48 protein-coding genes (1 of these 48 running past the window's edge) are annotated in these 57671 nt (G+C 61.0%); 23 read left to right on the top strand and 25 right to left on the bottom strand.

The window, feature by feature from the left end; genetic code table 11:
• Positions 1–1295: the 3' portion of a heavy metal sensor histidine kinase gene (locus ACKJSM_RS16100; RefSeq protein ID WP_410238250.1), read on the top strand. It extends 91 nt beyond the left edge of the window; the window shows 1295 of its 1386 coding nt (coding positions 92–1386); the start codon falls outside the window, past its left edge; the stop codon is at positions 1293–1295.
• 131 nt (positions 1296–1426) lie between these two features.
• Here ACKJSM_RS16100 and ACKJSM_RS16095 read toward each other — a convergent pair whose 3' ends face one another.
• Positions 1427–2431, bottom strand: coding sequence for an AraC family transcriptional regulator (locus tag ACKJSM_RS16095; RefSeq protein ID WP_236181388.1), 1005 nt, complete (start codon positions 2429–2431; stop codon positions 1427–1429).
• A 100-nt stretch (positions 2432–2531) separates the two neighbouring features.
• On the opposite strand from ACKJSM_RS16095, the gene ACKJSM_RS16090 reads away from it, so the two are divergent.
• Positions 2532–3605 (top strand): fatty acid desaturase, encoded by a 1074-nt coding sequence (locus ACKJSM_RS16090; RefSeq protein WP_410238249.1) that lies wholly within the window; start codon positions 2532–2534, stop codon positions 3603–3605.
• Positions 3606–3658: 53 nt separating this feature from the next.
• Here ACKJSM_RS16090 and ACKJSM_RS16085 read toward each other — a convergent pair whose 3' ends face one another.
• From ACKJSM_RS16085 to ACKJSM_RS16075, 3 genes are read right to left on the bottom strand one after another with little or no spacing between them, the layout of a single operon-like run.
• Complete coding sequence (locus ACKJSM_RS16085; protein ID WP_410238248.1) at positions 3659–5269, bottom strand: arylsulfatase; 1611 nt, start codon at positions 5267–5269, stop codon at positions 3659–3661.
• A 14-nt stretch (positions 5270–5283) separates the two neighbouring features.
• Positions 5284–6099, bottom strand: coding sequence for an ABC transporter ATP-binding protein (locus tag ACKJSM_RS16080; protein ID WP_236181385.1), 816 nt, complete (start codon positions 6097–6099; stop codon positions 5284–5286).
• Positions 6096–7694 (bottom strand): ABC transporter permease, encoded by a 1599-nt coding sequence (locus ACKJSM_RS16075; protein ID WP_410238247.1) that lies wholly within the window; start codon positions 7692–7694, stop codon positions 6096–6098. The genes ACKJSM_RS16080 and ACKJSM_RS16075 overlap by 4 nt, the downstream gene beginning before the upstream one ends.
• Before the next feature lie 310 nt (positions 7695–8004).
• On the opposite strand from ACKJSM_RS16075, the gene ACKJSM_RS16070 reads away from it, so the two are divergent.
• Positions 8005–9018: an ABC transporter substrate-binding protein gene (locus ACKJSM_RS16070; protein ID WP_410238246.1), complete on the top strand. Its 1014-nt coding sequence runs from the start codon at positions 8005–8007 to the stop codon at positions 9016–9018.
• 39 nt (positions 9019–9057) lie between these two features.
• Here ACKJSM_RS16070 and ACKJSM_RS16065 read toward each other — a convergent pair whose 3' ends face one another.
• Complete coding sequence (locus ACKJSM_RS16065) at positions 9058–9978, bottom strand: LysR family transcriptional regulator (protein ID WP_339489220.1); 921 nt, start codon at positions 9976–9978, stop codon at positions 9058–9060.
• Between the two features lie 180 nt (positions 9979–10158).
• Here ACKJSM_RS16065 and ACKJSM_RS16060 point away from each other — a divergent pair, with 180 nt between their 5' ends.
• On the top strand, positions 10159–11079 hold the full coding sequence (locus tag ACKJSM_RS16060; protein WP_236181381.1) for a TauD/TfdA dioxygenase family protein: 921 nt from the start codon (positions 10159–10161) through the stop codon (positions 11077–11079).
• A 69-nt stretch (positions 11080–11148) separates the two neighbouring features.
• Here the strand turns inward: ACKJSM_RS16060 and ACKJSM_RS16055 are convergent, their stop codons facing one another.
• Positions 11149–12759 (bottom strand): alkaline phosphatase family protein, encoded by a 1611-nt coding sequence (locus tag ACKJSM_RS16055; RefSeq protein WP_410238245.1) that lies wholly within the window; start codon positions 12757–12759, stop codon positions 11149–11151.
• A 190-nt stretch (positions 12760–12949) separates the two neighbouring features.
• Positions 12950–13894, bottom strand: a complete 945-nt coding sequence (locus tag ACKJSM_RS16050) for a LysR family transcriptional regulator (RefSeq protein ID WP_410238244.1) — start codon at positions 13892–13894, stop codon at positions 12950–12952.
• A 165-nt stretch (positions 13895–14059) separates the two neighbouring features.
• Here ACKJSM_RS16050 and ACKJSM_RS16045 point away from each other — a divergent pair, with 165 nt between their 5' ends.
• Entirely contained in the window at positions 14060–16420 is a 2361-nt protein-coding gene (locus ACKJSM_RS16045; protein WP_410238243.1) for a TonB-dependent receptor, read from the top strand.
• Between the two features lie 16 nt (positions 16421–16436).
• On the opposite strand, the gene ACKJSM_RS16040 is transcribed toward ACKJSM_RS16045, so the two are convergent.
• On the bottom strand, positions 16437–16802 hold the full coding sequence (locus ACKJSM_RS16040; protein ID WP_410238242.1) for a hypothetical protein: 366 nt from the start codon (positions 16800–16802) through the stop codon (positions 16437–16439).
• A gap of 833 nt (positions 16803–17635) precedes the next feature.
• Here ACKJSM_RS16040 and ACKJSM_RS16035 point away from each other — a divergent pair.
• From ACKJSM_RS16035 to ACKJSM_RS16010, 6 genes are all read left to right on the top strand, one after another.
• The gene (locus ACKJSM_RS16035; RefSeq protein WP_410238241.1) at positions 17636–18421 is read left to right on the top strand and encodes an energy transducer TonB; all 786 of its coding nucleotides are present in this window, start codon (positions 17636–17638) and stop codon (positions 18419–18421) included.
• A 45-nt stretch (positions 18422–18466) separates the two neighbouring features.
• Positions 18467–19192, top strand: a complete 726-nt coding sequence (locus tag ACKJSM_RS16030; protein ID WP_410238240.1) for a MotA/TolQ/ExbB proton channel family protein — start codon at positions 18467–18469, stop codon at positions 19190–19192.
• A gap of 1 nt (position 19193) precedes the next feature.
• Complete coding sequence (locus ACKJSM_RS16025) at positions 19194–19595, top strand: ExbD/TolR family protein (RefSeq protein WP_003220570.1); 402 nt, start codon at positions 19194–19196, stop codon at positions 19593–19595.
• A 167-nt stretch (positions 19596–19762) separates the two neighbouring features.
• On the top strand, positions 19763–20344 hold the full coding sequence (locus ACKJSM_RS16020) for an alpha/beta hydrolase (protein ID WP_410238239.1): 582 nt from the start codon (positions 19763–19765) through the stop codon (positions 20342–20344).
• 57 nt (positions 20345–20401) lie between these two features.
• Positions 20402–21334 (top strand): sigma 54-interacting transcriptional regulator, encoded by a 933-nt coding sequence (locus tag ACKJSM_RS16015; protein WP_410238238.1) that lies wholly within the window; start codon positions 20402–20404, stop codon positions 21332–21334.
• A gap of 166 nt (positions 21335–21500) precedes the next feature.
• Positions 21501–22298 carry a MetQ/NlpA family ABC transporter substrate-binding protein gene (locus tag ACKJSM_RS16010; RefSeq protein ID WP_236181372.1) on the top strand — a complete coding sequence of 266 codons (798 nt, stop codon included), beginning with the start codon at positions 21501–21503 and terminating at the stop codon, positions 22296–22298.
• Between the two features lie 393 nt (positions 22299–22691).
• Here ACKJSM_RS16010 and ACKJSM_RS16005 read toward each other — a convergent pair whose 3' ends face one another.
• The gene (locus ACKJSM_RS16005) at positions 22692–23852 is read right to left on the bottom strand and encodes an AAA family ATPase (protein WP_410238237.1); all 1161 of its coding nucleotides are present in this window, start codon (positions 23850–23852) and stop codon (positions 22692–22694) included.
• 214 nt (positions 23853–24066) lie between these two features.
• Between ACKJSM_RS16005 and ACKJSM_RS16000 the strand changes: the two genes are divergently transcribed.
• The 4 genes from ACKJSM_RS16000 to ACKJSM_RS15985 all read left to right on the top strand — a co-directional run bounded on the left by ACKJSM_RS16000 (position 24067) and on the right by ACKJSM_RS15985 (position 31636).
• Positions 24067–25170 carry an efflux RND transporter periplasmic adaptor subunit gene (locus tag ACKJSM_RS16000; protein WP_410238236.1) on the top strand — a complete coding sequence of 368 codons (1104 nt, stop codon included), beginning with the start codon at positions 24067–24069 and terminating at the stop codon, positions 25168–25170.
• Positions 25167–26231, top strand: a complete 1065-nt coding sequence (locus ACKJSM_RS15995; protein WP_410238235.1) for an efflux RND transporter periplasmic adaptor subunit — start codon at positions 25167–25169, stop codon at positions 26229–26231. Before ACKJSM_RS16000 ends, ACKJSM_RS15995 begins: the two co-directional genes overlap by 4 nt.
• Positions 26228–29293: an efflux RND transporter permease subunit gene (locus tag ACKJSM_RS15990; protein WP_410238234.1), complete on the top strand. Its 3066-nt coding sequence runs from the start codon at positions 26228–26230 to the stop codon at positions 29291–29293. Before ACKJSM_RS15995 ends, ACKJSM_RS15990 begins: the two co-directional genes overlap by 4 nt.
• A gap of 90 nt (positions 29294–29383) precedes the next feature.
• Positions 29384–31636, top strand: coding sequence for a glycoside hydrolase (locus ACKJSM_RS15985; protein WP_410238233.1), 2253 nt, complete (start codon positions 29384–29386; stop codon positions 31634–31636).
• A gap of 3 nt (positions 31637–31639) precedes the next feature.
• Here ACKJSM_RS15985 and ACKJSM_RS15980 read toward each other — a convergent pair whose 3' ends face one another.
• On the bottom strand, positions 31640–32266 hold the full coding sequence (locus ACKJSM_RS15980; protein WP_410238232.1) for a class I SAM-dependent methyltransferase: 627 nt from the start codon (positions 32264–32266) through the stop codon (positions 31640–31642).
• A gap of 183 nt (positions 32267–32449) precedes the next feature.
• On the opposite strand from ACKJSM_RS15980, the gene ACKJSM_RS15975 reads away from it, so the two are divergent.
• Positions 32450–33868, top strand: a complete 1419-nt coding sequence (locus tag ACKJSM_RS15975) for a hypothetical protein (protein ID WP_410238231.1) — start codon at positions 32450–32452, stop codon at positions 33866–33868.
• A gap of 5 nt (positions 33869–33873) precedes the next feature.
• Here ACKJSM_RS15975 and ACKJSM_RS15970 read toward each other — a convergent pair whose 3' ends face one another.
• The 11 genes from ACKJSM_RS15970 to ACKJSM_RS15920 all read right to left on the bottom strand — a co-directional run bounded on the left by ACKJSM_RS15970 (position 33874) and on the right by ACKJSM_RS15920 (position 45248).
• On the bottom strand, positions 33874–34518 hold the full coding sequence (locus ACKJSM_RS15970; RefSeq protein WP_065261159.1) for a methionine ABC transporter permease: 645 nt from the start codon (positions 34516–34518) through the stop codon (positions 33874–33876).
• Positions 34508–35632, bottom strand: coding sequence for a methionine ABC transporter ATP-binding protein (locus ACKJSM_RS15965; RefSeq protein ID WP_410238230.1), 1125 nt, complete (start codon positions 35630–35632; stop codon positions 34508–34510). The genes ACKJSM_RS15970 and ACKJSM_RS15965 overlap by 11 nt, the downstream gene beginning before the upstream one ends.
• A gap of 2 nt (positions 35633–35634) precedes the next feature.
• The gene (locus ACKJSM_RS15960) at positions 35635–36444 is read right to left on the bottom strand and encodes a MetQ/NlpA family ABC transporter substrate-binding protein (RefSeq protein WP_410238229.1); all 810 of its coding nucleotides are present in this window, start codon (positions 36442–36444) and stop codon (positions 35635–35637) included.
• A 13-nt stretch (positions 36445–36457) separates the two neighbouring features.
• Entirely contained in the window at positions 36458–37822 is a 1365-nt protein-coding gene (locus ACKJSM_RS15955) for an LLM class flavin-dependent oxidoreductase (protein ID WP_410238228.1), read from the bottom strand.
• Positions 37822–39015, bottom strand: a complete 1194-nt coding sequence (locus tag ACKJSM_RS15950; RefSeq protein WP_410238227.1) for an SfnB family sulfur acquisition oxidoreductase — start codon at positions 39013–39015, stop codon at positions 37822–37824. Before ACKJSM_RS15950 ends, ACKJSM_RS15955 begins: the two co-directional genes overlap by 1 nt.
• A 38-nt stretch (positions 39016–39053) precedes the next feature.
• Complete coding sequence (locus ACKJSM_RS15945) at positions 39054–40295, bottom strand: SfnB family sulfur acquisition oxidoreductase (protein WP_410238226.1); 1242 nt, start codon at positions 40293–40295, stop codon at positions 39054–39056.
• 266 nt (positions 40296–40561) lie between these two features.
• Positions 40562–41326, bottom strand: a complete 765-nt coding sequence (locus ACKJSM_RS15940; RefSeq protein WP_236181360.1) for a hypothetical protein — start codon at positions 41324–41326, stop codon at positions 40562–40564.
• A gap of 454 nt (positions 41327–41780) precedes the next feature.
• On the bottom strand, positions 41781–42530 hold the full coding sequence (gene tcyN / locus ACKJSM_RS15935; RefSeq protein WP_410238225.1) for an L-cystine ABC transporter ATP-binding protein TcyN: 750 nt from the start codon (positions 42528–42530) through the stop codon (positions 41781–41783).
• Between the two features lie 3 nt (positions 42531–42533).
• Complete coding sequence (tcyL, locus tag ACKJSM_RS15930; protein WP_236181358.1) at positions 42534–43199, bottom strand: cystine ABC transporter permease; 666 nt, start codon at positions 43197–43199, stop codon at positions 42534–42536.
• The gene (gene tcyJ / locus ACKJSM_RS15925; RefSeq protein ID WP_410238224.1) at positions 43199–43999 is read right to left on the bottom strand and encodes a cystine ABC transporter substrate-binding protein; all 801 of its coding nucleotides are present in this window, start codon (positions 43997–43999) and stop codon (positions 43199–43201) included. The genes tcyL and tcyJ overlap by 1 nt, the downstream gene beginning before the upstream one ends.
• Before the next feature lie 244 nt (positions 44000–44243).
• Positions 44244–45248: a D-cysteine desulfhydrase gene (locus ACKJSM_RS15920; protein ID WP_410238223.1), complete on the bottom strand. Its 1005-nt coding sequence runs from the start codon at positions 45246–45248 to the stop codon at positions 44244–44246.
• Between the two features lie 190 nt (positions 45249–45438).
• Here ACKJSM_RS15920 and epsC point away from each other — a divergent pair, with 190 nt between their 5' ends.
• Together epsC and betT are read left to right on the top strand one after the other, a co-directional pair.
• Entirely contained in the window at positions 45439–46365 is a 927-nt protein-coding gene (gene epsC, locus ACKJSM_RS15915; protein WP_410238222.1) for a serine O-acetyltransferase EpsC, read from the top strand.
• Positions 46366–46668: 303 nt separating this feature from the next.
• Complete coding sequence (gene betT / locus ACKJSM_RS15910) at positions 46669–48630, top strand: choline transporter BetT (protein ID WP_410238292.1); 1962 nt, start codon at positions 46669–46671, stop codon at positions 48628–48630.
• Between the two features lie 24 nt (positions 48631–48654).
• On the opposite strand, the gene ACKJSM_RS15905 is transcribed toward betT, so the two are convergent.
• Entirely contained in the window at positions 48655–48915 is a 261-nt protein-coding gene (locus ACKJSM_RS15905) for a hypothetical protein (RefSeq protein WP_007952727.1), read from the bottom strand.
• 265 nt (positions 48916–49180) lie between these two features.
• On the opposite strand from ACKJSM_RS15905, the gene ACKJSM_RS15900 reads away from it, so the two are divergent.
• Positions 49181–49363 (top strand): type II toxin-antitoxin system HicA family toxin, encoded by a 183-nt coding sequence (locus ACKJSM_RS15900; RefSeq protein WP_410238221.1) that lies wholly within the window; start codon positions 49181–49183, stop codon positions 49361–49363.
• A complete protein-coding gene (locus ACKJSM_RS15895) occupies positions 49360–49824 on the top strand; it encodes a type II toxin-antitoxin system HicB family antitoxin (RefSeq protein WP_410238220.1) in 465 nt (154 codons plus the stop codon). The genes ACKJSM_RS15900 and ACKJSM_RS15895 overlap by 4 nt, the downstream gene beginning before the upstream one ends.
• Before the next feature lie 21 nt (positions 49825–49845).
• Here the strand turns inward: ACKJSM_RS15895 and ACKJSM_RS15890 are convergent, their stop codons facing one another.
• Entirely contained in the window at positions 49846–50883 is a 1038-nt protein-coding gene (locus ACKJSM_RS15890) for a LacI family DNA-binding transcriptional regulator (RefSeq protein ID WP_410238219.1), read from the bottom strand.
• Between the two features lie 205 nt (positions 50884–51088).
• On the opposite strand from ACKJSM_RS15890, the gene ACKJSM_RS15885 reads away from it, so the two are divergent.
• From ACKJSM_RS15885 to mgrA, 3 genes are read left to right on the top strand one after another with little or no spacing between them, the layout of a single operon-like run.
• A complete protein-coding gene (locus tag ACKJSM_RS15885) occupies positions 51089–53314 on the top strand; it encodes a TonB-dependent receptor (RefSeq protein ID WP_410238218.1) in 2226 nt (741 codons plus the stop codon).
• A gap of 1 nt (position 53315) precedes the next feature.
• Complete coding sequence (locus tag ACKJSM_RS15880) at positions 53316–54635, top strand: LLM class flavin-dependent oxidoreductase (protein WP_410238217.1); 1320 nt, start codon at positions 53316–53318, stop codon at positions 54633–54635.
• A 39-nt stretch (positions 54636–54674) separates the two neighbouring features.
• On the top strand, positions 54675–55712 hold the full coding sequence (mgrA, locus tag ACKJSM_RS15875) for an L-glyceraldehyde 3-phosphate reductase (RefSeq protein WP_008087334.1): 1038 nt from the start codon (positions 54675–54677) through the stop codon (positions 55710–55712).
• Positions 55713–55786: 74 nt separating this feature from the next.
• On the opposite strand, the gene ACKJSM_RS15870 is transcribed toward mgrA, so the two are convergent.
• Entirely contained in the window at positions 55787–56989 is a 1203-nt protein-coding gene (locus ACKJSM_RS15870) for a helix-turn-helix domain-containing protein (RefSeq protein WP_236181350.1), read from the bottom strand.
• Between the two features lie 3 nt (positions 56990–56992).
• Complete coding sequence (locus tag ACKJSM_RS15865; RefSeq protein WP_410238216.1) at positions 56993–57475, bottom strand: hypothetical protein; 483 nt, start codon at positions 57473–57475, stop codon at positions 56993–56995.
• Between the last annotated feature and the right edge of the window lie 196 nt (positions 57476–57671).

Here is a 57671-nt window from a genome sequence, read left to right as displayed (position 1 = left end):
GCTCGCTGGCCTCGGAAATCGCCTGGCGCGACGACATGGCCTTGCTCGGTCGCCTGGAACAGGTGCGCGCGTTGCTCGCCGACAGCGACAGCCTCGGCGCCTTGCAGGCCCGGCCACGGCTGTACCAGAACATGCTCGGCAACCTCGACAGTTTGCTGCTGGTGCAGCGCGCGGACGGCTCGAATGTGATCACGATCAACCCTCGCCAACGTGCATTGCCACCCGTGCAGGCCATCCCCCGGGATCAACCGCCGCAACGCCGCGATGTGTTGACCTGGCAGGCGGCGGACGGTGTCGAGCTGGCCCTGTTGTCAGGTCAGGCCCAAGGGCCGAACGGCGAAGCGCTGACCGTGATCGCCGGCAAGGTGCTGAGCGAGCGTGAACAAATGCTCGGCAGCTATCGCCTGCGCTTGTATCTGGCCGTCGGCCTGGGTGCCGTGCTCGCCTTCACGTTGGGCCTGGTGCTGTTGCGCCGTGGTTTGCGACCTCTGCGCAAGCTGAGTGAAGCGCTGCGCGGCATCGACCTGCTCAGCCTCGACCAACGGGTTCCTACCGCCGGCACGCCAGCGGAATTGCTGGAGCCGGTGCTCGCGCTGAATGGCATGCTCGGGCGGCTGGACGACGGCTTCCAGCGCCTCTCACAGTTTTCCGCCGACCTCGCCCACGAAATCCGCACGCCCCTGCACACGCTGCTCGCCAGCAACGGACAGGCTCTGAATCATCCACGCAGCAGTGCGGAGTATCAGGAGGTGCTGGCGTCGAACATGGACGAGTTCGAACGGCTCAAGCGCATGGCCGAGAACCTGATGTTCCTGGCTCGCGCAGAGCAGGCTGAACGGGCACTCGATCTGCGCACGCTGAAGTTGCACGACATTGGCGATGAGTTGTGCGACTACTTCGAAGCCCTGGCCGATGACCGGGGAATCCGCCTCGAAAATACGTTCAGCGGAGAGTTGCTGGCGGATCAGCAACTGCTGCAACGCGCCTTGGGCAACCTGTTGGCCAACGCCGTGCGCCATGCCGATGCCGGTTCGGTCATCCGCCTGCGCCGGCGCGATGAGCCAGGCCTGTGCTGGCTGCAAGTCCACAACGTCGGCCCGGTCATCGCGGATGAGCACCTGGGCAAACTGTTCGACCGCTTCTACCGCGTCGACCCGTCCCGCGCGGAACCGGGAGACTCCGGCGGATTGGGACTGGCAATCGTGCAGTCGATCATGCAATTGCATGGGGGGCGGGTGCGGGTCAGCAGTGGTGCAACGGGTACGGTTTTTGAGCTTGGATTTGCAGCGATCTGAATGGCTTCTTCGCGGGCAAGCCCGCTCCCATAGTAGTCAAGGTGTGACGCGGATTTTTGTACGCCCCAATCCTTGTGGGAGCGGGCTTGCCCACGAAGAGGCTGGTCGATTCAGTACAAATTCCAGCCCCTTCAGCGCAACTGATCCCGAAACTGCCCCGGCGTCATCCCGGTCCAGCGTTTGAACGCCCGACTGAAGCTGCTGGTGTCGGCAAATCCCAGCAGGTAACTGACCTCACTCAGCGAGCATTGCGGATCGCGCAGGTGCAGCAGTGCGAGGTTTTCGCGGCTTTCATTCAATAACGTATCGAAGCGACAACCCTCGTCCGCCAGATGCCGTTGCAGGCTGCGCAGGCTCAGGTGCAGGGCCTGGGCGATGCGTTCGGCGCTGGGTTCGCCTTCGGGCAGTTGTTCTTCGATGGCGTCACGCACCTTGCGCTCCCAGGTCAGGGGCTTGAGCTGGGCGAGGGTGCGCTTGAGTACCGCTTCGTTGTGCTCGGCCAGTTCCGGGTTGGCGTCGTCGAGGTGGCTGTCGAAGTCGGTGAGGGCGAATTCGATGCGGTCCTCTTCGGCGGAAAAATGCACCGGCGAGCGGAATACCTTGTGCCATTGATGCGCATCGGTCGGTTCCGGGCGACGTAGATAAACCGCCAGCGGCGCGTAGTCGCGGCCCAGGCGATTGCGGCAGGTGCGCACGTAGATCGCGGCGAAGGCGTCGATGGCTTCGAAGGCGGGCGCCGGGTTGGCGGTGGGGATTTTCAGGCGAAAGCGGTAGCGGTCCTCAGTGCGGGTCAGCTCCAGTTCCAGTGCGTCGCTGACCACCTGGTGATAACGCACGATCCGCTCGAACACTTCCCGCAGGCTGCCGCTGGCCACTAACGCGTAACCCAACGCGTGAAACGTCGTGGGGCTGACGAACCGCGACACTCGTAAACCGATCGCCGGATCGCCGCTGACCTGCACCGCGATTTCCCACAGGCGGGTGGTCGCGGACAACGGATAGCGGGCGTTCGGGTCATCCATCAGTTGTGGATCGAGCCCGGCCTGCTGGCACAGGGCAGTGCTGTCCAGCCCCAGCGCGTCGAGTTGCTTGCGCAGGGCACGGGTCCAGCTGGCGAGAGAAGTCGGTTCCTTCATGCTGATTGGCGCTTCCGGTCAACAGGTTGGCGTTCTCGGCTACCGCGTTCGAAATCTGCGCGGGGCAGGATGCGAACATCAGTAACCAGAGGATGGAAGCATGGACCGTACTTCTGCAAGTCCCCAGCGACACAATGCTGCCCAGCGATCAGCGCATATTCGCGAAGTGGTGCTGGCCAAAGGCGTCGAGCTGCGCGAGCGCTACCCGATTCTCCAGCATCAGGACGCCCTCGGCGCCGGGATTCTCGCCCTGGCCCTGGCCGGGATGATCGGTTCGGCGGCGCTCTATATCACCGGGCACATGGCGTGGTGGGCGTGTCTGCTACTCAACGCGTTTTTCGCTTCGCTGACCCACGAACTCGAACACGACCTGATCCACAGCATGTATTTCCGCAAACAGCGGGTGCCGCACAACCTGATGATGGGGCTGGTATGGCTGGCGCGGCCGAGCACGATCAACCCGTGGATTCGCCGTCATTTGCACCTCAATCATCACAAGGTGTCCGGCACCGAAGCCGACATGGAAGAACGGGCGATCACCAACGGCGAGCCCTGGGGTTTTGCGCGGTTGCTGATGGTCGGCGACAACGTGATGTCGGCGTTCATCCGCATGCTGCGGGCCAAGACCTGGGCGCACAAGTTCAGCATCATCAAACGCACGCTGAAGGTGTACGCACCGTTGGCGCTAGTGCATTGGGGCGCGTGGTATGTGTTTCTCGGGTTCCATGCCGCCAACGGGATCGCCTACCTGATGGGCTCGCCGATTGAATGGTCAGCGACCACGCTGGCGGTGATGCAGGTCATCGACATCGCCGCCGTGGTGCTCATTGGCCCGAACGTGTTGCGCACCTTTTGCCTGCACTTCATCAGTTCGAACATGCATTACTACGGGGATGTGGAACCGGGTAATGTCCTTCAGCAGTGCCAGGTGTTGAACCCGTGGTGGCTGTGGCCGTTGCAGGCGTTCTGCTTCAACTTCGGCAGCAGTCACGGGATTCATCATTTTGTGGTGAAGGAGCCGTTTTACATTCGTCAGTTGACGGTACCGGTGGCGCATAAGGTGATGCGGGAGATGGGCGTCAGGTTCAATGATTTCGGGACGTTCGGGCGGGCGAACCGGTTTGTTCGCAAGGAAGAAGTCCAGCAGAAAGAAGTGCAGACGGCTCAGGCTTGAAGGTATCCGAGGCTATCGCCGGCCAACCGGCGATAGCGTTGCGTCAGCTACCCTCAATCCGGCTGAAACGGCGACTCGCTTAGAATCACCCCGGTCTCCTCCACATACCGCTGCCAATGCTCGATCAGCGCTTCAAGCTTGTGCGGCTGACTCGACGCCAGATCATGAATCTCCCCCGGATCACTGCCCAGATCATAAAGCTGCCAGGTCGCCGGCCCCACCGGGCCCGGGATCCACACCGCCTTCCACTGCCCCTGCCGAATCGCCCGGCGCCCGAACAATTCCCAGCCGGTGACGGTGTGCTCGTCATGCACCTGCGCCGTCTCGCCGGACAGGAAACCCAGCCACGATTTACCGCGCAACGGCGCCACCGGTTTGCCGTGCCACTGCTTGCCCGGATGGCGCACGCCGGCCAGATCGAGGATGGTCGGCGTGATGTCCATCACCGTGCCGAAACCATGGCTGATCTGCCCCTTCAGCGGCAGTTGCGGATAGTGCAGCAGCGCCGGAACGCGAATCCCGCCTTCGGTGGTGAAAGCCTTGAACAGGCGTGAAGGCGCAGTCGCCACCTGCGCCCAGTTCGGCCCGTACCAGACATAGGAATTGGCGCGGCCGATGTTGTCGAGGCTGTTGTCGTAATGCTGGCTCAGATACGTCATCAGCTCCGGACCGAATTTCGGGAAGGCTTCCAGCAGCGCGCCTTCGGCACCGTTGTCGGACATGAACAGGATGAAGGTGTTGTCGAGCTGGCCCTGCTGGCGCAGGTAATCGACGACGCGGCCGATGTTCCAGTCCATGCGCTCGACCATCGCGGCGTAGACCTCCATGGCCCGGGCGGAAATGCGTTTTTGTTCATCGCTCAGCGCTGCCCATTGCGCGGTCAGCTGGATCAGCGGATGCGGTTCGACATCCGGCTCGATCAGCCCCAGCGACTTAAGCTTTTCCAGACGCTCGAGGCGCAGCACTTCCGGCCCCGCGTCGTAGCGCCCACGGTATTTTTCGACGATGTCGGCAGGCGCCTGCAACGGCCAGTGCGGCGCGGAAAACGGCAGGTACGCGAAGAACGGCCGGCTCTGGTCGCGCTCCTTGAGGTACTGCAACAGCTTGTCGCCGAACGCGTCGGAGGAATAGAAATCCTTGGGCAGTTCGTCGATGAACCTGTCGTCCTCGATGTACAGCGCCGGGGTGGATTTCAGCAGGCCGGGTGTGCGCTCATCGTAGGTCGGTTCAAATCCGTAGTGGTTCGCCGCGCCAGGCAGCAGCGAGAACGAACGCTCGAAACCACGGGCGTGGGGCGCCAGTTCGGCGGTCAGGCCCAGGTGCCATTTGCCGCTCATCAAGGTCTGGTAACCCGCCTCGCGCAGCAACTCCGGCAACGCGACGACGCGGTCGTTGAGGTAACCCTCGTAACCCGGTTTGCCGATCAGCTCCGGGGTCAGCGCTTCGGCCATGGTGCCGATGCCGGCGATGTGGTGATCGGTGCCGGTGAGCAGCATCGAGCGGGTCGGCGAGCAGGTCGGTGCGGTGTGAAAATCGGTCAGGCGCAGGCCGTTGTTGGCCAGGGCATCGAGGTTCGGCGTGGCGATTTCGCCACCGAACGCGCCGATGTCGGAGAAGCCGAGGTCATCGGCCAGAATCACCAGAAAGTTGGGACGTTGCGGCATCGACAGGCTCCTGTTCAGCAGGCAATGAACGACAGCGGCAGATCGCGGATCTGCACCGGTGCGCTCGGTTGGTAATGGTCGTCATGGGTCAGTTCGTGCAGCAGTTCTTCGCGCAACTGATGGAAGTCGAAACTGCTGCGTTGGCGCGGATGGGGCAGGGCGATGTCCACCACCTGTTTGATCCGGCCGGGGCGCGGTTCCATCACCACCACGCGGTCGGCGAGGAAAATCGCTTCCTCGACATCGTGGGTGACCAGAATCGTGGTGATTTTCGCCCGTTCGCGAATCGCCAGCAGTTCGTCCTGCATCTGCTGGCGGGTCAGGGCATCGAGGGCGCCAAAGGGTTCGTCGAGCAGGAGGATCCGTGGGCTTGCTACCAGTCCGCGAGCAATCGCCACGCGCTGGGCCATGCCGCCGGAGAGTTGATGCGGGTAGGCGCGGGTGAAGTCGCGCAGGCCTACCAGTTCGATGAAATCGTTGGTGCGTTGCTGCTTTTCGGCGGCACTCAGCGGCTCGTTGACCAGGCCCAGACCGATGTTGTCGGCCACCGTCAGCCACGGGAACAAGCGGTGTTCCTGAAACACGATGCCACGCTCGCCGCCGATGCCGCTGACGGCTTTGCCATCGACGCTGATCTGCCCGCGAAATTGCGTGTCGAGGCCTACCAGCAAACGCAGCAAGGTGGATTTGCCGCAGCCGCTGGAGCCGACGATGGCGACAAACTCGCCCTCGGCGATGTCGAGGTTGAATTCGCGAATCGCCTCCAGTTCGAAGCCGTCGACGTCGAAGGATTTGCCTACATGGTTGAAGCTGACAATCGGTGCGTTCATGCGTGTCTCCAGCGGGTGGCGCGGATTTCCAGGCGTTGGCCAATGAGGTTGAGCAGGGCGCCGGTGAGGCCGACCAGCAGCATCCCGGCCATGATCAGGTCCATGCGCAGCAGTTGTTGGGCGCCGATCATCTGGCTGCCGATGCCGCCGTTGGACGGCATGAAATATTCGGCGCCGATGGTGCCGAGCCAGGCGTAGATCAGGCTCAGACGCAGGCCGGCGAAAATCCCCGGTGCAGCGCCCGGCAACACCAGTCGACGCAGGCGCTGGCCGAGACTCAGGCGCAGGACCTGCGCGGCTTCGTTGAGTTGCGGCGAAAGGTTGGCGACGCTGCGTTGGGTTGCGACAAACAATGGAAAGAACGCGGCGAGGGCGACGAACACCCACTTGGCCAGTTCGCCCAGGCCGAACCAGGCGGTGAGCAGCGGCACCCAGGCGAAAATAGCGATCTGGCGCAGGGCGGCGAGGGTCGGGCCTAGCACGCGTTCGCTGGTGTGTGACAGACCCAGCAGCAAACCCAGCACGAGGCCGAGGCCGCCGCCAATCAACAGGCCGCCGAGGGTGCGGCCCAGGCTCAGGGCCATGCCCAAAATCAACGTGCCGTCGAGCAATCCGTTTTTCGTCGCCTCAAGCACCACCCACGGGCTGACCAGAATGTTGGCATCGATCCATTGCTGGTCGACTGCCAGTTGCCACAGGGCAAACAGCGCCAGTGGCAGCAGCCACGGCTGTACGCGCTGCCAGCCTTCGTAGCGCGGGCCGCGACGAATTTCCGCCGTGGCCGGGTGCGGCCAGTGCAGCAGTTTCCTGTCCAGCAGACCGATGCCGCGATCCATCGCCACGCCGATCAGGCCGATTACGACGATGCACACGAAGACGATGTCGAGCATGAACAGCTGACGCGCCCAGACCATCAGGTAACCGATGCCTTCGCTGGAGGCCAGCAGCTCTACCGCGAGCAATGAAGTCCAGCCAGCGGCGAGTGCCAGACGCACGCCGGCCATGAACGCCGGCAGGGCGGCGGGCAGTACCAGTCGGCGGATCAACAGGCGTGGCGGCAGGCGCAACACGGCGGCGGCTTCACGCAGTTTCGGTTGCGCATCGCGCACGCCGACCAGCGTGTGCAGGGTCACCGGCACCACGATGGCCTTGATCAGCACCACCAGTTTCAGCGTTTCGCCGATGCCGAAAAACACCATGAACAGCGGAATCCACGCCAGCGTCGGCACCTGGGCCAGGCCGGCGAAGGTCGGGAAGATCAAGCGTTCAAGGCGACGGCTGAAGCCCAGCGCCGCACCGAGCACCGCGCCGGCGGTAACGCCTGCCAGCAGTCCCCAGAACAACCGTTGCAGGCTGATCCACAAGTGACTCCATAACTCGCCCTGAGACAACTCGATCGCGCTGTTCCACACCAGTGACGGCGCCGGCAGGATCTGTTCGCTCATCCATTGATTGCGCGCCGCCAGCCACCACAGGGCGAACAGGGTGAGGGGCAACAGCCACGGCAGCAGGCGCTGGCCAAGGCTTGGCCATGAGCGCAGTGCTTTCAGCGGTGGTGCGGGCAGCGGCAGGCTGAGCAGGGATTGTCGGGCCATGGGTGACCTCCGTTGTCGGGTTGCAGGCAGGCCTGCCTTCATGGAAGTGCGGTATGCAAATTAGATATATAAAAATTCAATTCAATGCTATTGGGAGATAAGCCAGGCCATTTAAGGCCTCCAGCCCATGCGCATCCAATGCATTCGGAGAATATTTTTGATGCTCTGCATGCATATCGATCTACAGGTCCTTCGGACAATGGCTTAGCGTTTAAAGCTATAAAAATGTGCTTTTTAAGTATTTAAACGCTAATGCGGAATGTGCCTACTTTCGGCTCCTCAATGCCCGTCGTAATCAGGAGCCGTACCCATGAACCTTCCTTTCAAACGTGTCATCAGTCTGTTTGCCGTGCCGGCGCTGGCGGGGCTGCTGGCGTTTTCTGCCCAGGCCGACGAGCTCAAGGAAATCAGGATTGCCGTGCCTGATCTGAGCGCCGGTACCCAGCACAGCGGCGGGGGCATCGTGGACGTGTTGCGCGATCAACAGATCTTCGAAAAAGCCTTCGCCGATCAGGGCATCAAGATTCAGTGGAGCTTCTTCAAGGGCGCTGGACCTGTGATCAACGAAGCGTTCGCCAACGGCCAGGTGGACCTGGCCTATCTCGGAGATCTGGCGGCCATCATCGGCAAATCCAACGGACTGGATACGCGCCTGCTCAGCGCCAGTGCCCGCGGTGTAAAGCAATACCTGGGCGTGGTGCCGGGTTCGGGGATCAAGACGTTGCAGGATCTCAAGGGCAAGCGCGTGGCGATCTTCCGCGGCACTGCTACCCAATTGTCGTTCGATGCGGCGCTGGCCAGCGTGGGCTTGAGCGAGAAGGACGTGAAAGTCATCAACCTCGATTTCAACGCAGCAGTTGCTGCGCTGGCGGCGAAGCAGATTGATGCGTCATGGGGCAGCTCCGGGCTGACCGCGTTGCAGGCCAAAGGCCTGGCTGAGTTGCCGCTTAACACCAAAGACCTTGGCGGCGCCGGCAGTGTGCAGTCGGTGCTGGTGGGTACCGGCAAGTTTGTCGACGGGCATCCGCAAGCCGTGGCAAAACTGCTCAAGGCGCAGCAGCAGGCGGTGGAGTGGTTGACGCAGGACAGCAACAAGGACGCCTATGTGCAGCTTGTGTCGAGGCTGGCGAGCTATCCATCGGTGATCCTCACCCAGGATCTGAAGGATCAGAACCTGAGTGAAGTATTCCCGTCGACACTGGATCCGCTGTTCCTTCAGAACCTGCAGGGCAAGGTCGATCTGGCGGCGCAGCAGAAGCTGATTCGCAAGCCGTTCAAGGTGAACGAGTGGGTGGCGCCTGAGCTGGCGGCTGCGAAGCTCTGAGTCATGCGGTCATTCCCGCGCCGAGCGTGGGAATGACCCTCAAACCGCGACGCTGATCTGCTGTTTATCCACCGCCACCAGCGTCTCGATCATCGCCCGCGCCGCCGGTGACAGCCGGAATCCCGTGCGACTCACAATCCCGCACCGCGCATTCATGCTTTCCAGGTTCTGCGGCAGATTGCGCCAGTGCAGCGGTGCCAGCGAGCCCTGGGCGATATCTTCGACAAACGCCTCTTCGGTGCCCACGCCGATTGCGTTGGATTGCAGCACCACTTTCACCAGCGCCGGAAAATGCTCGGTCTCGATGGTCGGTGAGAAATCGATCCGTCCGCTGAGATTCGCCAGCAGTTTGCGAATGCCTGGCGGGATCAGCGTGGTCGCCAGCGGGTAGTCGAACATGTCGTTGGTCGACAGGCTTTCCTTGGCCAGCAGCGGATGCCCCGGCCGACAGAAAAACACCCCGCGTTTGGGCGTCAGCGGCTGGGTCTGGAAATTCGGGTCGGATTCGAAATGGCGAATGTCGGCGATAAAGAATTCGATCTCCTCGCGGCTCAGGGCGCGGCTGAGCTTTTCCCAGTTATCCACCTGAAAGCAGGTGCGCACTTTCGGGTGCGCATTGATGAATTGCGCCACCGCGTCCGGCACCAGTTTCACCGCCGGCGCCGGGCCGCAACCGAAGTGCAGTTCGCCGGCATCGAGCTTGGTCATCTGCGTCACTTCGGCGCTGAGCAATGCCGCGCCCTGCACCAGCGTCAGGGCGTGTTGCAGCACCACCTGGCCCTCGGGAGTGGGGCGCAGATCCTTGTTGCCGCGATCCACCAGCACGCAGCCGAACTCCTGCTCCAGCCCTTGAATGCTGCGGCTGAACGCCGGTTGAGTGATGCCCATGGCGTCGGCCGCGCGGACAAAACTGCGGTGTTCGTTGAGGGCGATGAAGTAGCGCAACTGGCGAAGATCCATATGCTTTTCCGGCATCCTAAAAATAGCTCGAAGGCATTTGCGACGAGGTTGCTTGAGGTTTTAAATGCAAGCTCTTATTCCGTCAACGAAGCATGTAGATATCTATTAGATGTAAATGGAATATAGATAGAGCGTTGTTTCGCTGCCGTCCAACCGCAAGCAGTCGATGAGGGTCTACCCATGAGCAATGCCGCACTCGCTGTAAAACCCGCTGTCCACGCGCTGGACATTCATCCGGTGGCCGGTCGTATCGGCGCCGAAATCCGTGGCGTGCAGCTGTCCGGTGAGCTGGATGCCGCGACGGTTGAAGCCATTCAACAGGCGCTGATCCTGTACAAGGTGGTGTTCTTTCGCGAGCAGACCCAGCTCGACGATCAGCGTCAGGAAGCCTTTGCGCATCTGCTCGGCGAGCCGGTGGCGCACCCGACCGTGCCGTCCCGCGAGGGCACTCGTTATCTGCTGGAACTGGACGGCGCCGAAGGGCAGCGCGCCAACTCCTGGCACACCGACGTCACCTTCGTCGATGCCTACCCGAAGGCCTCGATCCTGCGTTCGGTGGTGGCCCCGGCGTTCGGTGGCGATACGCTGTGGGCGAACACCGCGACGGCGTACAACGAACTGCCGACCGAGCTGCGCGAACTGGCGGACAAACTGGTGGCCGTCCACAGCAACGAATACGACTACGCCGCCGTGAAGCCGGACGTATCGGCGGAGAAGCTTGAGCGCTATCGCAAGATCTTCACCTCGACCGTCTACGAGACCGAGCACCCGGTGGTCCGGGTACACCCGATCAGCGGCGAAAAGAGCTTGCTGCTGGGGCATTTCGTCAAGCGCATCAAGGGTTATTCCCAGGCTGATTCGGCGCACCTGTTCGGCTTGTTGCAGAGCCATGTGATTCGCCAGGAGAACGTCGTGCGCTGGCGCTGGAAGGCCGGTGATGTGGCGATCTGGGATAACCGTTCGACGCAGCATTATGCGATTGATGACTACGGCACTCAGGATCGGGTGGTGCGTCGGGTGACGCTCAGAGGGGAAGTGCCGGTCGGGGCGAATGGGCAGCGTAGTCAGACCATCAAAGGCGCTGAAATCGTCGGCGTCTGATCGGGCCTCACCGCTGACTTCGCTGATCGTTCCCTCGCAGAGCGTGGGAACGATCAACAGCAGCCTCGATCACCAAACGCCAATCTGAACGATTTTCTCGGTCTCCGGCTCCCCATAACGAAACCGCTGCCCACGCACATCAATCTCCTGATGGCTGATGGTCGTGCGCCGCTTCAACCCGCGCATCCACTCGAACAGATACCCCGCATGCTCTTCGCGCACCGCCGCATACGCCGGGTCTGCGCCCAGATCCTGCAGCTCCTGCGGATCATTCAACAGATCGAAAAGCTGCGGCCGGAAGCCGTCGTATGCCAGGTATTTCCAGCGCTCGCTGCGCACCATCGTCATCCGGCAACGGTCGATCGGCTGGCCGAGACGCTCACGTGCCGGGGCCTGGAAGGCGTAGTCGTATTCACTGATTGCATAGCGGCGCCAGTCCGCAGTTTCACCGTGCAGCAACGGAATCAGCGAGCGACCTTCAAGCCGATGCTCGGCGCCGGTCACGCCCAGTGCTTCGAGAAAGGTCGGCACGCCATCGATGGTTTCCGCCAGACGTTCATCCACGGTGCCCCGTGTGACATCCGCCGCCGCACGCGGGTCGCGCACGATCAATGGAACCCCCACCGCCTGCTCCAGCAAAAACTCCTTCTCGCCCAGCCAGTGATCGCCCAGAAAGTCGCCGTGATCGCTGGTAAACACGATCAGCGTGTCCTCCCAGCGTCCGTTGCTTTGCAGGAAATCGAACAGCCGGCCCAACTGATCATCGACCTGTTTGACCAGGCCCATGTACGTCGGGATCACGTTCAGTCGTACCGGATCTTTGGAGAAATTCAGGCTTTCCTCATGCTGGCGAAAGGCCTGATAGACCGGGTGGTCGCTTGGAGAGGCATTACGTACCGGTTCGAGAATCGATTTCGTACTGTACAAAGTGTGGTACGGCGCCGGTACGATGTAGGGCCAGTGGGGTTTGATGTAGGACAGGTGTAAAAACCACGGTTTTTCACCTTGCTCACCGATGAAGTCGATGGCTCGATTTGTAGTGTAGACAGTCTCTGAATGTTGCTCGGGAATTCGCGCCGGCAAATGGGCATTGCGCATTTGCCAGCCGCTGAGGATTTCGCCGTTGTCGCCTTCGGCCGCGTTGGCCCAGTCGTGCCAGGGGTTACGCCCTTCGAAACCCTGCTCGCGCAGGTAGTGGGTGTAGGGCGCGGATTCGCGTTTTTCATCGAACAGCGGGTCGTCGGGGAAGATGCCGTCGTGACGCAAGTACGGCTCGAAGCCGACTTCATTGAGCACTTCGGCGCGGGCGCTTTCAGGGTTGATCGCCAACCGCTGCAAGGCATCCACATTGGCCGTGGCGTGGGTCTTGCCGACCAGCGCGGTACGAATGCCGTGAGGGCGCAGGTAATCGCCGATGGTCAGTTCTTCCAGCGGCAGCGGTACGGCATTCCACGCCACCTGATGGCTGCTGACATAACGCCCGGTGTAGGCCGACATCCGCGACGGTCCGCAGATCGTGCCCTGGGTGTAGGCGCGGCTGAAGCGCACGCCGGCGGCGGCCAGGCGATCGATGTTCGGGGTGTGCAGGTGCGGGTGGCCGTAGCAGGACAGGTAATCGCGGCGCAGTTGATCGCACATGATGTACAGCACGTTGCGCACAGGGTTTTGCGGGGTGGGCATGGGGTTCACCAGTCAGAAAGACAGGCGAGGTTTTTCGCTTTCGGCGAGGGTGTTCGGCAAGTGCATTCGGGGAATGGGTTATATGCAGCGAATGCATCGTTGCCCGTGGCGACGCCTTCGCGAGCAAGCCCGCTCTCACATTTGGAACGCGTACTCCTGTGGGAGCGGGCTCGCTCGCGAAGGCGGTGTGTCAGACGGCGAGGTTCGCCAGCGAACACACCTCTTCTTCCACGGCATCAATCGCCTTGATCTGCTCGATCATCGCCTCGGCCAATGGCGACAACCGATACCCGGCGCGGCTGACAATGCCGTAACGGGTGTAGAGCTCCTCGAGATCATCCGCCAACCCTTCGACCTTCAAGCGCACCAGTTCACCCCGGTCCTGGTGCAGCGCATCCGAATAGGTGCCGACGATGCCGATCGCATCGGAGCGCAGCACCACGCCGAGCAGGCTGGCGCTGTTCTCGCACTCTACGTTCGGGACGAAATCCGGCCGGCCACTGAGGTCGACGATGACCTTGCGCAGGTTTGGCGGGCGAATGCTCACGGCCAGTGGATAACTCATCAGTTGCTCTGCCGTGACTCGTTCGAAAGCGCCCAGCGGATGCCCGGCGCGGCAGCAGAAATGCCATTTGCGTGGCCGCAAGCGGTGGGTCAGATAATCCGGATCCGCCTCGAAGTGCCGAGTGTCGGCGACGAAGAATTCGAACTCCTCGCTCAGCAGTCTTTTGCTCAGGCTCTGCCAGTCATCAACCTGGTAATGCACCCGCGCTTTCGAGTATCGGCCGATGAAGCTGCCAATGGCTCGCGGGATTAATCCCGCCGCCGGCGCAGGGCCGCAACCAAAGCGTAATTCCCCCGTCTCCAGTCCGTTGAACTGGCTGATCTCGTTGGCCATCTGTTGCGCGCCGCTGACCAGTCGCCGCGCGTGTTCAAGCAGCACATGGCCCTGTTTGGTCGGTGGTAACTCCTTGCGCCCGCGATCCACCAACTGGCAACCGACGCTGTGCTCCAGCGCCTGAATGCTACGGCTGAACGCCGACTGCGACAGATTCACCGCCTGCGCACCGGCGACGAAGCTGCGTTGTTCGGCAAGGGCGATGAAGTGTCTGAGTTGGCGCAAGTCGATATGCATTTTTCACATAAAAAATATCCGGGAAATGCATTGGATATGCATTAGGTCGACTCCTTATAAAGGCAATCTCTTATGCAGTAAATCTTTGTAAAAACATAAATAAATAACTTAAAAGAATATGCGACACGGAAGATGTCTGTGTGTTTTTTGACCAGGAGCAGTCCCATGAGTCCGTTGAACCTCGCTTCACCGCCGCCGCCACGACGGCTCAAACGCCTGCCTCTGGCCCTGTTGCTGGCGGGGAGTGCCAGTTGGACCCACGGCTACGCCGCTGAGACAGAAACTCCCGCGCCGGCACCGGCAGGCAAGACCGCGAACGCCACTTCGCAACTGGAAACCGTGACCGTCACCACCCGCCGTCGCGAAGAAAGCTCTCAGGACGTGCCGACGCCAATGAGTGTGGTCAGCGGCCAGACGCTGGAGACGCAACGGGTCTACCGAATCCAGGATCTTCAGCAACTGGTGCCCAGCGTCAACGTCGCCTACATGCATGCGCGTCAGTCCAGCGTGTCGATCCGGGGCCTGGGCAACAACCCGGCCAGCGATGGTCTGGAAGGCAGCGTCGGGCTGTACATCGACAACGTTTATCTGGGTCGCCCGGGGATGGCGGTGTTCGACCTGATGGACATCGAACAGCTTGAAGTCCTGCGCGGGCCGCAAGGTACGTTGTTCGGCAAGAACACCACCGCCGGGGTGATCAACATCGGCACCCGCGCCCCGAGTTTCACCCCGGAGCGCAGCATCGAGACGTCGGTCGGCGAGGACGGTTACTTCCAGACCAAGGGCACGCTTTCCGGGCCGCTCAACGATCAGTTGGCCGGACGCATCTCTGCCTATCGCACCCGCAGCGACGGCGACATCAAGAACGAATTCAACGGCCATGACCTGAACGGCGGTTCCCGCGACGGCTTCCGGGCGCAACTGCTGTTCAAGCCCAACGAGAATTTCAACCTGCGCTGGATCGGTGACTACAACGAAGAGGATTCCAGCGCCGGCACCCGCGTGCTGTACAACACCGGGCCGACCATCAATGGCGTCAATCTCTACTCGGCCCGTGCCGCCGCTGCCGGTGCGACGCTGGTCAACGGCTCGCATCGCAAGGTCAATCTGGACAACGACCAGCATGTCTCCGTGCATCAGGGCGGCACATCGGTGGAGGCCAACTGGACCCTGCCGAGCGACTTCACCCTGACCTCGGTCAGTTCCTACCGCTTCTGGAATTTCACCCCGCGCAACGACGATGGCCTCAATGTGCCGGCGACCTACAGCGCCGGGGTGTCGGTGGAGGACAAACAGTATTCCCAGGAATTTCGTCTCGCATCGCCCAAGGGCGAGTTCTTCGATTACGTCCTCGGCGCCTACTATTTCGGCTCGGACCTGGACAACAAATCCTTCGCCTATTACGGCCCGCAGGCGGACATCTGGAACGGCACGCCACGGGGCGCGCTGGCCAACGTCAACAGTGTCGGCCGTGGCCATATCAAGACCGACAGCTTCGCGCTGTTCGCCCAAGGCACCTGGCACCTGACACCGCGTCTGGATTTCACCGCCGGGGTACGTGGCACCTACGAAGAGAAGAACGCCTGGGTCAATCGCGATGCGCCGGTCGGTGGCGCCGCTGTCACGGGTGCCGCAGCCACCGCGCGACGCGGCCGGACCGGCGCCTACGATTCCGGCGATTTGAACCAGTACAGCTCCAGCCCATCCGGATTGCTCAACCTCAGCTATCGCTTTACCGATGATCTGCTCGGCTACGCCACGCTGTCTCACGGCGAAAAATCGGGCGGGGTCAACCTTGTGGTGGGTTCCGCACCAACGGCTGGAGCTGACTCGCTACTGATCGGCACCGAGCGCGCCAACAACGCCGAGCTCGGTTTCAAGAGCACGCTGTGGGATCGCCGTTTGCAGCTCAACGCCAACGTGTTCTGGACTCAGGTCAACGCCTACCAGACCAACGCCTACGACGACGTCAACCGTGTGCAATACCTGACCAACGCCGGCTCGGTGCGCTCGCGCGGGGTCGAGTTCGAAAGCACCTTGATTCCGCTGCGCGGCCTGACGCTGAACTTCAACGGCTCGTACAACGACGTCAGCTATCTCTCTTACAAGGATGCGCCGTGCCCGCCGGAAGTCAGCCAGGCACCGGGTGCTCCGGCCTCGTGCGACCTCAGCGGCCATCAGGTGGTCGGCGCCTCGAAATGGATCGGCAACGCCAACGGCAAGTACGAATGGAATCTGGATAACGGCCTGCAACCTTATGTCACCGGCAGCTACGCATTCCGCTCCAAAGCAGTGGGCACGGTCGAGGATTCCGACTACGGCCAGATCCCGAGCTACGCAGTGGTCAATCTCTCCACCGGCCTGCGCGGCGATTTCAATCAGGGTCAGTGGGACGTCTCGCTGTGGCTGAAAAACGCCTTCGACAAAACCTACTACACGACTCTGTGGACCGGCGGCAACGGCGGCTATGAAGGCCTGCTCGGTACGCCGCGCACCCTCGGCGTCACCGGTCGCTACGACTTCTGAGGCCTTGCGCAGGAAGTCACTGCACTGTCAGACAAAGTTCGCTTTTGCACTTGGAGCTTCGTCCTTCGGCGATTACGAACAAGATTTTCGAATCCTTTCCGGTGGTCGTCAGGGTTACGACACCTTTCGAGTAATCCGAAGTCCAGGAGTCTTTGGGTTGAACGAGATTTTTTGTGCCGCCCTGGAAGACATTGATCGGGGCGGCGGTTTTGTTATGAACCGATACCGAAAGGGCAAGCTGTGACCCCGAGCGAGTCACGCGCCCTTCGATAGGTACGGCGTTGAGTGGGGCGTCGGTCAGCGCCGTGGTATCGGCTTGTGCGACCTGCATGCAGGCCGGAAGCATTAGAAGTAAAAAGCAAATCAGGCGTCTGGTTTTCATGGCGAATCTCCTTGAACAGATCGATAGACCCGGAACATCGTTTTTGTTTATGAGACAAAAGCGAAGGCCTGTCACCTGTCAAACCTGACAGGTGTGGCGTTGTTTTATATGTGTTACCCGATGATGGGTTGTCGCGCATTAACGGCACTTATGTAAATGCCAACTCTGGCGCCAAGCTAGTTATCACCGACGGCAATGATTCCAATGGCCGCTTTAGCGGCACCCTCAGCCAGGGTGGCGTGAGTGACGACATCCGCTGGGGAACTACCACTTCCAGAACAGCACCGACAACCCGATCACAATCGCGGTGCTGGCTCAGAACGGAAATAGCGGTTATCAGATCTGGACGCTGTTTTCGCCCGATCACAACTACGCGAAACTTCGGGCTACCGGCTCCCGCGTGAACTTCGATGGTGAAGTTGTGAACTTGGGTAGGGAGTTTCTTAAGCAATAAGAAATTGCGTCAATCGACGGCCGGGGCATTAAACATGCATCGGCCTTTTTATTTGCCTTTTAAAAAGTCCGTCAACGATCACCTCGTTATGAGTGGTCACTGAATCCCGGGTCATCGATCAATCGATGCCTTGGATGAATACTTTTTATGCCGGGAAAGCATGTCGATTTCGACGAATCGCTGAAAGCCTTGCAGGCCGTGGCTCCGGCGGAAATGACCGGTTCATGTATTCCATAAACGTCTATCCATAACATGAAAGATTACTTTCGGAGATAAGCCACGGGCCCAATGATTGCCCCATCGATCACGCCGTGGGGGATTCAACAAACGGCGAATCGGCTAAGCGAAAAAACGCAAAGAGACCGCAGGGAGTCAATCAATGGGCAATGTTCAGACCGCCGCCAGCGCACAGGAGGTGCTGTGGCGCCAGGCGCCGAGCGGCGAGTTGGTCGATCTCGGCCGGCCCCATCGCGTGCCGTTGGGGCAGCTGCGTTTGCAGCGTGCGCCCAAGGGCATTCTGAGTCGCCGCGAAACGATTCTGCTCGGCGTTCTGGCGCTGGTGGTGCACGGCGCGGTGATCTACTGGATCAACCGGCATCCGACGCCGGCGCTGCCGATCGTGCCGCCGGAAATTCCACCGATGACCATCGAGTTTTCGCGCCCGGCGCCTCCGGCGCCGCCTGTGGTCGAGCCACCGCCGCCGGTGGAAGACGAACTGGCCACCAAGCCGCCACCGAAACCGAAGCCGATTGCCAAACCGAAACCGGTCGCCAAACCCGTACCGAAACCGGCGCCGAAAGCGGTCGAGCAACCACCGGCTCCGCCACAACCGGCCGCTCCGGTCGCCGCGCCCGCGCCACCTGCACCACCGGCGCCTGCTCCGGTGACGCCGGCCTCGGCCAACGCCGCGTACCTGAAGAACCCGGCGCCGGAATATCCGTCGCTGGCCCAGCGTCGCGGTTGGGAAGGCACGGTGTTGCTCCGGGTGCACGTGTTGGCCAACGGCAAACCGGGCGAGATCCAGATTCAGAAAAGCAGTGGCCGGCAACAGCTCGACGACGCGGCGCTGGACGCCGTGAAGCGCTGGAGCTTCGTGCCGGCCAAGCAGGGTGATGTCGCCCGGGACGGCTGGGTCAGCGTACCCATCGATTTCAAGATTCACTAAACCGAAACCAAATTCGCGCGAAATGTTTACACGAGGGAACACATCATGACGTTACTGGCATCTCCACTGGAATCCATCGAAAGCGCGGTGATCTGGCTGCTGGTGGTCTTCTCCGTCGCCACCTGGGGGCTGGCATTGCTCAAGGCGCTGCAGTTCGGCCGGCTGAAGGCGCAGGACCGCAAATTTCACAAGCGCTTCTGGGCGGCGTCGAGTCTGGACTCCGCCGCCGAGTTGAGCGAAGCCCAGCCCGGCGCGGCCGCGCGGGTGGCACAGGCCGGTTATGCGGCGATACAAGTGGGCGAGGCGCCGCAGGCCAATGACCTGAGCCAGGCGATCAACCATCAGGATCGCCTCGAACGTGCCTTGCGCCAGCAGATCGTCCGCGAGCGCCGTTCGCTGGAAACCGGTCTGGCGGTGGTCGCGAGTATTGGCAGCACCTCGCCGTTCATTGGCCTGTTCGGCACGGTGTGGGGAATCATGGAAGCGCTCAAAGGCATCAGCGCGGCGGGCTCGGCGAGCCTGGAAACGGTCGCAGGACCGATCGGGGCGGCGCTGGTCGCCACCGGTGTGGGGATCGCGGTCGCGGTGCCGGCGGTGCTGGTTTACAACTACTTTTTGCGTCGTCTGAAACTGACGGCGGCGGACCTGGACGACTTTGCCCACGACTTCTATAGCCTGGCGCAAAAGAGCGCGTTCCGTGTGCTGATTCACCCGACCGCGCACAAGGCAGCGGCCCAGGGCAATGCAACAAAAGTGAAGGAGGCGTCCTGATATGGCCTTCTCCACGCAAGACAGCGACGAGGTACTGAGCGAGATCAACGTGACGCCGCTGGTGGACGTGATGCTGGTGCTGCTGGTGGTGTTCATCGTCACCGCGCCGCTGCTGACCAACGCGATACCGATCAACCTGCCGAAGACCGAAGCGGTGGCGCCGGTCGAGCAGAAAGACCCGTTGGTGGTGAGCATCGACGGTGCGGGAAAACTGTTTATCAACAAGGACGAAATCCAGCCGGATCTGCTGGAGTTCAACCTCAAATCGGCCAAGGCCAAGGACCCGGAAGTGCGCGTGCAATTGCAGGCGGACGACGGGGTGAATTACGGCGAAGTGGCGCGAGCCATGGCTTCGATTGAGCGGGCAGGCATCACCAAGTTGTCGGTGATCACTGCACGATAAGGGTTTCAGGTTTTTCCGGGGCCGTCTCCTTGGCAGGGTGCGGCCCTTTTTTTGTCTGCAGCTTAATATTCTTTTAAGGTCTTAATAAATAGCTTCTTATTCCTTAACGAATATAAATCCCGTCCCTATACTCGTTCAGGAACAGACACGACGCAGGAGAGCTCCCCATGCGCAACGAATCAATCCGCTATCTGATTGTGCCGGGCTGGCAAGGATCGCCAGAAGATCATTGGCAAACCCACTGGCAGAACAGCCTGCCCAACAGTGCGCGGGTGGAGCAGGCCGACTGGCTGACGCCGCGTCGTGAAGACTGGGTCGCGGCGCTGGCCGAGGCGATTGCCGCCGACAGCTCGCCGGTGATTCTGATCGCGCACAGCCTGGGCTGCATCACCGTGGCGCACTGGGCGGCCACCGCGCCACTGCATCATTTGCGTCAGGTGCGCGGGGCGCTGCTGGTGGCGCCAGCGGATGTCGAGCGCCCGGCGTGCGTGCCGGCACTGCGCAATTTCGCACCGATCCCGAGCGATCTGCTGCCGTTCCCGAGCCAGGTGGTCAGCTCCGACAACGACGCCGCCGTCAGTGCGCCGCGTGCGTTGGAACTGGCGAGCAACTGGGGCGCCGAGGCGGGGATTCTCGCCGGCGCCGGCCATATCAACGTGAAGTCCGGGCATCAACGCTGGGAGCAGGGATTCGCTTATCTGTATCGCCTGCAAAACCGCATGGAACACCACGCCCGGCGCCGTGCCTGACCCAATTTATTTTTTTCAACGCCCCCGTCTCCCGGCGATTTGGGGCGGGAGTCTGCCATGAGTCTTGAAACCTTCGGTCAGCCGTTGCTGACCTTTCCCGATGCGGAAAAAAGTCCCCTGAGCATCCGCGCCAAGGCGCTGGTGTTCGTCGATCCGCGCTCGCGCCAGTTGCGCGAAGAAATGGCCCAACTCGCACCGCGCTCGATTTCGGTGTTGATTCGCGGCGAGACCGGCACCGGCAAGGAATTGCTCGCCCGTCACATTCATCGCGCCAGTGATCGCAGCGGCTTGTTTGTCTCGGTCAATTGCGGGGCGATCAGCCCGACCTACGCCGATGCCGAATTGTTCGGCTACGCCGCCGGCAGCTACAGCGGCTCGGCCAGCAGTCGCGCCGGCTGGTTCGGCTCGGCCAACGGCGGCACCTTGTACCTGGACGAGATCGGCGACCTGCCGCTGCCGATCCAGATCAAGTTGCTTTCCGCGCTGGAAAACCACGAAGTGACCCGCGTCGGCGCTCATCAACCAAGCCCCGTGGACGTGCGTCTGGTCGCCGCGACCAGCATCGATCTGGCGCAAGCGGTGGCGGCGGGGAAATTCCACGAGCGGCTTTATCACTATCTCAGCGAAGGGCATCTGGAACTGCCGGCATTGCGCGCGCGGGTTGGCGACATTTTGTCCTTGGCTGAGTATTTCCTCGGCATCTACAGCCAGCGCCTGGATCTGCCGGTGCCTTTGATCAGCGAAGCGGCGCAGCAGGTGCTCGAACAACACAGCTGGCCGGGCAACACCCGGGAGTTGGAAAACGTCATTCATTTTGCGCTGCTGGTGAGCACCGGCGACGAAATCCTGCCGGAGCACCTGAACCTGCCCGAGGTGTCTGGGCCGCTGGTTCAGATCGAGCGTCAGGTGGCGAGCGTCAGCCTCAACGGCACTGCCGATGAACGTAAGGCATTGAAAGAATGGCTGTTGAGCCTGAGCGAGGCGTTGTAACCCTTTTGTTCAACATGAACAAAATGGAATATGAAGCTGAATAAACGTTATTGTCCGGGAATAAAAAATCCCGGTATTGTCCGCTTCACGCCAGCAGTAGCACATCGCTGGCACACGTATTAATGCCGTCGTCGATGACGACCGTGATTTTCGATAAGGACACTGCATGAAAAAGGTTCTGTTGTTTACCGCATTGGCGGCTGCTCTGACGGCTTCCCTGGCCCAGGCCGGCGAGAAACTGGTGGTGGCCGCGACGCCGGTGCCGCACGCCGAGATCCTCGAATTGATCAAGCCGACCCTCGCCAAAGAAGGCGTGGATCTGGAAATCAAGGTTTTCACCGACTACGTTCAGCCGAACGTACAGGTGGGCGAGAAGCGTCTGGATGCCAACTACTTCCAGACCAAGCCTTACCTGGACAGCTTCAACGCCGGCAAATACAAGGATGACAAGGCCAAGTACCTGGTGACCGTGCAAGGCGTGCACGTTGAACCGTTCGGTGGCTACTCGAGCAAGTACAAGACCCTGGCTGAACTGCCGGACGGCGCCACCATCGCCATTCCGAACGAAGGCAGCAACAGCGGTCGCGCTCTGATCCTGCTGCAGAAGGCTGGCCTGATCGAACTGAAAGATCCGAAGAACGCCCTGGCCACGCCGAAAGACATCGCCAAGAACCCGCACAACTTCAAGTTCAAGGAACTGGAGTCGGCCCTGCTGCCGCGTGTTCTGAAAGAAGTCGACCTGGACATGATCAACACCAACTACGCGCTGGAAGCCAAGTTGAACCCGACCAAGGACGCCCTGGTGATCGAAGGTGCGGATTCGCCTTACGTGAACTTCCTGGTCGCCCGTGAAGACAACAAGGACAGCGACGCCATCAAGAAACTGGCCGCTGCCCTGACCAGCCCTGAAGTCAAAGCGTTCATCGAGAAGAAGTACAACGGCGCGGTATTGCCGGCGTTCTGATCCGACGCAGCAGCACCCCCCTTCAAGGTTGAAAAAAACGCCGATGACCAGCGATGGTCATCGGCGTTTTTTCTGGCGTGTGGATAACTCAGGCAGCGCTGGTTTTCAGCGCCCTGCGCAAGGCCACCAGCCATTTCACGAAATCCTGCGGGTCCGGTCGCTGCGGCACTTTTACGTCCATGTTCTCTTCCTTGTTATGAGTTCGGCCGGGGGAGTCTGGCCAAAAGCTGTTCGTCCTTGGAGGCCTTTTATGAAAAAAAGATCCTTCCTACAGCGAAAGGAAAAATAGCTTTCTTATTCTGTCGGGGCAAACCCGCAGGATAGTTTTTCGCGTGATATCAATATGCTTTAACGGTATTTAAATTCTTTTCCTTATGCCTCCAAAGTCGGTGCCTAATCAGGCCAATTCCACGCCGGCTCATCCAGCACCCTCTGCCCGACGATCCCGGTCTGGCCGAGGGTCTTTTCCAGCACGATGCAATTGCATTCCGGGTCTTCCTGCAACGCCGAAATCAAGCGCCGGGCATGGGACACCACCCACACCTGACACTGCTCCGACACTCGAATGATCAGCCGCGCCAGCGCCGGCAGCAGGTCCGGGTGCAGGCTGGTTTCCGGTTCGTTCAGCACCATCAGCGACGGCGGGCGTGGCGTCAGCAGCGCGGCGACCAGCAGCAGATAGCGCAACGTGCCATCCGACAGTTCCGCTGCCGACAACGGCCGCAACAACCCTTCCTGAAAGAACTCGATGGCGAAGCGTCCGCCCGCCAGCGGCGCGATGTTCAGTCGTGCACCGGGAAAGGCATCGCTGATCGCCGCCTGCAACGCCTCGGGGTCGCCGATCTCGCGGATGGTCTGCAACGCCGCCGCCAGATCCCGCCCATCGTGATGCAGCACTGGCGTGCGCGTGCCCAGTTGCGGCTGGCGCACCGGGGCGTCGGCGTCGCTGCGAAAGTGATCGTAGAAGCGCCAGCGGCGGATGAACTCGCGCATCTGGAACACCTCCGGCGAGGTGCGCAGGCTGCCGACCTGATCGAACAGGCTGTCGAAGTTTGGCGTGTGCTGGGCCATCACGTCCCAGTTGCGTCCGTCGCGGGTACGGATCATCGGCCCGTCGCGATCCACCAGCAGGCTGGCCGGACGATAGAGCGGCCCGGCCCAGATGCATTCCTTTTTGATTTCCGGGTCGAGGGAAAAGTACGAGAGGCTCGGCTCCGGCAATCCCAGGGCGATCGAATAGCTGAAATCTTCCCCGGCAAAGCCCAGGCGCAGGCGTTTGACGCTCTGGCGCACGGTGGACTGGATCGGCACCTCGCCGTTGCGCATGCGCCGGCTGATGGTTTCCGGCCCGGCCCAGAACGTCGAGTCGAGCCCGCCCTCTCGGGCCAGCGCATTGACCACGCCGCCCTGAGCGGTTTCCGCCAGCAGCCGCAGCGCCCGGTACAGGTTGGACTTGCCGCTGCCGTTGGGGCCGGTGATCAGGTTGAGCCGCCGCAGCGGGATTACCAATTTATTGATCGAGCGGTAATTGGCCACCGCGAGGGTCTTGAGCATTGAATCCTCATTGATCGTTCCCACGTTCTGCGTGGGAATGCATCCCGTGACGCTGCGCGTCACAGGCAGACGCAGAGCGTCCGTGGCGGCGTTACCACGCAGCGCGTGGGAACGATCGCCGGGAGTATAAGATTCGCGCACACAGACTCGGAACCCTGTTCTAAGCTCACAGTCGTATCGTCACTTGCACGTTCGTACACAGGAAGGAGTCTGCATGGCGAGTCCCGGATTGAAAACAGTGGTCATGCTCAGTCTGTTCGCTTTATTGAGTGCGTGTGGCGAGAAAGAGGCCCCGGAGGAATACCTGCCCCGGGTCTTCGTGCAGGAGGTGAACCCCGCCAGTTACGCCGCCGCCGTGACCCTCACCGGCGATATTCAGGCACGGGTGCAGACCGAACTGTCGTTCCGGGTCGGCGGCAAGATCATCCAGCGCATGGTCGATGTCGGTGACCGGGTCTCGGCCAGACAAGTGCTGGCCAGACTCGATCCGAAGGATTTGCAGACCAACGTCGATTCCGCCCAGGCCCAGGTAGTGGCCGAGCAGGCGCGGGTCAAACAGAGCGCCGCCGCGTTCGTCCGCCAGCAGAAACTGTTGCCCAAGGGCTACACCAGCCAGAGCGAATACGATTCCGCGCAGGCCGCCTTGCGCAGCAGCCAGAGTGCCTTGAGTGCCGCGCAGGCGCAGTTGGCCAACGCCAAGGATCAACTGAGTTACACCGCGCTGATCGCCGATGCGCCGGGCATCATCACCGAGCGTCAGGCCGAAGTCGGCCAGGTGGTTCAAGCCACGGCACCGATTTTCAGCCTGGCCCGGGACGGTGACCGCGACGCCGTGTTCAACGTTTACGAATCCCTGCTGGCCGAGCGGCCGGCGGAGCGTTCGATCGTCGTCAGCCTGCTCGACAACCCCGCCATCAAGACCACCGGCACCGTGCGCGAAATCACCCCGGCGGTGTCCGCGCAGTCCGGCACGGTGCAGGTCAAGGTCAGCCTCGACAGCCTGCCGCAGGGGATGCAACTGGGCTCGGTGGTGAGCGCCACCGCCAAGGGCACCGGCAAATCGGCGGTTGAATTGCCGTGGTCGGCGCTGACCAAGAACGTCAGCGATCCGGCGGTGTGGATGGTCGACGAAAAAGGGGAAGCGCAGTTGCACAACGTCACCGTCAGCCGCTACCTGATCGGCAAGGTCATCATCAGCGAGGGCCTCAAGGGCGGGGAAAAAGTCATTGTCGCGGGAGGGCAGTTGCTGCATCCGGGCATGAAGGTCGAAATTGCCGAAAACACCTACAAGGATTTGCAACCGGGAGCACAGCCATGAAGCCTCTGGGGCTGTTATCCATTGGCCTGTTGCTGACCGCCTGCTCGAAAAGCGAGCCGCCGGCGGAGCCGGTACGGCCGGTGTTGTCGGTCAAGGTCGAAGCGTTGAGCGAGGAAAACCTCGGGCGTTTCGCCGGCAGCATTCAGGCGCGCTATGAAAGCAACACCGGTTTTCGTGTCGGCGGGCGGATTGCCAGCCGCAACGTCGATGTCGGTACTGAGGTGCAGAAGGGCACGCTGCTCGCTACGCTCGATCCGACCGATCAGCAGAACCAGTTGCGTTCGGCCCAGGGCGACCTGGCCAGGGTTCAGGCACAGCTGATCAACGCCCAGGCCAATGCCCGCCGTCAGCAGGCGCTGTTCGATCGCGGCGTCGGGGCGCAGGCACAACTGGACATTGCCATGACGGATCTGAAGACCACCCAGGCCTCGCTGGATCAGGCACGCGCGGCGGTCAACCAGAGCAAGGATCAACTCGATTACACCCAGCTGCGCTCTGACCACAAGGCGGTGGTCACCGCGTGGAACGCCGAGGCCGGGCAAGTAGTGACGGCGGGCCAGCAGGTGGTGACCCTGGCGCAACCGGACATCAAGGAAGCGGTGATCGATCTGCCGGACACCCTGGTCGATGAGATCCCGTCCGACGTGGTGTTTCTGGTGGCCGGGCAGCTCGACCCGAGCATCAACACCACGGCCACCCTGCGCGAGATCGAACCGCAGGCACAAAGTGCGACGCGCACCCGGCGTGCACGGCTGACCCTGGCCAACACGCCCGACGGCTTCCGCCTCGGCACCGCGATCAGCGTCACCCTGAGTTCGGCGATCAAGCCGCGTATCGAATTGCCAGCCACGGCGTTGCAGGAGGTCGACGGCAAACAGCGGATCTGGGTCATCGACCCCCAAAGCAAAACCGTCAACCCGCGCGACGTCAGTGTGATCAGCCGCACCGCCAGCAGCGTGGTGCTCGCGGGGGGCGTGAAGAACGGCGAGCGCGTGGTCAGCGCCGGCGTCAACAGTCTCAAACCCGGACAATCCGTGAAACTTGACGAGGACAGTCAATGAAAGGCTCTTTCAATCTCTCCGAATGGGCCCTCAAGCATCAGTCTTTCGTCTGGTATCTGATGTTCGTCGCATTGCTCATGGGGGTGTTTTCCTACTTCAATCTGGGGCGCGAGGAAGACCCGTCGTTCACCATCAAGACCATGGTGATCCAGACCAGATGGCCAGGCGCGACCCAGGAGGAAACCCTCAAGCAGGTCACCGACCGCATCGAGAAAAAACTCGAAGAACTCGATTCCCTCGACTACGTAAAAAGCTACACGCGCCCCGGCGAATCGACGGTGTACGTGTACCTGCGCGACACCACCAGCGCCAAGGACATTCCGGAAATCTGGTACCAGGTGCGCAAGAAGATCGACGATATTCGCGGGCAGTTTCCCCAAGGCATTCAGGGGCCGGGATTCAACGACGAATTCGGTGACGTGTTCGGCTCGGTGTACGCCTTCACCGCCGACGGCCTGACCATGCGCCAGTTGCGCGATTACGTGGAACAGGCGCGGGCCGAGATCCGCAATGTGCCGGGGCTGGGCAAAATCGAAATGATCGGCCAGCAGGACGAAGTGATTTACCTGAACTTCTCCACCCGCAAACTGGCGGCGCTGGGCATCGATCAGCGCCAGGTGGTGCAGAGCCTGCAATCGCAGAACGCCGTGACCCCGGCCGGTGTCATCGAGGCGGGGCCCGAGCGGATCTCCGTGCGGACTTCGGGGCAGTTCGCTTCGGAGAAAGACCTGGCCGAGGTCAATCTCAAACTCAACGACCGCTTCTATCGCCTGGCCGACGTGGCCGACATCACTCGTGGTTACGTCGACCCGGCCACACCGGAATTTCGCTTTGACGGCAAGCCGGCGATCGGTCTGGCGATTGCCATGCAGAAGGGCGGCAACGTCCAGGAGTTCGGCAAGGCCCTGCACAAACGCATCGATGAGCTGATCGCGGATCTGCCGGTCGGCGTGGGTGTGCACACGGTGTCCGATCAGGCGGTGGTGGTGGAGGAGGCTGTCGGCGGATTCACCAGTGCGTTGTTCGAAGCGGTGGTGATCGTGCTGGTGGTCAGCTTCATCAGCCTCGGCGTACGTGCCGGGCTGGTGGTGGCGTGTTCGATCCCGCTGGTGCTGGCGATGGTGTTCGTGTTCATGGAATACAGCGGCATCACCATGCAGCGGATTTCCCTCGGCGCTCTGATCATTGCCCTCGGCCTGCTGGTGGACGATGCGATGATCACCGTGGAGATGATGGTCACGCGCCTGGAAATGGGCGAGAGCAAGGAGGAGGCTGCGACGTTCGCCTACACCTCGACCGCGTTCCCGATGCTCACCGGTACCCTGGTGACGGTCGCCGGTTTCGTCCCCATCGGCCTCAACGCCAGTTCTGCCGGCGAGTACACCTACACGCTGTTTGCGGTGATTGCCGTGGCGATGATCGTGTCGTGGATTGTGGCAGTGTTCTTCGCCCCGGTGATTGGCGTACATATTCTGAGCACCAACGTCAAATCCCATGAGGCCGAACCTGGGCGCGTTGGCCGAGCGTTCAACGGCGGTCTGCTGTGGTGCATGCGCAATCGCTGGTGGACCATCGGCATCACGGTGTTGCTGTTTGTGCTGGCGGTGTTCTGCATGCGCTTTGTACAGAATCAGTTCTTCCCGTCCTCGGATCGGCCGGAAATCCTGGTTGACCTCAACCTGCCGCAAAACGCCTCGATCGACGAAACCCGCAAGGCCGTCGACAAACTCGAGGCCACGCTCAAGGGCGATGCGGACATCGTGCGCTGGAGCACCTATATCGGTCAGGGTGCGATCCGTTTCTACCTGCCACTCGACCAGCAATTGCAGAACCCGTACTACGCGCAACTGGTGATCGTCAGCAAAGACTTCGAAGCCCGCGAGGCCCTGAGTCAGCGCCTGCGCGAACGTCTGCACAAGGACTTCGTCGGCATCGGCAGTTACGTCCAGGCGCTGGAAATGGGCCCGCCGGTGGGGCGCCCGATCCAGTACCGGATCAGCGGCAAGGACATCGACCAGGTGCGCAAGCACGCCATCGACCTGGCGACTGAACTGGACAAGAATCCGCACATCGGCGAGATCATTTACGACTGGAACGAGCCGGGCAAAGTCCTGCGTATCGACATTGCCCAGGACAAGGCGCGCCAGCTCGGGCTGTCCTCCGAAGACGTGGCGAACCTGATGAACAGCATCGTCAGTGGCGCGCCGCTGACCCAGGTCAACGACGACATCTACCTGATCAACGTGGTCGGTCGCGCGGTGAGTTCGGAACGCGGTACGCCGGAAACCCTGCAGAACCTGCAGATCGTCACACCCAACGGCACGTCGATTCCACTGCTGGCCTTCGCCACGGTTCGTTATGAGCTGGAGCAGCCGCTGGTGTGGCGTCGTGACCGCCTGCCGACCATCACTATCAAGGCGTCGGTGCGGGACGAGATTCAACCGACCGATCTGGTGAAAATCCTCAAGCCGTCCATTGATGCCTTCGCCGAAAAACTGCCCGTGGGCTACAAGGTCGCCACCGGCGGTACGGTCGAGGAAAGTGGCAAGGCGCAGGGGCCGATTGCCAAAGTGTTGCCGCTGATGCTGTTCCTGATGGCCACCTTCCTGATGATCCAGCTGCACAGTGTGCAGAAGCTGTTTCTGGTGGCCAGTGTCGCGCCGCTGGGGTTGATCGGTGTGGTGCTGGCGCTGGTGCCGACCGGAACGCCGATGGGCTTCGTGGCGATCCTCGGGATTCTGGCGTTGATCGGCATCATCATCCGCAACTCGGTGATCCTTGTGACCCAGATCGACGAGTTCGAGCGCAAAGGTTATGCGCCGTGGGATGCGGTGGTGGAGGCCTCCGAGCACCGGCGTCGTCCGATCCTGCTGACGGCCGCGGCGGCGAGCATGGGCATGATCCCGATCGCCCGCGAAGTGTTCTGGGGGCCGATGGCCTACGCGATGATCGGCGGGATCGTGATTGCGACCCTGCTGACGCTGCTTTTCCTGCCGGCGCTGTATGTGGCCTGGTACAAGATTCGCGAGCCGAAGAAGGACGCTTCGACATCGGCACATTAAGCAGGCTTGTTACATATTTGCGAAGGGTCTGACTTACAGCGTCGGCGTATTCAGTTAACGTCCCTTCTCCTTTGGGAGAGGGGACGTCCGATGTCTATTGTTATCTGCTGGCTGCGTGCTTCGCTGCTGATCGCGGGTTTATGCCTGTCGTCCCTGTCATGGGCCGACACGCTATTGGAAAACTCACAGTGGCGCGTGCAACTCGACCCGGCAACGCTGGCTGTCCATATCACCCCTGCGGGCCGTGAGACGGTGCAGGCATCGACGGGGATTGCCCCGCACAAAGTCAGTCAGTTGAGCAAACGCAACAACCGCATCGACTGGCAGTGGGATGACGGAGCCTGGACCCTCAGCGCCACACTCGATCAACGTGATCTGTCCTTTTCGATCACGGCGCGTGAGCCCGCAGAGCTGGAATTTCTGCGTCAGTCCCCCAGCGCGATGGGCAAGGCGCTGATCTGGCCTCTGGCCGAGGGGCACTACGTGCCGCGTGGCGATCCGGTGTGGCAGGCCTTTCTGTTGAGTCAGGGGGCATTCAATACCACTCAGGATCTGAGTTTGCCGCTCTGGGGTGTCGAACATGACGGATTCAGCCTGCATTGGCTGATGACCAATCCGTACAACAATCGGCTGCTGTTCAGTGACGAGGGCAAGGCCCTGGCATTGTCCGCCCGGCATCGTTTCACCCCGCTCGATCCGTCGACGCCAATGACATTCACCCTGTTTCTCGGGGCGGCCGACCCCTTGGCTGGCGCCAAACGCTACCGGCAGTGGCTGATCGATAACGGTCGCCATGAAACCTTGAACAGCAAACTCGAAAAAACACCTGAGGCGAAGCGGCTGTTGGGCGCCAGTCATCTGTACCTATGGGGCAATGACCTGCTGGGGGCCAAAGATGTGCGCAGTTGGCCCGCGTTGCTCGACACCTTGCGCGGTGGTGGCTCACTGGCCAGTGGGCTGAAAACGGGAATGGATCGTGAGGCGTTGCAGATCCTTGCCACCGGCAGGGAGTTAGACGGCTATCAGAAAAAAGTGCTTTTGCGCGGTCTCAACCACGCCCTGAATACCTTGGCCCGCCAGACCTGGCAGGCCCGGGCCGTGCCGAACATGCAGGCGCTGGTCAGCGGTTACGCTGATGTAAGAGCTCAAGTGGCAGCCGACCTCGGTGAGGCGCTGACGATCGAACCCGAGCGCTGGGGCAGCACCTTGTCGCTGGATACGATCAAGCAATTACAGAGCGCCGGGCTGTCCCGTTTGTGGTTGGGACTGGGTGAGGGTTGGGAGGGCGGACTCTGGCACCCCGAGACGATCAGGGCAGGCGTGGCGGCGGGTTATCTGATCGCGCCTTACGATTCCTATGAGACGGCACTGAGTCGTAGCGAGAATCCTGACTGGACCACCGCGCATCTGGGGGACAGGGCAAATCTCGAGTGCGCAATCGTGAAGAGCGACGGAACGCTGAAAAGCGGCTTCCAGCAATCGGGGCATTACACCGATCCCCGTTGTGTGCGACCGCTGCTCGAGCAACGGGTCGTTGCCATTCGGGAGGCCGCCGGTTTCAACAGTTGGTTTCTCGATGCCTATGCCACCGGCATGCTGTTCGACAGCTATCGTCCCGGAGCAACGATGACCCAGGCCCAGAATGCCGAAGGCAATATCGGAGCGTCACGCTGGATCAACGAAGTGCTGAAACTGCCCGCCGGTTCGGAGGATGGCAACGCAACGACCGCGCAAGGCGTGTTGTTCGCCCATGGCATGCAGACCCCGGTGATCGGTTGGGGTGACGTCGAAATGACCAGGAACCCCGAATCCAGGTACTTTGCAGGCAAGTGGTATCCGCCGGAGCAGCCAGAGATTTTCTTCAAACCTGTGCCGGTCAAAGAGTCGTTGCGGCGTATTCACTTTGATCCGGCCAACCGTTTGCCGTTGTATCAGTCGGTGTTCCATGGTTCGGTCATCACGTCCCACCATTGGCTGTTCGATAGTCTCAAACTGACCAATGTACGGGCGGACAACGAACTCGCGCAGTTGCTCTACAACGTTGCGCCGCTGTATCACCTCAGTGCTGACACGCTTGGGCAGCGATTGCCGCAGATTGCCCGTCAGGCTGCGTTCTTCCGGCCTTTGCATGAACGTCTGGCGACCCAGTCGCTCACCGGTTTCAAATGGTTGAGCGCGGACCGGCTGGTTCAGCAGACATCCTTTGAAGACGGCACGCGATTGCTGGCCAACTTTGATACGCAGGCGCGTGAAGTACAGGGGCAGACGCTGCCCGGACGGAGTCTCACGGTGCGTTCACCCGCAAGTGCGCCGATCCGGTTTCAGGTTGAGGCGAAGCCCTGAGTTTCAGATTTTGCGCCAGACACTCGCCAGCCACGGCTGCTGCTCCCGCGGCAGCCCTGCCGGGCGGTAGTAATGCTCCAGCTCCACGAACCCTGCCGCCGTCAGCAATCCGCGCCATGCCTCCAGATCGTGGTACGAGCCATAACGTGGTCCGTTCCAGCCTTCACGGTTGTCCCCACGCGGATTTGAGCTGAACAGCACGCCACCCGGTTTCAGTGTCCCGTGTAACTGCTGCAGAACCCGTGGCAATTCCTGCAGCGGCACATGAAACAGCACCGCGTTGGCGAAGATCCCGTCGAAGCGTTCTGCCGGCAGATCCAGTTTCAGAAAGTCCTGACACCACACCTCGCAACCACTGTCCTCGCGAGCCATCTGCGCGAACTTTTCCGCGCCGTCGAGGCCGACGGCGAGGTGTCCCATCCGGGTAAACGTCTGGAGATCCCGCCCCGGTCCGCAGCCGAAATCGAGGATGGAAAACGGCGCCGCCCCCTGGATGTGCCGCAACAGGGCGTCGATGTTCTGACTGACATCGTGATCGCGGGTGCCTTCACGAAAGTCCTCGGCCACCGCGTTGTAGTGGCCGAGGGTGGTGGAGGTGATCTGTTCAAGATCGGTCGGGGTCTGTTTCATGGTCGGACTGCGGTGGCATTTGGGGTTTGGCGAATATACGCCATACAGGAACAGGCTGGCGTGCAGGCAATAATCCTGTACCGCACGGAACGCTTCCAAAGCGGATGAAATAGCGCCTGTGCGACAGATGATTGTCGCGACGCCGCCCCCTCTCGGGCGACCTCTTCAAAAGCAGGATTTCTTATGGTCATCGGTCGCAAGCCCCACGTCACGCCATCACACGCCCACTTTGCGCCGGATGCCATGCAGCCCCGTACGCGTTCAGGCGACTCCGTTTCGATCGACGTCCCGACAATCAAGGTTGAGCGAACTGCTCTTGCGCTGGAAAAAGATCCGGCTATGCCGGTTTCTGCTGATGCCGGGGTCACGATTACCGGGTTACCTCTGGCGGAAAACACGTCTATCCGGTCTGTCGTGATGGCGCTTGAAAACTATCGCCTCAGACTGCCGAGCAGCCTTCCGGCTGCCGATGCCCAGGGCATCAGGCGTTTCAAGGGCCGTGAGTTCGTCGATATCGCCCCGGGTGAAATCGTGCAGGTCCGGCAGGACGTGGCAACCGGTGAATACCGTGCGACGCTCCCGTCCGAACAGTCCGCCTCTGGGCCGAGTCTGGTGCTTGATCAGCGGACGATGATCTGGACAACCGAACCACTGTCGATTCTGGCTGACATCGGCGACGGCATGAGCACCCGATCCGATCCCGAGCTGATCGGCCTCAAGCCTTCAATCGACTGGGATGCGACAGCTGCGCAGAGGAGCCTTTACGAAGGCCTGGATGACCGGTTCGAGCGTCAAGCCTCCCGAACCGTGACGATCGTTGCGCGTGGGCTGAGCCAGTTTGAACCCCGGCATGCAGCCATCCTGCGTGCCGAGTTGATCGCCACGCACCAGATATTTTCCGATGCGGGCAATGGGCTCGCGGCGAACTACGTCGAGGCCGGAGGCATTTTTCAGGGGTTTTTCGGTATTCATCATGAATTCATCAGGGTGAAGCTCGCCGCTTGCCTGTCGCGAGGCGAGGCGTTGTCGAAGGAGTATCAGGGGCCTTGGGGGATGGACAAGTTCGTGGGGGTGGAGTTTGACCAGGATCGCAGGGCCTGGGTGTATCAGTTCGATTTTCATGGCCGTTTATTCATCAGTCTGAACCACCTGCAAACCGGGGATTTTGCGGCCGTTCTGGGTCATGAAATGCTGCACACCAACAGGGTCAACCGGTTCAAGAGCGTTGGGCCAGGCGCGCTGGATTTCTTTTATCTGGATGCGCGCATGGGCAAGGCTCTGGGGCGTCCTGTACCTGTTTACGACCTGGCCGAGCGAGGTGTCTCCGAAGTCATCATGCAGGGCGGCATGACGGTGGCGTACCTGGAGGGCTTCACAAGTGACCACAGCCGTTTCACAGCCGGAGTCAGAGAGGCTCTGGGACTGTCGGGCAAGCTGGAAGTCCAGACGGCCGTCGACTTGTTCAATGCCTACCCGGCCGTCCGGACATCGCTGGCCTCAAACAATGCCGACAGCATTATCTACGCCGCCACGAGTCTGCAGGCTCTGCATCTGACCAGAATCGCAGACAGCCGGCTGCTTGAAAGCCTGTTGAGCCGTTGATGATTTCAGCGCTTGTTCAGCCCTCGCGCCAGACGGTCGCCGCCCAGCTGAATCACCGCCACCAGCGCCACCAGCAGCACGATCACGGTCAGCATGATCTGGCTGTCGAAGCGCTGATAGCCGTAGCGGTAAGCGATGTCACCCAGACCGCCGGCGCCAATCGCCCCGGCCATGGCCGATGAGTTGATCATCGTCACCAGCGTAATGGTGAACCCGCCGACAATCCCTGGCAGCGCTTCGGGCAACAGCACGTGCCAGACGATATGCCAGCGTCGGCAACCCATGGCTTGCGCGGCTTCGATCAAACCGTGGTCCACCTCGCGCAGGCTCACTTCGGCGATCCGCGCAAAAAACGGCGTGGCCGCGATGGTCAGCGGCACAACGGCGGCCCATACGCCGTAGGTGGTGCCGACGATCAGCCGGGTGAACGGAATCAGCGCGACCATCAGGATCAGAAACGGAATCGAGCGAAACAGGTTCACGAACGCACCCAGGGCGCGATTGAGCACTGGTGCCTCGTAGATCCCGCCCTTGTCGCTGGTGACCAGAATCACTGCCATCGGAATACCCGCCAGCAGTGCGATCAGCGACGACACGCCGACCATCAGAAACGTGTCGATGAAACCTTGCAGCAAGCGATCAAACCACATAACCCAGCACCTCCGTGCGTTGTGCCCACAGGCTGGCGCGCTCGCGCAATTGCTCGGCATTCAGCTGCGAACCTGCGACCGCCAGCAGCAGTTGCCCGAGCGCGTGGCCCTGAATCCGTTCCACGCCGCCGTGGAGCAATTTCACCCGGCCACCGAGCGCGGCGAACAGCGCGGCCAGATCCGGTTCGTCCTGTTGGCTGCCGGTGAACTGCAAGCGCAGCACCACGGCGGCGTCCGCCGACAAAGGCTGTGCCTGCAAACGGCTCTGCAATTCTTCGGGCAAGGCATGTTGCAGCGGCGCAAGCAACGTCTGGCTGACCTCGTGTTGCGGATTGCCGAACACTTCCCAGACCGGGCCCTGTTCAACGATGCGGCCATGTTCGAGCACGACGACGCGGTCGCAGATTTCCCGGATCACCGCCATCTCGTGAGTGATCAGCACGATGGTCAGGCCCAGGCGTTTGTTGATCTCGCGCAGCAGGCCGAGGATCGACTGGGTGGTTTCCGGATCCAGCGCCGAAGTGGCTTCGTCACACAGCAGAATGTCCGGGTCATGCACCAGCGCGCGGGCGATGCCGACACGCTGTTTCTGCCCGCCGGACAGCTGCGCCGGATACGCCTTGTGCTTGGCTTGCAGGCCCACCAGCTCCAGCAGTTCGCGAACCTTGTTTTCCCGCTGTTCCTTCGGGACGCCGGCGACTTTCAGCGGCAGCTCGACGTTCTGCCACACCGTTTTCGCCGACATCAGGTTGAAGTGCTGGAAGATCATGCCGATCCGCCGGCGCAGGGCGACGAGGCGATCCTCGTCGTACTCGCCGATGTCCACCTGATCGATCAGCACCCGGCCCGAGGTCGGTTGTTCGAGGCGGTTGATGGTGCGGATCAGCGACGACTTGCCGGCGCCGCTGCGGCCGATGATGCCGAACACTTCACCGCGCTGGATCGCCAGGTCGATGCCTTGCAGCGCCGCGACCGGGCCTTGCTTGCCGGCGTAGGTCTTACCGAGCCCGACGAAGCGCACATGAGCGCGGTTCAGTTCCGGATGCAATTCGGTGCGCTGTGCCAGCGCGAGTGGCTCTGGAAGATCCAGTCGCCGTTGGATAGCTACCGTCATCCTCAGCTTTCCCAACCGGCCTGGTACAGCTTGCCGTGGGCCTTATCCAGTGCGGCGCGAACGGCCGGCGAATGCTGGTAGATGTCGACGAACTTGATCAGGCGCGGGTCGGTTTTGCTCTTCGGCTGGATCACGAACTGAATCACGTATTCCTTGTGGTCGAGGCCGTCGAACAGCAACGCGGAGCCGGCATCGAAGGTCTTCGCCAGACGAATGTAGGCCGGGTAGCCCTGGACCAGATCGGCGTCATCGTAGGCCCGTACCAGTTGCACGGCTTCGACTTGCAGGATCTTGATCTTCTTCGGATTGGCGACGATATCGTCTTCGGTGGCCTTGTAGCCGACCCCCGGTTTCAGGGTGATCAAACCGGCCTTGGCCAGCAGTTGCAGGCCGCGTCCGCTGTTGATCGGGTCGTTGGCGATGGCAACGCTGGCGCCTTCCGGCAGCTGGTCGAAGCTTTTGTATGTCTTCGAGTACAGGCCGACGTTGTTGATGATCCCCGGCGCGAACGGCACCAGGTCGAAACCGGAGGCAGCCTTGGCATTTTCCAGGAACGGGATGTGCTGGAAGTAGTTCACGTCGATGTCACCGGCGGCGAGGCTGACGTTCGGTGCGATCCAGTCGGTGAACTCCACGAGCTCGACGTTAAGGCCCTGTTTTGAGGCTTCCTCGACGGCGGCTTCCAGCGGAATCGCGAAGGCGGCGGTGGTGCCTATTTTCAACGGAGCGTCGGCGGCGAAAACGGCCGAGCTGAACAGGCCGAAGGCCAGGGCCAGTGCTTTGACTGGGTGGGACAGCAGTTTCTTGGTCATGGTGGTTTTCCAGTCAGTGCGAGGAGGTGTGTCGGAAGTGGGCGCCGGTGTGTTGCGGCGGCAAATGCGCTTCGCTGTGAAACAGTTTTTCCCGCAGGCTGCCGCTGTCGTACGCGGTCTTGTACGAGCCGCGCCGTTGCAGTTCCGGAATCACCAGATCGATGAAATCCACATAGCTTTCCGGGGTGACGATGCGGGTCAGGTTGAAGCCGTCGAGGCCGGTTTCGGCGATCCACGATTCCAATTCATCCGCCACTTGTTGCGGTGAACCAACCACCGTGATGTAGCGCCCGCCCAAGGCGTGCTGGTCGAGCAACTTGCGCCGGGTCCAGTCGTTGTTCTGCAGGTTCTTGGTGGCGGACTGGATCGCGTTGGTCTTCACGTACTGGATCGGTTCGTCGATTTCGTACCGGGAAAAATCGATCCCTGTGGACGCCGAAAAATGCGCCACCCCCGCTTCGGCGCTGGCGTAGCTCAGGTACTCGGCGTGCTTGGCCCAGGCTGCTTCCTCGGTCTCGCCGACGATCACGTTCAGGCCCATGAACACCTTGATGTCCTCGGGATTGCGCCCGGCCTCGACGGCGCTGGCACGGACCTTGTCCACCTGTACCTTGGTCGATGGCTTGTTCTGGCCGCTGATGAACACGCACTCGGCATGACGCCCGGCAAACAGCAAACCACGCTCCGAACTGCCGGCCTGGAACAGCACCGGCGTGCGCTGTGGCGACGGCTCGCACAGGTGATAACCCTCGATCTGATAGAACTCGCCCTTGTGCTCGACCTTGTGCACCTTGTCTGGCTGCGCGTAGATCCGTTGCTGCGGATCGTTGAGCACCGCGCCGTTTTCCCAACTGCCTTCCCAGAGTTTGTAGAGCACTTCGAGGTACTCGTCGGCCTGGTCGTAACGCCGGTCGTGCTCGACCTGTTCGCTCAGGCCCATGGCCTTGGCGGCGCTGTCCAGATAACCGGTGACGATGTTCCAGCCCACCCGGCCACGGCTCAGGTGGTCGAGGGTCGACAGGCGCCGGGCGAACAGATACGGCGGCTCGTAGGTGAGGTTGGCGGTCAGGCCGAAGCCGAGGTTTTTGGTCACCGCGGACATCGCCGACACCAGCAGCAGCGGGTCGTTGACCGGCAGCTGGATCGACTCTTTCAGGGTGACGTCCACCGAGTGCTGATAGACGTCGTACACGCCGACGATGTCAGCGATGAACAGCCCGTCGAACAGCCCGCGCTCCAGCAGTTGCGCCAGTTCGGTCCAGTATTCGAGGGTCTTGTATCGGGTCGAGGTGTCGCGTGGATGGGTCCACAACCCGTGGTTGATGTGGCCGATGCAGTTCATGTTGAACGCATTGAGCAGGATCTTTTTCTTGCTCATCAGATGGTCCCCCGCAGTGGCGGATTTTCATCGTTGAGGTAGTAGTTGCCCACCGCGTGATATTTCCAGCGCACCGGGTCGTGCAGGGTGTGCACCCGGGCGTTGCGCCAGTGACGGTCGAGGCCATGCTCGCTCAGGGTTGCCTGGCTGCCGGCCAGTTCGAACAGGGTGCTGCCGGCGGCCAGAGAGATTTCGGTACTGATCGCCCGTGCTTCGGCGACGGCAATCGAGGCCGCTGCAACGGTCTCGGCGTTGGTCTCGGCCTGGGCGGCGTCGAGAAATTTGCCGGCGCGTTCGAGCAGGGCCTCGGTGGCGTGCAGGCGGATGCTCAAGTGGCCGAAGCTCTTGAGGGTCAGTGGGTCTTCGGTGGCCTTGTCGTTGCCCGAGTCGATCCATGGCCGGGTCTTGCTGCGCACGAAGTGCAGCGCATCTTCGTAAGCGGCGCGGGCGATGCCGGTGTCGATGGCGGCGTGAAGGATTTGTGCCAGCGGGCCGACCGGGGTCGGGCGTTCGAATGCACTCTGGAATGGAATGACGTCTTCGGCGGCGACAGACACGTCTTCGAACACCACCGAACCGCTGCCGGTGGTGCGCTGGCCGAAACCGCTCCAGTCGTCGATCACGGTCAGGCCTTTGCTGTCGCGGGGGACGAAGGCCAGTTGCTGCACGCCGTTTTCGTCCACCACGGACGTTGGAATGCGTTGGGCGTAGATCGCACCGGTCGCATAGAACTTGCGACCGTTGATGCGATAACCGCTGCCGTCGCGCTTGAGGCGGGTGACGCGGTCGTGGGCGGTCTTGGTACCCAGCTCTGCCAAGGCATTGCCGAAGCGCTGGCCGGCGAGGACTTCGGCGTACAGCCGTTGTTTCTGCTCGTGGCTGCCGTTCACCCGAAGCACTTCGAGGGCATAAAAATGGTTCTGCGGAATCTGCCCGAGCGAGCCATCGGCCCGGGCGATCAGGGCGATGACTTTGGCCAGGGTCACGTTGGACACGCCGGCGCCGCCGTACTCCCTGGGCACGCTGATGCCCCACAGGCCGGAGCGGGAAAACACGTCGAGCTCCGGCAGCGGCAGGCGGCGTTCGCGGTCGCGCAGGTTGCTGTCGCGCTGGAAATCTTCGGCCAGGTCGCTGGCGACGATCAGGGCTTGCTCGTCGTTGGTGATGACCGCGACGGGATGGGAAAGAGTCATGTGTTTCTCCAGAGATCTGGTCAAAAGTGTTCGGGTCGTCAGATCCAGGAATGGCGAGCCGGCAACTTGCCGTTGAGGCGCCAGGCGCCAACCGCGTGGTATTTCCAGCGCACCGGGTCGTGCAGGGTGTGCACCCGGGCGTTGCGCCAGTGACGGTCGAGGTTGAATTCGGCGAGGGTCGCGCGGCTGCCGGCCAGTTCGAAGAGTTTTTCGCTGGCCAGCAGCGAGATCTCGGTGGTCAGCACCTTGGCTTCAGCCACGGCAATCGAGGCGCGGGCGGCGGACTCGGCGGTCAGTGGCGCGGCGTGCACCTGATCCAGCACCTGACCGGCCTTGCGCAGCAGCGCCTCGGCGGCGTGCAGTTCGATTTTCAGTTTGCCGATGTCGGCGATCACGTAGAGGTCATCGCTGGCCCGTTCGACGTTGGCGTCGATCCACGGCCGGGCGCGGGTCTTGACGAATTCGATGGCATCATCGATGGCGCCACGGGCGATACCGGCATCGATCGCTGCCTGAATCAGCTGCGACACCGCGCCCTGGGTGTTGGGCTTTTCGTTGATCTTCCAGTTGTCCACCACCAGGCCAGCATCGACCCGCACGTTGTTCAACAGGATCGTGCCGCTGGCGGTGGTGCGCTGGCCGAAACCGGACCAGTCATCGACGATGCGCAATCCCGGTGTGCCGCGACGGACGAAGGCCAGGACTTGCTTGCCGTCATCGTTGAGGGCCTTGACCGCCACCCAGTGGGCGAACAGTGCGCCGGTGGAGTAGAACTTCTGGCCGTTGATCACGTAGTCATCGCCGTCGGCGGTGATGCGCGCTTTCAGTTCCAGGGTGTCCTTGGTACCGCGTTCAGGCCCGGCGTTACCGATGCGCCAGCCTTCGAGTACGCTCTGCAGCAAATGCTTTTTCTGCTGCTCGGTGGCGCTGCCGAGGATCAGGTTGATGATGCCGAACTGGTTCTGCGGGATTTGTCCCAGCGCCGGGTCGGCTGCGGAAATGATCGCGAACACCTCGGCCAGGGTGACGAAGGAAACCTGCGGGCCGCCGTACTCGCGCGGGATCGCGATGCTGCCGAGGCCACTGCGGGTGAACTGTTCGATTTCCGACCATGGCAGCTTGCGCTGGCGATCACGTTTGGCGGCCTGCACGCGGGCGACTTGCGCCAGCTCGTGGGCGGCCTTGATGGCTTGAGCGTCGTTGCGCAGCACTTGCGCGGGCAACAACAACGGGGCGATGTCCAGGTCACTCTGGACGTTTGCGTCTGCCAGACTGGACATCAGTGCCGCTCCCTGGCTGCACGCAATGCCCTGGCGATCTGCACTGGGGTGATTGTGTTCCGGACCATGTTACCTACCTCACATCTCATGAAAAACGCCGCAAAAGTGCGGCGAACGAAAGAATGTCCGGTGGTCCGGTTCATATACCCTAAGCGCGTATAAAATTTAAATAAACTAACTTTTAGGAATATGTATAGAAGGGGGCGTGGTCCGGCTGGTCAAGCGTGCGGCGGCGAGGGAAGTCGTCCCTCACCGGCCGTCGATGCTCATTTTTTTTGCGGCTCTGCTGCCTTCAGCGTTTCCTTGAGCGGCACCTTGAGGTACGGGTTCACACAGCCGATCTTCAGCGTTCGTGGCGGCGCCCAGCGCGAGTTGTTGCCGACCCGATCAAGGATGCAGTAGGTCACGTCCAGCCGCAGGTCCTCGCCGGCCTCGGTGATGATTGCCGGGGGCACCCAGACCTGAATCGGCTTGCCGATATCGGCCGGGGTGATGCGCGCCAGATCCATCCGTACATCGCCCCAGCGCAAGGTGATGGCGTCACCATCGGCCATGTTCAGATACGGCTCGATGGTCAGCGGCACGCCGCGCCTGATCTGGTTTGCATTGACGCCCTGACGGCGAATGGTGTCGGGCAGGGTCACCGGGGCCAGTTGCTGGTTTTCGTCACCGCACACCGCCGGGGGCTGCCCGCCGGGGCAGTCGAGTTTGACCGTGACCCGTGCTGCCGCCGACAACGCCGGTCCATGACCCACGCGCATGACCCGATAGTGGATGCGTGACGAGCCGCTGGCGATGAAGCTCTCCGGCACTCGCAGGCTGACCGCGGCGGCGACGTCCTGCTCCGTCAGCACGTGGGAGGCGACGTAGCAGTTGTTCCAGAACAGTTCGATCAGATCACCGGTGTCCATGTCCGGGTAGGGCGGCACATCGACCAGCAGATGAGCCGCTGCCGCAAGATTGATGCCGTTGGTTTGCGATAGCGCCAGGCTCGGCGCGGCCAGTTCGGGGATAGGCGAAGTGCGGGTCATGAAATCCTCTCCTTGAAGCTTTGCAGCGAAATCCGTTTCTGAAAGTTCAAAAGGCCAGAATTGCCCGGCAAATAAAAACCAGTACTTTCGGCCAATCGTTATAGGGTCTTTGTGATGTAGCGGGTTGTGATGAGTGACTAGATAAAAGTTAGCCGAAAGGCATGTCAATGGATGGGGTTAGTTAATTTGTGAATTACGGACTTATCAGAATGCTCCTACATCGATAAGGCACTCTACCTATCTGGTGCGGCGAACTTAACCACAGGATCTGCCGGGCTTGGCCTGCTCTGACGGCTCTTGGATCGTGCAGTGAAGATTCGAGTGGATGCACTTGAATCAGGTCGAGTCTGTTGCAGGACATATATATGTCTGCAATTGCGGATTAAGTTTTGGCGGGGAAAGGTGTAAGTAAAACTTCCATCCTTGGAAGTTTGTAGTCAGGAAAGTTTACAGGTCAGCCGTTGTTTCTGAACTTGCTCAGGAACTGTCGAGTGCGTTCTTCTTTTGGATTGGCAAACAATGCTTTTGCTTCACCTTGTTCGACGATTACGCCCTTGTCGAAAAACACTACGCGGTTGGCCACGTCACGAGCGAAGGCCATTTCGTGGGTGACGATCACCATGGTGCGTTTCTCCTCGGCGAGGCCGCGGATGGTCGCCAGCACTTCACCCACCAGTTCCGGATCGAGGGCCGAGGTCGGCTCGTCGAACAGGATCACTTCCGGCTCCATCGCCAGCGCCCGGGCAATCGCCACACGCTGTTGCTGACCGCCGGACAGGCGCCGCGGGTAGGCGTCTTCCTTGCCCGCCAGGCCAACCTTGGCCAGCAGCTTCTTGCCCAGGGCAATGGCTGCATCGCGGGGCGTCTTCTTGACCACGATCGGGCCTTCGATGACGTTTTCCAGGGCGGTGCGGTGGGGGAACAGGTTGAAGTTCTGGAACACGAAACCCACGTGCTGGCGCAGGTTGCGCACCAGGCTCTGCTGCTGGTTCAGCGGGCGGCGGGTATCGATCTCGATCTCGCCGACCTTGATCCGGCCGCTGGTGGGTTCTTCGAGGAAGTTCAGGCAGCGCAGGAACGTGGTCTTGCCCGAGCCGCTGGGGCCGATGATTGCCACGACCTCGCCTTCCTTCACTTCCAGATCAATGCCGTTGAGCACGACTTGACCCTTGAACTGCTTTGTCAGTTTTTCCACGACAATCATGGGTCAGGACTCCTGGTCGTGCCGATTGACCCGCTCTTCCAACTTGTTCTGGAAGTGCGACAGCACCGTGGCCAGAATCCAGTAGATCAGCGCGGCGGCAAGATACATGGTGAAGACTTCGAAAGTCCGGGCGGTAATCAGCTGCGCCTGACGGAACAGCTCCGGCACCTGAATGGTGGCGGCCAGTGCGGTGTCCTTGACCAGCGAAATGAAGCTGTTGCCCAGCGGCGGCAAGGCCGTGCGCATGGCCTGCGGCAGGATGGCCCGGCGCAGGGTCTGCGCGCGGGTCATGCCGATGCTCGCAGCGGCTTCCCACTGGCCGCGTTCGATCGAACCGATCGCGGCACGCAGGATTTCACAGGCGTAGGCGGCCATGTTCAGCGAGAAGCCGATCAGCGCCGCCGGCAATGGGTCGAGTTCCATGCCCAATTGCGGCAAGCCGTAATAGATCACGAACAGTTGCACCAGCAACGGCGTGCCGCGAAAGAACGACACGTAGAGGCGGGCCAGCCAACTGACCGACTTGAAACGCGACAGGCGCATCAGTGCCAGGCCAAAGCCCAGCAGCAGGCCGAAGAACATGCCGCCGAGGCTGAGGATTACCGTGTAGTACGCGCCCTTCAACAGGAAGGGCGCGGAGTCCAGAGCGAGTTGGAAAGCCTCTTCCATTATTGGGTGACGTCAGCGTTGAAGTATTTCGTGGACAGCTTCTCAAGGGTGCCGTCGGCGCGCAGTTCGTCGAGGGCCTTGTTCACGGCGGCCAGCAGTTCAGGCTCGCCTTTGCGCAGGGCAATACCGGCTTCCTGACGGGAGAACGGTTCACCGGCGGCGACGGTTTTCGGCGCTTTCTTGGCGTATTCCAGTGCCGCCAGACGGTCGATCAGGATCGCGTCGGTACGGCCGTTGTTGAGGTCGGCGAACTTGGTCGGATCATCGTCGTAGGTGCGAACGTCGGCACCCGGCACGTTGGCGCGAACCCACTGCTCGTAGTTGGTGCCCAGGCCCACGCCGACTTTCTTGCCGGACAGGTCAGCGGCTGTCTTGATGTTCAGCGCGGCGGCCTTGTCCTTCAACACCAGCGCCTGAATCCCGGACACGGTGTACGGCTCGGAGAAGTCATACTTCTTCTTGCGCTCCTCGGAGATGGTCACTTGATTGACCACGACATCCAGACGCTTGGATTCCAGGGCCGCGAGGATGCCGTCCCATTTGGTCGGCTGAATCTTGGCCTTCACGCCCAGCTTCTTGGCCAGGGCTTCGGACAGTTCGACTTCGAAACCCGACAGCTTGCCGTCGGCATCGACGAAGCTGAACGGTGGGTAAGTGCCTTCCAGGCCGACGTTGATAACGCCTTTGTCCTTGATCTGTTGCAGTTGCTCACCGGCAACGGCGCTGCTGATCAGACCGGCGCTTAGTGCCAGGCCCAGCGAACCGACCAGCAGATTTCGACGTAGTGCGGAAAGAATCATGACAAGCCCCTGTGTTTTCTTATGGAAGACGCTTAAGGAAAGTTGGCGAATCCGGGAATTGGACGACAGCGCTATCCTGCCTTAAAGCAGCTTATGCGTCTCTCGCGAAATTCGCCTGCGGCGAGACTATAGGGTGGTTCTTTTAGAATGGAAAATAATGAATTTTCCAATTGTTATTCATCTGCGGAATATGCATTTTTCGTATTCCGGCTGCATTCCCACGCAGAGCGTGGGAGCGAGCGCATCAGAGAAAATCCTTGTACGCAAACAACGCCGGGGCGCCGCCGGTGTGCAGGAAGATGATCGGGCCGTCGTCGAAACGCCCGCGGCCGATGCCGTCGAGCAGCCCGGCCATGGCCTTGCCGGTGTAGACCGGATCGAGCAGCACGGCGTCCTGGCTGGCCAGCAGTTTCACTGCCGACAGCGTCCCGGCATTCGGCTCGCCGTAACGCGGGCCGAAGTATTCGTCCCACAACTCGACCTTGAAGCTGTCCGGCAACGCCACACCCAGCAGCTCGGCGGTGCGCTCGGCCAGGCCCTGAACTTTCGGACGCTGGTCTTCTTCGCTGCGCGATACCGTCACGCCGATCACCGGCAGTTGTGGCAGGGCTTCATTCAAGGCCAGCGCCAGACCGCTGTGGGTACCGGCACTGCCTGAGGCCAGGACCACGGCCGAGAATTGCAGGCCGGTGTCCTTGATCTGTTCTGCCAGCTCCAGCCCGGCGCGCACGTAACCCAGCGCGCCGAGGGCGTTGGAGCCACCGATCGGTACCAGATACGGCTTCTTGCCGTTGCTGCGCAGGCGCACGGCGAGTGCGGCCAGTTGTTCGTCGGCGTTGTCGAGGTTGTCGACCAGCTCGACCTTGGTGTCGAACAGGTCCAGCAGCAGGCGATTGCCGTTGCCGGTGTAGTTGCTGTCGTCGGTGCCCAGTGGATTTTCCAGGAGCGCTACGCAACCCAGGCCCAGTTTCGCGGCCAGCGCGGCGGTCTGGCGAACGTGGTTCGATTGCAGTGCACCGGCGGTGATCAGGGTGTCCGCGCCTTGGGCGATGGCATCGGCGGCAAGGTATTCGAGTTTGCGCAGCTTGTTGCCGCCCATGGCCAGCGGCGTCAGGTCATCACGCTTGATGTAGACATCGCGGCCGAGCCAGGTGGACAGACGTTCGAGCTTTTCCAGTGGGGTCGGTTGGCCGAGCAGGTCGAGGCGGTTAAAGCGATCCAGCTGTTGTTTGATCGGTTGTGTGGACATGGTTCCGTACTGATGCAAGGAGATGTCAGGACTATAGGCACGCCGATTTACCGGGGCAACCGCCAATCGCTTATAGCCAAACGTGCTTAAGCCAGCACTATCGGTTCTTAATTCGCGCCCGTGGGGTTGCCGTAAAGTAGTCGCCGTTGACGCGGCCAGACCGTCCGGCCGCCCGTGAGGAGTCTTTACCGTGAGCGAGCGTTCCAGCCATTGGCAATTGCAGACCATCGTCAGCCAGCTGCGTACCGCGCGGGATCAGTGGCGTGCACAAAATGGCCGTGCCAGCGGCGAGCAGGGCGGGCGCGAATTGCCCTCCCGCGATGCGATGGCGCAGATCCTTGAAGCCTTGTGCGGCGCACTGTTTCCGATGCGGCTGGGGCCGGTGGATCTGCGTGAGGAGAGCGAGGATTTCTACGTCGGCCACACCCTCGACGTCGCGCTGAATGCATTGCTGGCCCAGGCACGACTGGAGCTGCGTTACGTCGCCCGCCGCAACGCCCAGGCCGACACCGAAGTCGAGGCGCAGGCGATCAGGATCATCCAGGATTTCGCCCTCGCACTGCCGGGTCTGCGCAGCCTGCTCGACTCCGATGTGCTGGCGGCGTATCACGGCGATCCGGCGGCGCGCAGCGTCGATGAAGTGCTGCTGTGCTATCCGGGCATTCTGGCGGTGATTCACCATCGACTGGCCCATCATTTGTATCGCGCTGGCCTGCCGCTGCTGGCGCGGATCAGCTCGGAAATCGCCCACTCGGCGACCGGCATCGATATTCACCCGGGCGCGCAGATCGGCCGCAGTTTCTTCATCGACCACGGGACGGGTGTGGTGATCGGCGAGACCGCGATCATCGGCGAGCGCGTCAGGATTTATCAGGCGGTGACCCTAGGCGCCAAACGCTTCCCGGCGGACGAGGACGGCCAGCTGCAGAAGGGCCATCCGCGGCATCCGATTGTCGAGGACGACGTAGTGATTTACGCCGGGGCGACGATTCTCGGGCGGATCACCATCGGCAAGGGTTCGACCATCGGCGGCAACGTGTGGCTGACCCGCAGCGTGCCGGCTGGGTGCAACCTGACCCAGGCCAATCTGCAGCATGATGACGGGACGCAGAAGTGACGATTGCACCTGATCATTCCCACGCCGAGCGTGGGAACGATCACTTGGGAACGATCGTCCTCGCCACAGCGTCATACCTCTCCTTGAGCTAGCGTACGAAAGGTACCGCTGAGCCCTGCGATTAGTCCTTGCGCGCTATCCATGTTTAACTTGAACGTTCATTCAAGTTAAACCGGCGGTTCGCTGCCCGCTCACAACAGGAGGCTTGCCTTTGCTGAGTCCGATCATTTCAGCCATTTTCCAACCCCTTGAGGTGCACCGTTCATGAGTGCATCGTCCACCCCCGCCAGCGGTCTGGTGCGCATGAATCCGCCGGTGTTCTGGTTCGCCGCGACGGTGATTCTGCTGTTCGGCCTGACAGTCATCGCCATGCCGGAACAGGCCGGTGCCTGGCTTCTCGAAGCGCAGAACTGGGCGGCCAACACGGTCGGCTGGTACTACATGCTCGCGATGACCCTGTATCTGATCTTCGTGGTGGTCACCGCATTGTCGGGCTACGGCAAGATCAAACTCGGTGCCGACCACGACGAACCCGAATTCAGTTACCTGTCCTGGGCCGGCATGCTGTTCGCCGCCGGAATCAGCATCACGCTGTTTTTCTTCTGCGTGTCCGAACCGCTGACCCACATGCTCCAGCCGCCCCAGGGCGAGGCTGGCACGGCGGACGCGGCGCGTCAGGCGATGCAGATTCTGTTTCTGCACTGGGGCCTGCACGGCTGGGGCGTGTTCGCTTTCGTCGGCATGGCGCTGGCGTATTTCGCTTATCGGCACAACCTGCCACTGGCCTTGCGTTCGGCGCTGTATCCGTTGATCGGCAAGCGCATCAACGGCCCCATCGGCTACGCGGTGGACGGCTTCGGCATCATCGCCACGGTGTTCGGCCTCGGTGCGGACATGGGCTTCGGCGTGCTCCATCTCAACTCCGGTCTGGACTACCTGTTCGGCATCGCCCACACCCAGTGGATTCAGGTCGGCCTGATCACGCTGATGATGGGGGCAGCAATCATCGTCGCTGTCTCGGGTGTGGATAAAGGTGTGCGGGTGATGTCTGACATCAACATGCTGCTGGCCTGTGCGCTGCTGCTGTTCGTGTTGTTCGCCGGCCCCACCCAGCATTTGCTCAACACCCTGATCCAGAACCTGGGCGACTACCTCGGCGCGTTGCCGATGAAGAGTTTCGACCTCTACGCCTACGGCAAACCGAGCGACTGGCTCGGCGGCTGGACCGTCTTCTACTGGGCCTGGTGGATTGCATGGTCGCCGTTCGTGGGCCTGTTCATCGCACGGATTTCCCGTGGCCGGACCATCCGCGAATTCGTCTTCGGCGTGCTGCTGATTCCGCTGGGTTTCACCCTGGCGTGGATGTCGATCTTCGGCAACAGCGCCATCGACCAGGTGCTCAATCACGGTATGTCGGCGTTGGGCATGTCGGCCCTCGACAATCCGTCGATGACGCTCTACCTGCTGCTGGAAACCTACCCGTGGAGCAAGACCGTCATCGCCGTGACGGTATTCATCAGTTTCGTGTTCTTTGTCACCTCCGCCGACTCCGGCACCGTGGTGCTCTCGACCCTGTCGGCCAAGGGCGGCAATCCGGATGAAGACGGGCCGAAATGGCTGCGGGTGTTCTGGGGGGCGATGACCGCGTTGGTGACCAGTGCGCTGCTGTTCTCCGGCAGCATCGATGCGCTGAAGTCGGCGGTGGTGCTGACCTCGCTGCCGTTCTCGATGATCTTGCTGCTGATGATGTGGGGCCTGCACAAGGCGTTCTATCTGGAGTCGCAGAAGCAGATCGCGCAACTGCATTCGCTGGCGCCGGTGTCCGGTTCACGACGTGGCAAGGGCGGTTGGCGTCAGCGTCTGAGTCAGGCTGTGCACTTCCCGTCGCGGGACGAGGTGTACCGCTTCATGGACACCACGGTGAAACCGGCCATCGAAGAAGTGACGGCGGTGTTCGCCGAGAAGGGGCTGAATGTCGTGACGCAACCGGATCCGGCTCACGACAGCGTCAGCCTGGAAATCGGTCACGGTGAGCAGCACCCGTTCATCTATCAGGTGCAGATGCGCGGCTATTTCACGCCGTCGTTCGCCCGCGGTGGCATGGGCTCCAAACAGCTCAACAATCGCCGCTATTACCGCGCCGAAGTGCACCTGAGCGAGGGCAGTCAGGACTACGATCTGGTCGGCTACACCAAAGAGCAGATCATCAACGACATCCTCGACCAGTACGAACGGCACATGCAGTTCCTGCATCTGGTGCGTTGATCGGGGCAGGGCGCCGGGACGCTTTCAGGTCTCGGCGCTCAGCACCATGAACAACACCATCGCCGCCAGCGGCACGCCATACACGGCACTGCCGATCGCAATCTCCGACCCCAGCGGCTGCCCGGCGTGCACCACGCCAACCGCACCATTGATCACCGTCAACGCCAGCCACAACGCTGCGAAACCATAAGCCAGCGTCTGCCGACTGAAGCCTATGCGCTCGCCGATGTAGAACATCAGCGCCAGCAGGATCAGGCCGAAGAAGATGATGATTGCGGTGTGCATGGTCGGGATCTGCCTGTGAATGAATCGTCCTGGCTTTGCTCATGTTGAGCATAGGCCAGCTGTCAGCCTCATGTCGTTCGACACATCTCGGCACGTATCTATCTGTTTATGTGGGCCGCGTGTCAGGCGCGCTCACCGCCGATCTGGCTATTAAACACTTGTCTGCCTGGTAGGCTAATATTTGTCCAAGTGTGTATGGTGTGTATTGGGCAGGACTTCCAGCTCCTAAAGTACGCAGCTCTTGCTGTCGAACAGGGCGAAGGAAATGCGTAGTCGGGAAATGATCAGGATGATCGAGGAGGATGGCTGTTATCTGGTCGCCGTCAAAGGCAGTCATCACCAATACAAACATCCGGGCAAGCCAGGGAGGGTGACGATCAAGCATCCGGATTCGGATCTTCCCAAGGGCACGATCAACAGCATTTTGAAACAGGCGGGTTTGAAATGAAGCCTGTGATTGGAAACGAAAGTCCGTTTATGGACATGTCAGAGGAAGGACTCACTTACATGAAATTCCCGGTCGTTCTGCACAAGGATGCCGACTCAGACTACGGAGTGATTATCCCGGATGTACCGGGGTGCTTCTCCGCAGGCACTACGGTAGCCGAAGCTTTTGACAATACTCAGGAGGCTCTGGCCTTGCACTATGAGGGATTGGTCGCTGATGGCGCGCCGTTACCTCGGATCCAGGACATTGATGCCCATCTCGAGAATCCGGATTACGCCGGCGGTATCTGGGGTGTGGTCGAGTTTGATATCACACCCTATTTCGGTAAGTCGGTGCGCTTCAACGCTACGCTGCCGGAACAGTTGCTGGAGCGTATCGATCAGACGGTTCGGCGTGACCAGCGCTACAGTTCCCGCTCCGGATTTTTGGCCGCTGCTGCCTTGCGCGAATTGTCGGCTTAAGGCTGATTTACAGGATTTGGGTCAGGTACTTTCCCGCTCAATAACCGTGCACTGCAGCAGATTCAACCGCTGCACCTCATCGCTCGGCAACACGCCCAGGCTTTCCAGCACCCGCGTTGCCGCCAATACGCCGATCTCCAGCGCCGGCGGTTTGATGGTGCTCAGGCTCGGCAGCAGCATCTCGGCGAACGGATAGTCGCCGAAGCCGAGGACGGCGCAGTCTTCGGGGATGTTGAGGCCGGCGCGTTGTCCGGCCAGCAGGCCCCCAGCGGCGAGGTTGTCGTTGGCGAAGAGGATGGCGTCGGGCCGTGGTGAGGCGTTCATCAGCGCTTGCATCGCTTGTTTGCCGGCCTCGAACGGCGCGCGATCGGCGTCGGGTGCGAATACCCAGGGCTCCAGGCCCAACTCGCGGACGGTCGTCGCATAGCCGTCGCGGCGTTCCAGCGCGCTGAAGTCGCCGGGTACGCTGTTCTGCACGAAGGCGATGCGTCGATAACCCTTGCCGTGCAGATAGCGAGCGGCGTTGACCCCCACTTCAAAGTGCGAAAAACCGATCTGCATCGGCTCGCGATCCGGTTGGTAATCCCAGGTTTCGATCACCGGGATATCCGCTTCGGCGAGCATCTTTTCCGTGCCCGCGCTATGGAAGTGGCTGGTGACCACCAGCGCCGCCGGCGACCAGCCGAGGAACGCCCGCACGGCGTTTTCTTCCTGTTCAGTGCTGAAGTAACTCGAGGCCAGCAACAGCTGATAACCGTGACGGCTGAGGGTGTCGCTGAAGCCCTGAATGGTGTTGGCGAAGATCGGCCCGGAAATGTTCGGGATCACCATGCCAACGATTTTCCCCCGCGCCGAAGCGAGCCCGCCGGCCACCAGATTCGGCACATAACCCAGCTCCGCGACTACCGCCGCGATCCGTTCGCGGCGTTCGGGCGAGACCTGTTCCGGCTGGTTGAAATAGCGCGACACGGTGATCGCCGAAACACCGGCCTGGTGTGCCACCGCGTTGAGGGTCACGCGACCGGCGCCACGGCGTTTGCGGGGCTTTTCTTCGCTCAAGGCACGATCCTTCTTAAAAACCAAAAGGCATATAAAAGTAATTTTTCAGTATTGGACGGTCTATGCCGGGCTTGCCAATACTGGCGATGTTAGCGCTAACAAAGCGCGTTGTCTGCTACTCGCTCGAGCGAATGCCGAGACACCGAGACAGGCGCTGTCGTCGCAGAACGGCAGCGGTTCAGGGCAACTTTTCGAGCGGGCAAACATGCACAACATTCCTGGGGCGACACACACACTGGCGCAATCGATCCGCGCTGCGGGCTGGCTACTCACCGGGCTGGCTGCGCTGCCGCTGCCCGTCGCGTTTGCCGCCGACAGCACCGATCAGGAGCCGACCCTCAAATCCGTCACGGTCACCGCCACCCGCCGCGAAGAGTCGCTGCAAAAGGTGCCGGTGGCGGTGTCGGTGATCGACGGCGAGCAACTGGAACGCGACAACCGCAACAGTGTGGCGAGCATCGTGCAGCAAGTGCCGTCGCTGAATTTCCGCACCGGCGCGTCGAACAAGGACACCTCGTTGTTCGTACGTGGCGTGGGGACGATTTCCACCTCGCCGGGCGTCGAGCCGACCGTGGCCACGGTGATTGATGGCGTGGTTTATGCGCGCCCCGGCCAATCCACTCTGGATCTGCTGGACCTGGAACGCGTTGAAGTCTTGCGTGGCCCCCAAGGTACGCTGTTCGGCAAGAACGCCTCGGCCGGCGTGCTGAACATCACCAGCAAGGCGCCGACCGCCGCGACCCACGGCTACATTGATCAGTCGTACTACAGCGGCAACGAAAGCCGCACCCGTTTCGGCATCGGCGGCAGTCTGATTCCGGACACGCTCAAGGGCTCGATCAGTACCCTGTTCGGCACGTACGACGGCAACGTCGACAACCAGCACAATGGCCAGGAGGTCAACGGCTACAACCATCGCGGCGTGCGCGGCAAACTGGAATTCACTCCGAACGACGACATCACTTTCACCCTGATCGCGGACTACATGCAGTCCCACGATGACGGCCCCAACGGCGTCGTGACCAAGGCTCTGACCCCGGCTTTCGCCAATGCGTTGAGCCCGGTCAGTGCCACCAGCCACAACCGCGACATCACCACCGACACCCGCTCCCACGTCGAGGACACCAACAAGGGCCTGTCCGGCCAGCTCGACTGGCAACTGGGCGATTACACCCTGACCTCGATCACCGCGTGGCGTGGCTGGGACAACACCCAGTATCAGGACGGCGACCGCCTCGGCACGGTGACAGCCGCGTTCCCCGGCACGGCGGACAAGGGCGATCTGGCCTTCGACCAGTACTCGCAGGAGCTGCGTCTGGCGTCGCCGAAAGGCGAGTTCCTCGAATACGTCGGCGGCCTGTTCTACATGCATGGCAAGGATGACGAGACTTATCAGCGCACGCTGACTACAACAACCAGCATCAACCGTGGCATCGCCGATTACAGCACCACCAGCGACAGTTACGCGGTGTTCGGCGAGAGCACGCTGAATTTCACTTCTGACTTCCGTGGCATCGCCGGCCTGCGCTATACCCACGACGATCTGGAATACGATCACCGTCGCGTTTCCACTTCTGCCACCACGGTCAGCGGCATTCAACCGGCCACCCGCAGTTCCGGTTCGGTGGACGAGGACGGCTGGTCCGGCCGGCTCGGTTTGCAGTACGACCTGAGCGATACCGTTACCACCTACCTGACCTACTCGCGCGGCTACAAAGGCCCGGCCTACAACGTGTTCTTCAACATGCAGCCGCGCGACACCGAAGCGCTGAAACCGGAAACCTCCAACACCTGGGAGGCGGGGATCAAAGCCTCGTCCTGGAACAATCGCCTGACCACCAACCTCGCGGTTTTCCACAGCGACTACGACAACTATCAGGCGAATTTTTTCGACACCGTCGCCGGGCAAGTCGTAACGCGCCTGATCAACGCCGGCAGCGTCAGCACCGAAGGCGTGGAACTTGATTTCGCCCTGCAGGCGACCCAGCAACTGAAGTTGTCGGGTGCGCTGGCCTACACCCGCGCCCGCATTGATGAGTTCGCCTGCCCGGCGGGCGCGGCGGCGTCGTGCAACGTCAACGGCAAACCGCTGCCGTTTAGCCCGGACTGGAAAAGCTACGTGCGGGCCGACTACACCATCCCGCTGGATAATGGCCTGGATATCGAACTCGGCACCGACTACAGCTGGCAGAGCGAAGTGCAGTACGACATCAGCCAGAACGCCGACACCAAGCAGGGCGCCTACGGCCTCTGGAATGCCAGCGTGGCTCTGGCCGATTACACCAACGGCTGGCGCGTGGCGTTGCTTGGCAAGAACCTCACCGACAAGTCCTATACGCCGCTGCTCGCCAGCGGAGGCAGCTACATCTACCGCGCTGCGCCTCGCGACGACGAGCGCTACTTCGGCGTGCAACTGCGCCAGGACTTCTGAGATGAGCAGACAGCTGAAACTCGGCGCGTTCCTCATGGCCACCGGTCACCACGTCGCCGCGTGGCGTCATCCAGACGTACCGGCCAACGCGGGACTGGATTTCGCCCATTACAAACGTCTGGCGCAGATTGCCGAGGCCGCGAAGTTCGATACGTTGTTCATTGCCGACAGCGTCGCCGCCCCGACCCAGGACATCGCCAGCCGCATGGCCCGCTCCGATCATTTCGAACCGCTGACCTTGCTCTCGGCATTGAGCGCAGTGACCGAACACATCGGCCTGATCGCCACCGCGACCACCAGTTACAACGAGCCGTACCACGTGGCGCGTAAATTCGCCTCTCTCGATCACCTGTCCGGCGGGCGAGCGGGGTGGAATCTGGTGACATCCGACAACGCCGCCGAAGCGCAGAATTTCGGCCGCGACGAACACATCGGCCATGCCGAACGCTACAGCCGCGCCCGGGAGTTTCATCAGGTCGTCACCGGGCTCTGGGACAGTTGGCAGGACGATGCCTTTCTTCGCGACAAGGTCAGTGGCGCGTATTACCACCCGGAAAAACTGCACGTGCTGAATCACGTCGGCAAGCACTTCAAGGTCAAAGGCCCGCTGAATGTGGCGCGTTCGCCACAGGGTCAGCCGGTGATCGTGCAGGCCGGATCGTCGGAAACCGGGCGTGAACTGGCGGCACAGACCGCCGAAGTGGTGTTCACCGCGCAGACTTCACTGGCCAGCGCCCAGGCGTTTTACGCCGACCTCAAGGGGCGCTTGCCGAAGTACGGACGCAGTGCCGATTCGCTGAAAATCATGCCCGGCGTGTTTGTCGTGGTCGGGCAGACGGAAGCCGAAGCGCAGGAAAAATGTGAAACGTTTCAGCAATTGGTCGAACCCGAGGTGGGCATCGCCCTGCTTGGGCGTATGCTGGGCAACTTCGATCTGTCGAAGTACCCGCTGGACGGGCCGCTGCCGGAATTACCGCTGACCGACAGCGGCCAGCAAAGCCGACAGAAACTGCTGACCGAACTGGCCGGCCGCGAGCATCTGACTCTGGCCGAACTGGGGCGCAGAATCGCCGGCGGTCGCGGACATTACAGCGTCGTCGGCACTCCGGCGCAGATTGCCGACCGTTTGCAGGAATGGTTCGAGCAGGGCGCGGCGGACGGCTTCAACGTGCTGGTGCCACACCTGCCCGGCGGGCTCGAAGACTTCGCCAATGGCGTGGTTCCGGAACTGCAACGGCGCGGGCTGTTCAGAACCGAATATGAAGGCCGGACTTTGCGCCAGAACCTTGGCCTCGCCCGGCCCGGCAACAGATTTGCGTAGCAATCGACACCCGATTCAAGACCGACAAGAGAGGATTCGATGACTTACACCGCTGCCGAAAACCGCTATGACTCCATCCCTTACCGCCGCGTCGGACGCAGCGGTCTGGTGCTGCCGGCGCTGTCTCTGGGCCTGTGGCACAACTTCGGCGACAGCACGCCGATCGACACCCAGCGCTCGTTGCTGCGCACGGCGTTCGACCTGGGCATCAACCACTTCGACCTGGCCAACAACTATGGCCCGCCCTACGGCAGCGCCGAGATCAACTTCGGCCGTCTGCTGCGTGAGGACTTCAAGCAGTATCGCGATGAACTGATCATCTCCAGCAAGGCCGGCTGGGACATGTGGCCCGGTCCTTACGGCCAGGGCGGTGGCTCGCGCAAATACGTGCTGGCGAGCCTCGACCAGAGCCTGCAACGACTGGGTCTGGACTATGTGGATATCTTCTATTCGCACCGCTTCGACCCGGACACCCCGCTGGAAGAAACCGCCAGCGCCCTCGCCACGGCGGTGCAGCAGGGCAAGGCGTTGTACATCGGCATCTCGTCGTACTCCGGGGTGAAAACCCGCGAGATCGCCGCGTTGCTCAAAGAGTGGAAAGTGCCGCTGCTGATTCACCAACCGGCGTACAACCTGCTCAACCGCTGGGTGGAAAAGGACCTGCTCGACACCACCGACGAACTCGGCACCGGCGTGATTGCGTTCACCCCGCTGGCGCAAGGTCTGCTGACCGACAAATACCTCAACGGCGTGCCGGCGGATGCGCGGGTCAATCGTCCGGGCGGTGGTTCGTTGCAGGCTTCGCATTTGTCCGAGGCCAATATCGCTCATGTGCGGGCACTGAACGAGATCGCCAAGCGTCGCGGGCAAAGCCTGGCGCAACTGGCGCTGGCGTGGACGCTGCGCGATCCTCGAGTGACTTCGGCGCTGATCGGTGCGAGCCGGCCGGAGCAGATTATCGAGAACGTCGGGGCGTTGAAGAACTTGAGCTTCAGTGCGGAAGAGCTGGCGGAGATTGACCGGTTTGCTCAGGAGGGCGGGATCAATCTTTGGGAGAAGCCTTCGACGGCGGAATAGGTGGTTTCGAAGACTTGAAGCGTCATTACGGAGAAACCTCACTGGACAAGGTTTCTCCGTAATTTTTTGTAGTTCTACTTTTTGCTCGGGAACCCGAGTACTTCTGCCGCCTCGCTGTAAAAGGAATCTCTTGCGGTTCGTTTTCTCAGTTGTATGTCGATCACCTGTGACTGATCTGGCAGGGTGAAGTAACCCTTGTCCAAACTGCATAGGCTTTCCAGTGTAGGTAGCGGTAGTCCGAGCAACTGTCTGAGTTGAGATCGAGAAAGGACTTTATTTTCCACGAGCATTTTTACGCCTCGTGCAATCAACTGAGGCCTTTCAAAGTCGAAGTCAGCGTCCATCGGCTCACCCTTGACCCAGCCTCTTGCTGACCTGGCCTTCCACAGTCTCGTAGTAGTGGTTTCGTTGATTATTTCCAGATCCTGGCATCTGCGAACCATCGCTGCTACAGAGACTTTCCAGCGTGGTTTCAGTGCTAGCAAAGTATCCAAGGTAGGCCATCGAATTTCTCTCAGGAAGCTCTCTGCTGGCATCAGGAATGCGCTGGCGAATCGATGAGCCTGCGACTCAAGCAGATCGTAATTCGATTCGTACTGCTCCTTCGATACATGACGATGTAGAACGATATGCCCCAATTCATGTGCAGCATCGAATCTGTTTCGTATGCCGTTTGCCTTGTCTGCTACAAGGAGGACATAAGGCCGCTGATCCAACTCGTACCAATTTGAAACACCGTCCATTTTCAAATGGCCCAGTGTGGTTCGAGCGCAGATGATACCTGCGTTTTCGAGGGTCTGAATGACATTGGGGATGGGAGCAGTCCCAAGTCCCCAGGCTTGGCGGCATTCGCTGGCCATTCTCTCGATTTCTTCGTCCGAAATCAGTAAACAGTTACTTTCTTCCAGATGAGGAACATTGACTGCCACGAACTCCAGGCTTTCTTGCAGCTTGTAGGAAACGTCTTGAAGCCATTCCAAGCGTACTTCCGCTATTTCCCTGGCGTTTGCTGTGGCGCTTACCTGAGAACGAAAAAAGAACGGTGTACGCTCGCTCGTTACGATTTTTTCTTCAAGCAGCCAATTCTCACTGACGCCGAAGACCTCACATAATCGTTGGAAAGCATCGGCCTCAGGAACCTGCACCCCGTTTTCCCACTTGGAGATGTTTCCAGAGGCGCGCCCCACCATTTCGGCCAACGCGGTTTGGGTGATACCAAACGTGAGCCGTAACTGCTTGAGACGCTCGGACTGAAAGCCCGCGACTCCAGTTCTCATGGTTCACCTCTTGGAATTTTTCTCATCATCAATTTGATCTTCAACGTCTTCGGCGCGGCGCATCTTATCTCGCAATTTCACCAATTCAATCGGTTTCTGATCAGTTGCCTGATTATCAGAATAGCTCTGAAGCAGCTCCTCAAACGTGCAATCCATGTGGAAGCCTTTCCCGTTGAAATAGGGCACCGCCATCATGATTGCAACAGGTTCTGATTGATCTGCTGAACGAGGTGGCGGTGCATGGACTACGACAAGCGCATGAATCAGTTGTTCGGTAACCGTATGCGCGAGCCCGTCAATCCAATCCATTTGAATTGATGCCAGTGACTCATTCAGCGTTTTGAGTTCGTTGCGGTGTTTGGCAGCTCGGATTTCTTTCTGCCAAGGCAGTACAACGGCTGTGATGCGCAGTTTTCCTAATTCCAACAGAACGTAGTTATGACCTTTGGGATCCGTGCTCTTGACGATGGGATTCCAGCGCTTCATCCCAGCTAAGGCTTCCTGAACAAGTGAATGGCGCAGATGACCTCGCAAGTCTTCCGGCGGCGTGTGAATCAGGAGGTCTTCAACCTCCTTGGCCGCCTTTTGAAATGTCTGTGGGATCAGTGTAGTGGTCTAATGAAACCGGACACCCATTTAGGCGAGAATGCTCGCCAGATCGAGGTGTCAGATGACCAAACAA

Origin of the sequence: Pseudomonas sp. PHC1 (genome assembly GCF_046487845.1) — a bacterium.
GTDB classification, from domain to species: domain Bacteria; phylum Pseudomonadota; class Gammaproteobacteria; order Pseudomonadales; family Pseudomonadaceae; genus Aquipseudomonas; species Aquipseudomonas sputi.
Note: the sequence above shows the minus strand (reverse complement) of the source record. Positions and strands in the feature narration are given on the sequence as shown.

Excerpts from the sequence above, each read along its gene's own strand:
- ACKJSM_RS16095 (WP_236181388.1), bottom strand. The coding sequence starts at position 2,431 with ATGAAGGAACCGACTTCTCTCGCCAGCTGGACCCGTGCCCTGCGCAAG.
- ACKJSM_RS16090 (WP_410238249.1), top strand. The coding sequence starts at position 2,532 with ATGGACCGTACTTCTGCAAGTCCCCAGCGACACAATGCTGCCCAGCGA.
- ACKJSM_RS16085 (WP_410238248.1), bottom strand. The coding sequence starts at position 5,269 with ATGCCGCAACGTCCCAACTTTCTGGTGATTCTGGCCGATGACCTCGGC.
- ACKJSM_RS16080 (WP_236181385.1), bottom strand. The coding sequence starts at position 6,099 with ATGAACGCACCGATTGTCAGCTTCAACCATGTAGGCAAATCCTTCGAC.
- ACKJSM_RS16075 (WP_410238247.1), bottom strand. The coding sequence starts at position 7,694 with ATGGCCCGACAATCCCTGCTCAGCCTGCCGCTGCCCGCACCACCGCTG.
- ACKJSM_RS16070 (WP_410238246.1), top strand. The coding sequence starts at position 8,005 with ATGAACCTTCCTTTCAAACGTGTCATCAGTCTGTTTGCCGTGCCGGCG.
- ACKJSM_RS16065 (WP_339489220.1), bottom strand. The coding sequence starts at position 9,978 with ATGGATCTTCGCCAGTTGCGCTACTTCATCGCCCTCAACGAACACCGC.
- ACKJSM_RS16060 (WP_236181381.1), top strand. The coding sequence starts at position 10,159 with ATGAGCAATGCCGCACTCGCTGTAAAACCCGCTGTCCACGCGCTGGAC.
- ACKJSM_RS16055 (WP_410238245.1), bottom strand. The coding sequence starts at position 12,759 with ATGCCCACCCCGCAAAACCCTGTGCGCAACGTGCTGTACATCATGTGC.
- ACKJSM_RS16050 (WP_410238244.1), bottom strand. The coding sequence starts at position 13,894 with ATGCATATCGACTTGCGCCAACTCAGACACTTCATCGCCCTTGCCGAA.
- ACKJSM_RS16045 (WP_410238243.1), top strand. The coding sequence starts at position 14,060 with ATGAGTCCGTTGAACCTCGCTTCACCGCCGCCGCCACGACGGCTCAAA.
- ACKJSM_RS16040 (WP_410238242.1), bottom strand. The coding sequence starts at position 16,802 with ATGAAAACCAGACGCCTGATTTGCTTTTTACTTCTAATGCTTCCGGCC.
- ACKJSM_RS16035 (WP_410238241.1), top strand. The coding sequence starts at position 17,636 with ATGGGCAATGTTCAGACCGCCGCCAGCGCACAGGAGGTGCTGTGGCGC.
- ACKJSM_RS16030 (WP_410238240.1), top strand. The coding sequence starts at position 18,467 with ATGACGTTACTGGCATCTCCACTGGAATCCATCGAAAGCGCGGTGATC.
- ACKJSM_RS16025 (WP_003220570.1), top strand. The coding sequence starts at position 19,194 with ATGGCCTTCTCCACGCAAGACAGCGACGAGGTACTGAGCGAGATCAAC.
- ACKJSM_RS16020 (WP_410238239.1), top strand. The coding sequence starts at position 19,763 with ATGCGCAACGAATCAATCCGCTATCTGATTGTGCCGGGCTGGCAAGGA.
- ACKJSM_RS16015 (WP_410238238.1), top strand. The coding sequence starts at position 20,402 with ATGAGTCTTGAAACCTTCGGTCAGCCGTTGCTGACCTTTCCCGATGCG.
- ACKJSM_RS16010 (WP_236181372.1), top strand. The coding sequence starts at position 21,501 with ATGAAAAAGGTTCTGTTGTTTACCGCATTGGCGGCTGCTCTGACGGCT.
- ACKJSM_RS16005 (WP_410238237.1), bottom strand. The coding sequence starts at position 23,852 with ATGCTCAAGACCCTCGCGGTGGCCAATTACCGCTCGATCAATAAATTG.
- ACKJSM_RS16000 (WP_410238236.1), top strand. The coding sequence starts at position 24,067 with ATGGCGAGTCCCGGATTGAAAACAGTGGTCATGCTCAGTCTGTTCGCT.
- ACKJSM_RS15995 (WP_410238235.1), top strand. The coding sequence starts at position 25,167 with ATGAAGCCTCTGGGGCTGTTATCCATTGGCCTGTTGCTGACCGCCTGC.
- ACKJSM_RS15990 (WP_410238234.1), top strand. The coding sequence starts at position 26,228 with ATGAAAGGCTCTTTCAATCTCTCCGAATGGGCCCTCAAGCATCAGTCT.
- ACKJSM_RS15985 (WP_410238233.1), top strand. The coding sequence starts at position 29,384 with ATGTCTATTGTTATCTGCTGGCTGCGTGCTTCGCTGCTGATCGCGGGT.
- ACKJSM_RS15980 (WP_410238232.1), bottom strand. The coding sequence starts at position 32,266 with ATGAAACAGACCCCGACCGATCTTGAACAGATCACCTCCACCACCCTC.
- ACKJSM_RS15975 (WP_410238231.1), top strand. The coding sequence starts at position 32,450 with ATGGTCATCGGTCGCAAGCCCCACGTCACGCCATCACACGCCCACTTT.
- ACKJSM_RS15970 (WP_065261159.1), bottom strand. The coding sequence starts at position 34,518 with ATGTGGTTTGATCGCTTGCTGCAAGGTTTCATCGACACGTTTCTGATG.
- ACKJSM_RS15965 (WP_410238230.1), bottom strand. The coding sequence starts at position 35,632 with ATGACGGTAGCTATCCAACGGCGACTGGATCTTCCAGAGCCACTCGCG.
- ACKJSM_RS15960 (WP_410238229.1), bottom strand. The coding sequence starts at position 36,444 with ATGACCAAGAAACTGCTGTCCCACCCAGTCAAAGCACTGGCCCTGGCC.
- ACKJSM_RS15955 (WP_410238228.1), bottom strand. The coding sequence starts at position 37,822 with ATGAGCAAGAAAAAGATCCTGCTCAATGCGTTCAACATGAACTGCATC.
- ACKJSM_RS15950 (WP_410238227.1), bottom strand. The coding sequence starts at position 39,015 with ATGACTCTTTCCCATCCCGTCGCGGTCATCACCAACGACGAGCAAGCC.
- ACKJSM_RS15945 (WP_410238226.1), bottom strand. The coding sequence starts at position 40,295 with ATGTCCAGTCTGGCAGACGCAAACGTCCAGAGTGACCTGGACATCGCC.
- ACKJSM_RS15940 (WP_236181360.1), bottom strand. The coding sequence starts at position 41,326 with ATGACCCGCACTTCGCCTATCCCCGAACTGGCCGCGCCGAGCCTGGCG.
- tcyN (WP_410238225.1), bottom strand. The coding sequence starts at position 42,530 with ATGATTGTCGTGGAAAAACTGACAAAGCAGTTCAAGGGTCAAGTCGTG.
- tcyL (WP_236181358.1), bottom strand. The coding sequence starts at position 43,199 with ATGGAAGAGGCTTTCCAACTCGCTCTGGACTCCGCGCCCTTCCTGTTG.
- tcyJ (WP_410238224.1), bottom strand. The coding sequence starts at position 43,999 with ATGATTCTTTCCGCACTACGTCGAAATCTGCTGGTCGGTTCGCTGGGC.
- ACKJSM_RS15920 (WP_410238223.1), bottom strand. The coding sequence starts at position 45,248 with ATGTCCACACAACCGATCAAACAACAGCTGGATCGCTTTAACCGCCTC.
- betT (WP_410238292.1), top strand. The coding sequence starts at position 46,669 with ATGAATCCGCCGGTGTTCTGGTTCGCCGCGACGGTGATTCTGCTGTTC.
- ACKJSM_RS15905 (WP_007952727.1), bottom strand. The coding sequence starts at position 48,915 with ATGCACACCGCAATCATCATCTTCTTCGGCCTGATCCTGCTGGCGCTG.
- ACKJSM_RS15900 (WP_410238221.1), top strand. The coding sequence starts at position 49,181 with ATGCGTAGTCGGGAAATGATCAGGATGATCGAGGAGGATGGCTGTTAT.
- ACKJSM_RS15895 (WP_410238220.1), top strand. The coding sequence starts at position 49,360 with ATGAAGCCTGTGATTGGAAACGAAAGTCCGTTTATGGACATGTCAGAG.
- ACKJSM_RS15885 (WP_410238218.1), top strand. The coding sequence starts at position 51,089 with ATGCACAACATTCCTGGGGCGACACACACACTGGCGCAATCGATCCGC.
- ACKJSM_RS15880 (WP_410238217.1), top strand. The coding sequence starts at position 53,316 with ATGAGCAGACAGCTGAAACTCGGCGCGTTCCTCATGGCCACCGGTCAC.
- mgrA (WP_008087334.1), top strand. The coding sequence starts at position 54,675 with ATGACTTACACCGCTGCCGAAAACCGCTATGACTCCATCCCTTACCGC.
- ACKJSM_RS15870 (WP_236181350.1), bottom strand. The coding sequence starts at position 56,989 with ATGAGAACTGGAGTCGCGGGCTTTCAGTCCGAGCGTCTCAAGCAGTTA.
- ACKJSM_RS15865 (WP_410238216.1), bottom strand. The coding sequence starts at position 57,475 with ATGAAGCGCTGGAATCCCATCGTCAAGAGCACGGATCCCAAAGGTCAT.